This is a genomic window from Halanaeroarchaeum sp. HSR-CO (assembly GCF_024972755.1).
GTDB lineage: Archaea > Halobacteriota > Halobacteria > Halobacteriales > Halobacteriaceae > Halanaeroarchaeum.
The window spans coordinates 2,623,386-2,678,073 of record NZ_CP087724.1 but is presented as its reverse complement, the minus strand read 5'-3'; the positions used below and the strand labels follow the sequence as shown (position 1 = coordinate 2,678,073).

Genomic DNA, 54,688 nt, shown 5'->3' with positions numbered 1-54,688 from the left:
GTCGATTGCATTGTGAGCGAACTGGCCCTCCCCGAGATGGACGGCCTGTCGTTTTTGCGTGCCGTTCGGGACCGAGACGACCGTCTCCCGTTCGTCCTCGCACCGGCCGACGGCTCCGAATCGATCGCGAGCGAGGCGATCGCCGCTGGCGTCTCGGCGTACGTTCCCCGACCCGACGGGGAGATTCGACCCGATCGCCTCGCAGAGCGGATCGAGGCGGCGGTCCAGCGTGTGGGACCGACCGGTCGGACAGCGGAGATAGAGCGCATCGTGGCCGTCATCAAGGACGTGAACGCCGCGCTCGTTCACGCCGAGACCCGGACCGACCTCGAACAGGCGGTCTGCGAGATATTCGCGGATTCCACCCCATATCAGTTCGCCTGGGTCGGGGAATACGACGCGGCCGCTCACTCGCTGACGCCTCGCGCGTCTGCGGGCGTCGGCGCCGACTTCCTCGAGCGGATCCCCGTCGGGGACGGCCAGACGCTGCCGGAGACCGGACCGGGGCCGAAGGCGATCGAGACGCGGGAACTCCAGGTCACGCAGAACGTCTCCACGGACGAGGCGTTCGATCCGTATCGAGCCGCGGTCGAACAGCGGAATTTCCGAGCCGTCGCGACCGTCCCGATCACCCACGGCGATCGGCTCTACGGACTTCTCGCGATCTATGCGAACCGGGTCGGGGCCTTCGATGCGAAAGAGCGCGACCTCCTCACGGCTGTCGGTGACGACATGGGACACGCCATCGCTGCGATCGAGACCCGAACCGATCTTCGCCGGTTCAGGCAGGCCGTCGACTCCGCTGGACAGGCGATCGCGGTGACGGGAACCGACGGGACGATCGAATACGTCAACTCCACGTTCGAAGCCCAGACGGGGTACGAAATGCCCGCGATCGTCGGTCGACGACTGGCCGACGTCGTCGACGTGAGTCCCGAGATGGTGCGGTCGAACGGTCAAGCGGCCACCGATGACATGGCGTGGGAGCGGGAGTTCGTGGCCACGACCCGCGATGGCGACCGGTATCACGCCGAACAGACCATCACGCCCATCCTCGACGGCACGGGAGAACTGGACGGGTTCGTCCTGGTCCAGGTGGACGTCTCGGACCGCATCGAACGGGAAGCGGCGCTCCGGACGGAGACCGAGATGCTCGAGAGCCTGTTCGAGACCAGTCCCATCGGCATCGTCGTTCTGTCGCCGGACGGGACGATCCGGCGCGCCAACGAACGGGCGTCGGCGCTCCTCCAGATAGACGCCGGATCCATCGTCGGCAAGACCCACGAGGCGGCGGCGTGGACCTTCGTCGACGAGGACGGCGAACCGCTCCCGGACGACGAACACCCCTTCAATCGCGTTCGAAACCGAGGGGAGTCCATCTATGGCGACGAGTTGCGGATGGACCGACCACACGCGGACCCGATCTGGCTCTCGATTTACGGGGCCCCACTGCGCGACTCGGACGGGGACCTCGAGGGTATCGTCTTCACCTTCGACGACGTCACGGAGCAAAAAGAGCGCCAACGCGAACTCCGAAGCTTCGAGAAGGCGGTCGAGTACGCGGCACACTGCATCTACGTGACCGACTTCGACGGGACCATCGAGTGGGTCAATCCCGCGTTCGAAGACCAGACCGGGTACGCACGCGAGGAGGCCATCGGGGAGACGCCCGCCATCCTCAACAGTGGAACCCACGAGGAGTCCTTCTTCGAAGAGATGTGGGCGACGATCCTCTCGGGGGAGGTCTGGGAACGGGAGATCGTCAACGAGCGCAAGGATGGCACCCTCGTCCACGTCGATCAGAGCATCGCCCCGGTCATCGACGACGAGGGGGAGATCGAACGGTTCGTGGCCATCAACCAGGACATCACCGAGCGCAAGGAGTACCGGCTCCGCCTGGAACGACAGAACGAACGCCTCGAGGAGTTCGCGAGCGTCGTCTCCCACGACCTCCGGAACCCGCTCAACGTCGTCAGCGGCCGCCTCGACCTCTCCCCGGCCGACGACGAGCACATCGAGGCCGCAGCGTCGGCCCTCGACCGGATGGAGGCGATCATCGAGGACGTGTTGACGTTAGCGCGAGATGGGGGGTCGGTCGAGGAGACCGAACCGGTCGATCTCGAAGCGGTCGCGAGGGACGCCTGGCGCACCGTCCCCGAGGGTGACGCTCGCCTCGAGGTCGACGATCTCCCGACCGTCGTCGCAGATGCCCGGCGAGTCCGTCGCATTCTCGAGAACCTCTTTCGGAACGCAGTGGAGCATGGCTCCACGAGCCCTCGTTTGCAAGCCCACGAGGACGCCGAGGAGCGTGGCTCCACGAGCCCTCACTCACGAGTTCGCGAGGATCCTGTCGAACACGGTGGCGAGGGCGTAAAGATCACCGTGGGCGGCCTCGATGACGGGTTCTACGTCGAAGATACGGGGCCGGGAATCCCGGAAGAGATCCGAGACCGCGTCTTCGAGTCCGGCTACACCCAAAGCGAGTCGGGGACGGGACTCGGGTTGGCCATCGTCCGGCAACTCGCCCAGGCCCACGGGTGGACCGTCTCGCTCACCGAGAGTCGGGGCGGTGGCGCGCGCTTCGAGTTCACGGGTGTGGCGGTCCCCGCGGCGGCGAGGGATAGTTAAGGACCCGGCGTTCGTAGAGCCGCCATGGCCGATACACTGCTGGACGAGGACGCTCGCGAACAACTCGTCGCCACGTGTCGAACGTCGGTGGGCGACAGCCTCCGTTCGGTCACCTACTTCACGCGTACCGAGTTCGAACAGCTGTATCTCCGGGACGACCTGGAACGGGACGCGGACCTCTCGACGTTCATCGGACACGAGTGGCGAGCCTACCAGACGACCCACGACGTCTACGGGGACTCCGAACTCGGCGAATACGAGTACACCATCCGCTCGTTCGAGAACGGCTTTCTGCTCAGGGTGACCGGGGCGAACGAGGGCGTCTTCCTCACGACGGATGGCCTGAGCACCCAGCAGTTCGACAAGGTGGCGACGGCCGTCCAGCGGACCCTGGAGGAGTGGCGTGGCTGACCGGCGCTCGGCGGGCCGATCCTAGAGGGGGACCCGGTGGAGCGTCTCGTAAACCGGTCCGTCGTGGGTGAGCGTGCTCTGGGTGAGGCTGACCGCATCGACTGTGGTCGAACCGACGACCGGCGACTCCTCTCGAACCACTCGCTGGACCAGGTCCTTCCCGCCCGCGTGATTCATTCTGGCGAGCGTGACGTGCGGGGTGAACTCGTGGTCGGCCTCGTCGAAGCCGATATCCACGAGTTCCGACTCGATGGACTCGTGTAGCCGTTCGAACTCGCGGTCGCCGCGAGTGACGCCGAACCAGACGACGCTGATGTACTCGAGGGAGGGGAACACGCCCAGGTCGCCGTAGGTGGCCTCGAACGGCCCGACACCGGACTTCTCGACCGCCCGTTCGAGCGCCGCGGTCACCTCCTCGAGGCGATGGTTGGGCGTCTCGCCGAGGAATTTCATCGTCACGTGTGCCTGCGCCGGATCGGTGAAATCCAGTCCGCCAGCGTCGGCGAACCGCTCCTGGACCGCCGCGACTTCGTCTGCGAGTTCGGGTGGGAGGTCGACGCTCACGAACAGTCGCATGCCAGTGCCTCTGGGTGCGGTGCCCTTAACCCTCCCCCTCACGTACGCCGGCCCATGACCGACAACGAGGAGGATTCGCCGCGTGAGGGCGAGCGCCCCCACCGGTTCTCGGAGGGGCAGGGCTTTTCCGACCCTTACGAGGGATTCGACCTCGACCCGCCCGAACTCTCGGTCGATCCCTCGAAGATCGACCCGGTTGACTCCTACGCAATTGCCGACCACCTCGACGAGCGCAACATCGCCTCCGACCAGGTCGATGCCGACGCCCTCATCGACGTGGGCCTCAACTACATGGGTATCAACCGAAACGAACAGGCCGTCGACTCCTTCGAGCGGGCCGCCCGGTTCGCCGACGACGAGACGACCGAGCAGGAGGCCTGGGTCGAAAAGGGCATCGCGCACGCCGAACTCGAGGAGTGGGAGGCGGCCATCGACTCCCACCGCGAGGCCCTCTACGTGGCTGAGGACGGCGATTTCGCCGCCGAAGCGCACACCAACCTGGCGTACGCCCTCTGGGAGTTCGGCAAGGACGAGGAGGCCTTCCAGCACGCCGAGGAGGCCGTCAGGCAGAACGAGCGCCTGGGCCACGCCTGGTACAACCTCGGGTTCATCCAGGTCGAGCGCGGCCAACACGAGGACGCCCTGGAGTGTTTCGACAACGCCATGCGCCTCGGCTTCCGGCAGGCCGACGTCTACGAGGAGAAATCGCGCGCCCTGGACGGCCTCGGCCGTGAGGAGGAAGCCGGCGAGGTCGCCGAACGTGCAGAAGCGATCCGCGAGGAGCAGGAAGCGGCCCTCGTCGACGAGCGATGATCGTCTCCGAGCGCGAGACCGACCAGGGACTGCTCGTCACCGCCTGTGACCCCGAGGTTCTCGGGGAGACCTTCGAGGAGGGCGAGGTCTCGCTCACGGTCAGCGAGGACTTCTACGGGGGCGAACCGCTCGACGAGGACGCCGTCGTGGACTCGCTGGCCCGCGCCAGCGTGGCCAACCTCGTCGGGCGTCAGGTCGTGGAACTCGCCATCGAGGCCGGCTACGTCGACGAGGCGAACGTCCTCGAGGTCGATTCGACCCTGCACGCCCAGTTCCTCCGACTCTGAGAGCGCAGCCGTCACCGATTCTGTGCGGCTTGCTGGGCGTGTGGTAGCCGAATGGTGACCGTCGTGCCACGGGGGTCGTTTTCGCCGAAGGAGATGTCGCCACCGGACTCGTGGACGAGCCAGTAGGCGATCCAGAGACCGAGCCCGCTCGTGTGACGGAGTGCGTGTTCGATCTCGGCATTCAGTGGTTCGATCTCGCCGTCGGGGATGCCGGGTCCGTTGTCCGCGATCACGATCTCGACGCGATCCGTTCCCGGACTTCGTAGGTGCACCTGGACGACCGGTCGGTCGGCGTCGTTGTGCTCGACGGCATTCCGCAGTATCTGTTCGAGGGCTGCGTCGAGTCGATGGTGAGCGCTGACCGGTAGTGCTTCGGGGAGGGTCGAATCGATGGATACCGACGGATGTTCGCGGCGGAGTTTCGCTATCTTGGTCTGCAGGAGTGCTGTGACCTCCTGAACCGTGTTCGCGTCCTCCGTTGTTGCCAGACTCTCTTCGATCAGCCGCGCATTTTCGGCGATCTCGAGGATCTCGTCGGCCTGATTCTGGATCGTCTCGAGCATCTCGAGGTCGTGTCTGGCCGACGCCAGTCCCGCATTGCCTTTGATGATATTCACGCTCGACCGGAGATCGTGACGCATGATCCGGTTCAACACGGACAGTCGCTGACGGAGGTCTCGCGCCCGGTCGCGTTGTTCTTCGAGCTGTTCCTGGCGCCGTTTGAGGTCGGTGATGTTGCTGTTGACCGCGACGAATCGTTCGATCTCGCCCGAATCGTCCTCGACCGGCGCGATGGTCTGATCGACGTGGATGAATTCGCCGTCCGCTCGGCGGTTGACGACCTCTCCTTCGAAAACCTCGCCCGAGAGGATCGTCTCCCAGAGTTCCTCGTAGAATCCGTCGTCCATCTCCCCGGATTTCAATAACCGGGGCGTTCGACCGACGGCCATCTCGGCCGAATAGCCGGTCGTCTCCTCGAAGGCCGGATTGACGTACTCGATGGTCCCATCCCGGTCAGTGAAGAGTATGGGGTGGCCGGCCGATTCGACCGCCTGCCGGAAAGTGCTCAACTCTTTCTCCCGGGTCGTTCGTTCCGAGACGTCGCGAAAGATCCCGTAGACGACCTGCCCCTGCGGGAGTTCGACCGTCTCGACGCTGATCGAAACGGGGACCGTCTCCCCGTCACCGGTGACGGCGTATACCTGCTCCCCGTCCGCCAATTTCGACAGCACACCCCCCTCCTCGACGTGTCGCTCGAAGAGCCGACGGTACCGCTCCGATTCTCCATCCGGGTGGAGGTCGGACTGGTGCAGCCCGAGTATCTCTTCTCGAGGCTGATCGCGGAGGTCCGCTGCCGCCTCGTTGGCCTCGACGATCTCACCGGTCTCGGCGTCGGCGACGAAGACCGGATCCGGGGCCGCCCGCAGGAGCGAGCGATACCGTGTTTTCGTCTCTTCGAGTCGCTGTTCGCGGCGTTTTCGGTCCGTGATGTCCTGCACTACCCCGATAGCCTCCAGGGGCGTTCCGTCCTCCGCGACGGTGAGTTCGGCACGTTCTCGAACCCAGCGGACCGCACCGTCGACCCGTATTCGATGTTCGATGTCGTACTCAGCACCCTCGAGTGCACTCTCCCACTGCTCCCGGACGTATGGCTCGTCGTCTGGATGAACGAACCCCATGAACCGATCCATGGTGACCGTTTCTTCGGGGTCCATACCGAAGATACGGTAGCACTCCTCGGACCACTCGAGTTGCTCCCGTTCGAAATCGAACGACCAGCTCCCGATGTCGGCGATCTGCTGGGCCTGCGCGAGGTGCGTTTGCCGAGGGGTCAAGTCGCTCATCGTTCGAGACGGGCCGTCATTACCTGGGAGGAGTATTCATCGTACCATGAATTTGTTGGTATGTTTTAACGCAATGTATGAGAAATATATGATACAATATGTATCCTTGAGGGCATGTATCGGCTCTTTCCCGGCTATCTCGGGATATAGCACAAACAATAATACTTATGCCGTCCCTGGATATTTTGGTCACTATCACGATGGCATCGGGAGCGTTCCCGCTATCGGCGGGGAACGAGTTTGTCACACGAGCAATGGGCGCAGTCACCTCGTTGACCGGGGGGCGTCCATTGCACCGCCTTCGGGCGCTGCTTTCGACGGACTCGGGGGCAGCCGAATCGACACACGACGCTTCGGCGGACGAACCCCTCCCCAGTTCGTGTCGGTTCCTCTTCGAGACGACGCCCGATCCGGTTCTGATCGCCGACGCCGAGTCCGGGACGCTGCTGGCGGTCAACGACGCGACGGTCGACCTTCTCGGCCACTCGAGCGAAGCGTTACGGGGCGAGTCCATCACGCAGCTTCACCCAGCCGGTGCAGAACGGTCGTACCGTCGGCTCTTCGAACAGCACGTGGCGTCGGCCGAAGACGAGCCCGTGACCGTGTCGCGACTCCCGAATGGCGAGCAGATCTACGTCGAGACCAGGGCAGGCGAGCGGGTGCCCGTCGAGATCAACGCTCGCGTCTTCGAGACCGAGGCCGGCACCGTCGTCACCGGGGTCTTCAGGGACATCACCGATCGCCGACGGCGCGAACGCGAACTCGAGACGTTCAAGGCCGCCGTGGAGAACGCGGGCCATTCGATCTACTGGACGGACCGGGACGGGACCATCGAGTACGTCAATCCGGCCTTCGAGGAACTCACCGGCTATTCGAGCGAGGAGGCAGTGGGCCGAAATCCACGACTCTTGCAATCCGGCGTCCACGACAGCGCCTTCTACCGGGACACCTGGGAGACGATCCTGGACGGCGAGACCTGGGAGGGTGAAATCGTCAACGAGCGGACCGACGGCGAACAGTTCACCATCGATCAGACCATCGCGCCGGTCGAGAGCGAGGACGGGCAGGTGGAACGCTTCGTGGCGATCAACTCCGACATCACCGAGCGTCGGGACCGCGAGCGGGAACTCCAGGAGTTCAAACGCGCCGTCGAACACGTCGGCCTCGCGGTCTTCATCACCGACGCGGACGGGACCATCGAGTACGTCAATCCCGCCTTCGAGCGGATCACCGGATACCAGGCCGCGGCTGCGATCGGGCGAACGCCCAGCATTTTGCACTCCGGCGAGAAGGACCCGGAGTACTACCGGGAGCTCTGGGAGACGATCCGCTCGGGTGAGACGTGGGAAGAAGAAATCGTCAATCGCCGGGCGGACGACACCACCTATCACGCCCTCCAGACCATCTCGCCGATCGTCGACGCGGACGACACCCCGCGGAAGTTCGTCGCCATCCAGCGGGACGTCTCGGACATCAAGGCGTTCGAGGCCGAACTCGAACGGCAGAACGAACGACTCGAGCGGTTCGCGAGCGTCGTCTCCCACGACCTCCGGAACCCGCTGACCGTGGCACAGGGACGGCTCGAACTCGCCCGGGGGGAACACGATAGCGACCACCTCCAGGCGGTAGATAGCTCGCTCGATCGGATGGAGACGCTCATCGCGGACCTCCTCGCGCTCGCCCGTGAGAAGGATGGGTCGCCGACGCTCGAGGCGGTCGATCTCTCGACCATCGTCGAGGAGAGCTGGCGGACCGTCGACACGGCAGCGGCGACGATACGGGTCACGACGGACCAGACTATCCGGGCGGCTCCAGGGCGAGTTCGACAGGCCCTGGAGAACCTCTTCCGGAATGCAGTCGAACACGGGGGCGAGCGCTTGGTGGTAACCGTCGGCGACCTCGACGACGGCTTCTACATCGAGGATGACGGTTCGGGGATCCCGGTGAGCGAGCGCGGCAACGTGCTCCAGTCCGGCTATTCCACCGCCGGTGGGACGGGACTCGGCCTCTCGATAGTCGAGCGGTGTGCCGAGGCCCACGACTGGGAGATCACGGTCACTGCTGGGAAGGATGGCGGCGCTCGCTTCGAGTTCACCGGAGTCGAATTCGGGTAATCGGGAGGGCCGGCTCGCTCATTCGACGCGGTCCGCCGATTCCATGGCGGCGGCGATGCGCTCGTGGGCCCTGACGAATCGCCAGAGCAGATAGAGGAAGACGAGCGGAACGATCACGCTGAGGATCTGGAGGGGGGCTCGCATCACGACGACGCTGTACAGGAGTACGACGGCGACGAGGCCGAGAGCCAGCAGTCCGACTGCCAGCCTGTTTGATTGGAGGGCCATACCGTCCATGACGGGGAGGTGGAACAAATATTTCCGGGCCCCTTGGGCAGGGGTGGAGTGTCGGATTCGCTACGCCAGCAGCGCCGACCCCAGGACCAGGACGTTCCAGCCAGTCACTGCCACGCCGACCGTGGCGAATCCGAGGGGGACGCCGACGTCGTGGGGCCGCGGGAGGTGCCGGTAGACCGCGTAGCCGGTGCCGACCACGATCGCCTTCAGGACGAGGATCACGACGACGCCGTACTCGGCGACGAGCGGAGCCAGAAACGAGTTCCGCTCGACGACGCCCACGACGCTCAGCCCCAGGCTCGTGGTCACGAAGTCGCCGCCGACGAAAAAGACCGCGACGAGGACCCAGGCCCACCGGTGGACGGTCGGGGAGGTGAAGGGCTGGTGGCCGTCCTGGCGAGGCATACCGTCGGATACCGGACCAGTGGGCTTCGTAAATCGCAGATTGTCGACCGCACTGGGCCGTTACGCACGTCCTACTGCGCGGCCAGCGGCAGTTCGACGACGAACACGCTTCCCCGCGGTTCGTTGTCCTCGATCCGGACGGTGCCGCCGTACTGGTCGACCAGGGTCTGTACGAGATAGAGGCCGATGCCCGTCCCACCGCTATCCGCTCCCTTCTCACCCATCCGGAACACGCTCTCCTTGCGGTCGTCGGGAATTCCCGGACCGTTATCGGCGATCCGGACGACTGCCGTCTCGGTCCGTTCCTCGGCGGAGACGGTGATCGTGGCTGGTCCCGCATCGACGTTCTCGATGGCGTTGCCGATCAAGTTGCGGAACACCGAGGTGAGCATCTCGTTGGCGCTGACCGTGGTCTCGGGGAGCGCGCCCTCGATGGCGATATCGGCGTCGGGGTGGGCCGAGCGCTGTTTATCGATCTCGGCCTCGAGTGTACTTGCCAGGTCGATGGCGGTCGTCTCGGGTCGCTCGTCCTCGTCGAGGGCGCGGATGAACTCGCGTGCACCGTCGGTGAGGTCGACGACCTTGGTGGCGGCCCCGAGCAGCCGTTCGAGCGCGTTCATCTCGTCCGCGTCCAACCGCTCCTCGAGTGTCTCGCCCCACCCGATGACGACGGCCATCTCGTTTCGGATATCGTGACGGACGATGCGGTTGAGCAACTGGAGTTGCTCGGTCTTGCGTTCGAGGTCCCGGCGATACCGCTCCCGTTCGGTCACGTCCGAGAGGATGACCACGCGGCCGGTCTCGGTCGAACCCGCGACGAACGGGCTCGTCGAGATCTGGAAGAACCGGGGATCCCCGGAATCTTCCATCGTGAGCACTCGATCGTTGTCGAGGGCCCGTCTGAGCTGTGGGGCGACGGATTCCAACGGCTCCCCGATCCGGTCGGCCGCGTCGGGAAACAGGGACGTGGCCTGGTCGTTGACCGAGGCGACCCGTCCCTCCGCGTCGAGGACGAAGACCGGGTCGTCGACGTCGGCGGCCAGCTGGACGGTCTGGAACCGGTCGAAGTACACCGTCACCGTGCCGACCGCGAACGCCGCGACTCCCAGCGGTTCGTAGGTGAGCGCCAGTAACCACGGCGTCTGGAGCGCGAGCAGGTCGAGTCCCAGTGGCAGCGCGGTGAGCAAAACGAGCGCCTCCAGCGGTCGCGTGCCGACGCTGGCCTGAGCGAAGCGCTCGGCGAGCATGTAGAAGCCGACGAACGCGAGCGCGTAGGACAGCCCCATCGCAATCCAGTGAACCATCCCATACTGGATCGCGAGGTGGGCGAACGGCTCGCTCGCCATCTCGGCGGTGAAGTAGCCGTTGTGTAGGGGGTTCGTCACTTTGACGAGGACGAACATCGCGACGATGCCCACGACTGCCCGTGCGTAGGGTGTCTCACGAGGCGCCCGCCCGCTGTAGGCGGCACTGAAGTACAGCCACGTCAGCACCGAGACGATGCCCGCGACGAGCCCGACCATGTACAGCACCTCCTTGAGAACGACGCCCGGAACGACGAGGTAGAGCGCCTGTGCGCTGCCCCAGATCCCGCTCGTGACCAGCAATCCCACGAGGCCGTATCGCGTGTCGGGATGGTCGACCCGACTGGCCGGACCCACGGTGGCGAAACTCGCCAGGGCGGCGACGGCGAACGCGACGACGTGGGCAACGAAGAGCGGATCCATCGATACGGTCAATTTTCATTTGCGTCCCGTTGATAATATCGTTCCGACCGGCGGGCGACAGTTCGGATGTCGGTCCGTAGTCGACGTGCCTGGAATCTTCGATTCTCCACACGAAACGAAGGGGTATCGGCGGCCGTGAGACCTTCTTCCACCGAAGGAAAGTAATGTGTCGGCGCGCTACTGTCGTTCAATGGAGTCCTACGAGCAAGCACCGCTCGATACCGACGCTATCCGGGCCGATTTCCCGATTCTCGACCGGGAGGTGGCCGAGGACACGCCGCTGGTGTACCTCGACAACGCAGCCACCACCCAGACGCCCGAACCGGTCATCGAGGCCATCTCGCGGTACTACCGCGAGTACAACGCCAACGTCCACCGTGGCATCCACCAGTTGAGCCAGGAGGCCTCACTCGCCTACGAGGAGGCCCACGACCGGATGGCCGCGTTGATCGGCGCGCCCGGCGGTCGCGAGGAGATCGTCTTCACCAAGAACACGACCGAGGCGATCAACCTCGTCGCGTACGCCTGGGGCCTGTCGAACCTCGAGCAGGGCGACGCGGTGGTCCTCACGGAGATGGAACACCACGCCTCGCTGGTGACCTGGCAACAGATCGCCGAGCAGGCAGGGGCCGACGTCCGCTACATCAGCGTCACCGAGGACGGCCGACTCGATATGGACCACGCGGCCACGCTGATCGACGACGACGTCGCAATCGTGAGCGCGGTCCACGCCTCGAACGTCCTCGGGACCGTCAACCCGCTCGACGACCTGGCCGAGTTGGCCCACGAACACGACGCGCTCGTCCTGGGTGACGGCGCCCAGGCCGTGCCGAACCGCCCGGTCGACGTGGACGCCCTCGACGTCGACTTCTACACCTTCTCCGGGCACAAGATGGCCGGGCCGACCGGTATCGGTGTGCTGTGGGCCCGCGAAGCCCTCCTCGAGGAGATGCCGCCGTTCCTCTACGGCGGGGAGATGATCCGGGAGGTCACCTGGGAGGACGCCACGTACAACGAGTTGCCCTGGAAGTTCGAGGCCGGGACTCCACCCATCGCGGAGGCCGTCGGCCTCACCGCCGCCGCTGATTACCTCGAGGACGTGGGCCTCGACCGAATCCACGCCCACGAGGACTACGTTACCCGGTACGCCATGGAACGACTGGGCGAGCGCGACGATATCCGGGTCTTCGGCCCGGGCCCGGCGGTGGACCGGGCCGGCCTCGTCGCGTTTCAGATGGATGGCATCCACGCCCACGACCTCTCGAGCATTCTCAACGACTTCGGCGTCGCCATCCGTGCCGGCCACCACTGCGTCCAGCCACTCCACCGTAAACTGGGGGTGGCCGCCACGGCGCGCGCGTCGTTCTACATGTACAATACTCGCGAGGAGGTCGACGTGTTGCTCGAGGGACTCGACGCTGCCAGGGACATCTTCGGGTGAGGACTGCCGCGTTCTGCCGCCGGGCCGGTCCGCCCCCGCACAACCCTTTTACAGCCCTCTCGCCTACGATTGTGTAGTCATGAGCATGGGTTCGGACATGTACCGACAGCAGATCCTGGACCACTACAAGAACCCGCGCAACTACGGCTCCCTCGAGGACCCCGACTTCTCCCACGGCGGCCACAATCCCTCGTGTGGGGACCAGTTGGAGTTCGACGTGGCACTCGCCGACGACGGGGAGACCGTCGAGCAGGTCGCCTTCGAGGGCGATGGCTGTGCCATCAGCCAGGCCGCCGCGAGCCTGCTCTCCCAGCAACTGCCGGGGATGACGCTCGACGAGATCGAACAACTGGACCGCGACGACGTCTTCGAACTCCTGGGCGTGGATATCAGCCCGATGCGGGTCAAATGCGCCGTTCTCGCCGAGAAGGTCGTGCAGGACGGCACCGCGATCTACCGGGGCGAGCGCGACGACGAGGAAACGAACCTCGAGGACTGACCGACACACAGCCCATTGCGGGCCCCTCTCCCGGCCGTCTGTCCGGCGCTGGCACTGCACTCGTGGATGTTGCTCGCACCGAGAATTCGGCCACGGTCGATGCCGTGAACTACCCTTCGTAACGATCCGACCGCTTTTCTAGCTTCTGGCCGACTTCGCTCGCCAGCTGGAAGATGAACCCGAGTCCACGCTGGACGTCGGGGTCGTTCATCTTGCGCAGCATCCCGAGCATGCCGACGGCCTCGGGCGGGTCGCTCGGGTCGTCGGCGGCGTCGCCGAGCGCACACATGAGCAACTCCAGATTGCGAACCGCTTCGGGCTCACCGGCCGCGCGATCCAGGAGTTCGCCGGCCTGGGTCACCGCGCTGACCCCCGAGACCACCATCTCGTCGTCCATCGCCTCGGACGCGAGCGAGACGGTGTTGGCGGCCTGCGTGAGGTCATCGAGGGTGCCGCTTTGTTCGAGTTCGACCAGTGCGTTCATCGCGTTCTCGATGGACTCGGCCTCCGCGTCGATGTCGGTTTGGTTCTCAGTCATGGTCTCACCTCAGAGCAACCCCCTGGCGGTAAGCCAGTAGGCTTCGTTGTAGGACAGTTTCGCCCAGTGGATGAACTGGGTTTCGTTGCGGACGACCGGCTCGTTCTCGTAGTCGAAGGTGATGTGGGTTCCCTCGTCCATGCCTGCTTCGATGAAACAGACCGTGTCGCCTTCGAAGTGCCCGGTCGGCGTCTGGCCCCGCACGTACGAGGCGATGCGATCGACGACGACGCTCGACGCGTAGTGGGCGACGCTCCCGGCCTTGCTCGTCGGCAGGTCGGTGACGTCGCCGATGCCGAAGACGTTCTCGGCGTGGTCGGACTCGAGGGTGTCCTTGTTGACCTCCATCCAGTCTGGCCCCAGGCCCGCGTCTTCGATCAGCGGCGAGGGCTTGAACTCGGGGATGCCGACCAGGAGGTCGTAGTCCAGTTCCTTGCCCTCGATCGTCTCGATCACCTGTTCGTCGCTGTCGACGGAATCGACGTTGAAGAACGTCCGCGTGTCGATACCGCGATCCTCGAAGCGCGGTTCCATCCACTCGGCGACCGGTCGGACCCCGTGGAGGCGGTTGATCGGGTAGGTGTAGGTGATCTCGATGTCGTCGCGTAGCCCGCGCTTGTCGAGCCACGAGTCGGCCATGAACGCGAACTCGACGGGAGCGGCTGGACAGACGTGCGGCGTGCCGATGACCGAGAGGACCAGTCGTCCCTCTTCGAGGCCCGCGAGCGCTTCGCGGAGCTCCTCGGCGGCCTCCGGGCCGTAGAAGTGGTGGCCGTCCCCGTCGGAACCCAGCCCCGGCGTGCCCTCCGGGTCCGGAATCGCGCCGGTACTGACCACGAGGTAGTCGTAGTCCATCGCGGAGCCGTCTCGCATCGAGACTGACTGGGCGTCGGTGTCGATGCCGGTAACCCGCTGGAAGACCAGGTCGACGTGTCGGTCGACGACGTCTGCCAGCGGTCGTTTCGCGTCCTCGGCCTCCTTCTTGCCGAAGGGGACGTAGAGGAACGTCGGTTTGTAGACGTGATACGGGTCGTCGGTGACGATCGTAACGTTCACGTCCCCGGCCTTGACCTCTCGCTCTAATTTTTCGACGAGCCGGTTGGCCGTGACGGTACCGCCGACCCCACCGCCGATGATGACGATTTCATCCGTCATTGGTTAGCTCTTTTCGACGTAGATAGCATAATACTCACCCTCGTCGACGGTGTCGAGGAGTTCGTGGCCGGCTTCCTCGACCCACTCGGGGACGTCGTTTTTCGACCCCTCGTCGCCGGTGAGCAGTTCCACGACGGTTCCAGCGTCGACGTTCTTGATCTTGCCGATGAGGTCCATCAGTGGGCCGGGGCAGGCGGATCCGCGGGCGTCGACGGTCACGTCAGCTTCGATTTGTTCACTCATTGATTTAGACGAAGATGATCTGCTTGTCCTTCGCGCGGTTCAGGAACCCGGAGACGCCCAGGACGTCGTCGAAGACGTCGTCGACGTAGTCGTCGAGGTCCGTGTCCAGCAGGTCCATGGCCAGTTCGCAGGCGTAGACGTTGAGCGGGCCGATCTGGCGGGCCTGTTCGAGCTGTTCGGTGAACAGGGGGACCTCGACGTCCTCGGCTTCCATCATCGCCTGGGCGACGCGACCGCCCTCGAAGTCCATGTTCTCGACGGCCGCCTTCTCGAAGGGGTTGAGGCCGTTCATCGTGACGAAGACCTCGACGGGGGTGTCCGACATCGCCGCGACCGAGGCGATCATGCTGACCGCCTGGACGCGTTCTATCTCCTCGGATGCAAGTACGATTGCGTAGCCAGTCATAGTAGTGTACAGTTCGTGAGTATGAACCCAGGGCTTTAGTAGTGTGCTTTTATTCCAAGTGCGTGGGAAAACGTGCACGTTCAAGGGGGTCGTATCGGCGGTACTGGCCGTTTCTCGGCACAGAATATAGTCGCCGCGAAGCAATCCTCGCGGAGCCGGTACGGTTCGATTCTGGCGCTCGGTGCTACTCTGGCTTCAGCCCACGGTCTTCGACGCGCATGACGGCTTCACCGTCCGCGAGGTTGGGCGCGTCGACCAGCCGAACGATCCGTTTGTCGCCCTTGGACTTGCGGAGGTAGATACGGAACGTCGAGGTGTGGCCCAAAATATTCCCACCGATCGGTTTCGTGGGGTCGCCGAAGAACGCGTCCGGGTTGGACTGCACCTGGTTGGTGACGACGACGGCCGTGTTGTAGAGGTCGCCCATCCGCAACAGGTCGTGGAGGTGTTTGTTGAGCTTCTGTTGGCGGTCGGCGAGTTCGCCGCGGCCCACGTACTCCGCCCGGAAGTGAGCTGTCAGCGAGTCCACTGCCAGCATCCGGACCGGCCAGTCGGTATCCTCGTGTTCGCTCGCGACCTCCTTTGCCTTCTCCGCGAGCAGGATCTGGTGGTTGGAGTTGAACGCCTTCGCCACGTGGATGTGGTCGAGGAAGTCCTGGACCAGTTCGTCCATGACGTCCTCGTCGTCGAGCGAGCCCTCTATCTCACGGTCCGCCTTCGTCGCCTCGAGGGCCTCTTCGGAGAGCCCCTTCACCATGTCGTCGATCCGTTCCGGTCGGAAGGTGTCCTCGCTGTCGACGAAGATGGCGCTGCCTTCCAGGCCGCCGTACTCCCTGGGGAGCTGGACGGTGACGGCCAGCTGGTGGGTGACCTGGGACTTGCCGGCCCCGAACTCGCCGTAGACCTCGGTGATCGACTGCGTCTCGACGCCGCCGCCGAGCAGTTCGTCGACCTCCGGGACGCCCCAGGTGAGCTTCCCGATCTGTTCGCGCCGCTCGAGTACGTCGGTGCCGGTCTCGAAGCCGCCGATGTCCGCCGCCTTCCGGGCGGCCTGGACGATGTCGGCCGCGGTCGATTCGCCGACGTCGGCCGTGTTGGACAGTTCGCCGGGAGAGGCGACCGCCAGACTCTGATAGGAGTCGAATCCCGCTTCGTGCAACTTCTCTGCCGTGGCCGGTCCCACGCCCGGCAGCTCCTCGAGGTTCGCGTCTGCTGGCATCGTAGTCCGACATTCTCCCGTTTCGGGTATAAACCCTCGTATACACCAGAGTGAAAGTGAAATTCGGGTGCGGTGATCGAGGGTCGCTCCTCCCCTGGCCAGGGTTCATCAGGGAAGAGTGCCCGCTCACAGCCAGCAGTGCCTGGTGGCATCGCTGCTGCTCGCGGGTCGCTTCGATCTCGCGGGCTACCTGCCCGCTCGATTATCCCGCGGACCGCCGGTCCGCGCCTCCCCGTTCGCCCATCCGGCGGTGCCTAGCGGCACCGCCCGCGGCTCGCGGTTGGCTACCGCTCGCGGGCCACAGGCCCGCTCGTAAGTACCGCGGACCTTCGGTCCGCGCTCTCCCCGCTCGCTCATTCGGTGGCGCCTGCCGGCGCCACCCGAACCCAATAGTTGAGGGTCCCCCACGCGTACGCGCCTGTAATGCCCGTCGGCGACTACCTCATCGGTGGAGTGCTGCTCGCGCTGCTCGCCATCCTCCTGTTGCTCGTCCAGATCCGGCGGGCGGTCCAGCGCGAGGAGATCGGGACCGACCAGTTGACGACGGCGATGCACACCACGCTCTCGGAGATGGGCTTCGCGGCGTCGGTCTCCCGCATCGAGGACCGCGCCACCGAACTCCAGAGCGTCCACCAGAACCTCGAACGCCTCCTGCGGGTCCCGCGGGAGCGCGGCGAGTTCGGCGAGGAGCAACTCGAGATCATCCTCGAAGACCACCTCCCGCCCGACATGTTCGGCATCCGCAAGCGGGTGGTGGGCAACAAGACGCCCGACGCCCACATCGAGACCAGCGAGGGGGTCGTCTGCATCGATTCGAAGTTCTCGCTGGACGCCTACGAACGAGCCATCGAGGCCGAAAATCCACAGGAACGGGCCACCCACGAACGGACCTTCCGCGACCAGGTCGACGAACAGCTGGCGAAGATCGCCGAGGACTACGTCAGGCCGGACCAGGGGACGACCGACTTCGCGTTCGCGTTCGTCCCGAGCGAGAGCGTCTACTACCACCTCGTGACCGAGGAGTACGACATGCTCCGGGCGTACACGAAACGCGGCGTCCAGGTCGTCTCGCCGCTCACCCTCGGGCACAAACTCGAACTCATCAAGGCCGGCGTGCAGGCCCGAAAGCTCTCGGCGGAGGCCGAGGAGATCCTCGAGCACCTCGATCGACTGGATCGCCGATTCGAGGCCTTCGAGGACGAGTGGGGGACACTCGAACGCCACATCTCGAACGCCCACGGCAAGGCCGAGGACGTCGACAGGGAACTCTCGCGGATGCGAGAGTCGTTCGATCGCATCGAAGAACCGACCGTCGAGGAGTAGCGGAGACGGTGGGGGCCCAAGCGCCGCGTGGCGCTACTCCCAGGGATGGCCGCCGTTTCGGTCCGGCCAGAGCGGGTACCAGTAGCCGGTGTCCTCTTCGACGTCGAGTTCGCCGTCGAGGACCGACTGGAGTTTGACCTCGAGGGCGGTGTCCCGCTCGCGCATCGCGCGCGGGGCGAACGGGTAGAACGAGCCGCGACGGAACGAGTAGATCCAGTACACCCGCCCCTCGCCCTCGGTCGGTTCGAAGCCGAAGACGGCGGCGAGCAGGCGGTCGCCGTAGCCCCGGTCGTCGAGGGTGTCCGCGGCCACGTAGAGGTCGGTGATGAGCGACTCGAAGCCCTCCCGGTCGGCGACGGCCCAGGTGTAGCCGTGAGCGTCCTCGTGGACGCTGGCCCAGCCGTCGCCGTCGAGCACGGCCTCGACGTCCCGCAGGGCGTCGCGAAAGTCCGTCGACCCCATCTCGGAGAAGCCGATGCCCGCCACGGACATCGGGACGAAGTCGAGGTCCGCTTCCATGGTGACGGAGGCGCCGCTCAACTGGAAGAGGTCGTCCGGGTCGGCCTCGCGTGTCGCGTCCGCCGACGCCCGGAGGCCGAGCGCTTCGCGGATACTGTCGAGGACACCCATCTCAGGCTGTCTCGAGCTCGCGTTCCAGGTCGCGAAGTCGTTCGACGCGCTTCTCGGTGGTCGGGTGGGTGCGGAACAGTCGGGCGATGACGCCCTTGTCGATGGGGACGATGAAGAAGGCGTTCATCTCCGACTGCTCGCGCAGGTCGCGCTCGGGTACCCGGTCCATGCGATTGTCGATTTTCATGAGCGCCGACGCCATCGCGGACGGTTTCCCCGTGATCATCGCGGCACCCCTGTCGGCGGCGTACTCGCGGTAGCGCGAGAGCGCCCTGATGAGCAGGAACGAGATGATCCAGACGACGAGCGACGCCAGGATGGCCACGATGACCGGGGCGCCGCCCTGCTGGCGGTTCCGGCCGCCGAACAGCCAGCCCCAGCGGACCACGATGAAGGCGATGGTCGAGAGGAACGACGCGACGGTCATCACGGTCATGTCCCGGTTCTTGATGTGGGAGAGCTCGTGGGCGAGGACCCCCTCGAGTTCCTCGCGGTCGAGGGTCTGCAGGATGCCCGTCGTCACCGCGACGGCCGCGTGGTTCTTCGACCGGCCGGTGGCGAAGGCGTTGGGCATCTTGGAGTCGACGACGGCGACCTTGGGCATCGGGAGGTCGGCCTGCTGGGAGAGGCGTCGGATGCTCCGGTGAAGTTCCGGGTACTCCGCCTCGGTCACCTCTTTGGCGCCCATGCTCCAGAGCGTCAACTTATCACTGAAGTACCACTGTGCGATGGAGAAACTCCCCATCAACAGCACGAACATCGCCATCCCGCCGCCCATGTACCAGACGATGAACGCGGCGAAGACGAGGTAGAGGGCGAACAGGAGGAACATCGTTACGCCCATCCGGAGGCGCAGTCCCCAGTCCGTTTTCCACTGCATGCACGTCCCTAGTGTACTCCATGGCTATAAGTCGTCGCTCGTCGACATCATCGGTATGACACGATTGGCGGACGTCTCCCCGGGCGATTCGGTCACCTACAGTCGGACGTTCACGACCGAGGAGGTGACGCAGTTCGCCGAGCTCTCCGAGGACGAGGGCTATCATCACCTGGTCGCGGACCAGTCCGGCACCGTCATGGTCCACGGCTTGCTCACCGCGACGCTTCCCACGAAGTTCGGCGGCGATATCGACTACGTGGCCCGGTCGATGGCCTTCGAATTTCCCAGACCGGTCTACACGGGCGAGACGATAACCTGCGAGGTGACCGTCGAGGACCTCACGGAGACCGACGACCGGACAGAACTCGCGGCGTCGTTCGTCTGCACCGACGAAGACGACGCCGTCGTCCTTCGTGGCGAGAGCGAGGGCGTCATCTTCGGGTGACTGCGGTGGCGTGGTGAACGCCCGTGACGGGCAACTTAACATCGGTCGCCGCATAGCCCGGCCCGATGACAGCCGAGACCGGCACGTTCTGTCCGCGCTGTGGCGATCCCGTGGTTCCACGCGAGTCAGGGGAGACCCGCCGGGAGCGGATGCTCTGTGATGCGTGCTATCTCGAGGATTTCTCGCTGGTCGACGCGCCGGAACGGGTCCAGGTGAACGTCTGTGCCCGGTGCGGTGCGGTCCACCGCGGCAATCGGTGGGTCGATGTCGGCGCCCAGGACTACACCGACGTCGCCGTCGAGGCGGTCACCGAGGCCCTCGGCGTCCACGTCGCGGCCGAGGACGTCGAGTGGCAGGTCAGGCCCGAACAGGTCGACCCGACGACCATCCGGATGCACGCGACGTTCACCGGCACCGTTCGCGACGATCCCGTCACCGAGTCGGTTACCGTCCCGGTCACCATCGCGAAAGGAACCTGCACCCGGTGTGGGCGTATCTCGGGCGATTACTACGCATCGGTGGTCCAGGTGCGGGCGACCGACAGGACGCCGACGGCCGAGGAGACGTCGCGCGCCGTCGATATCGCCAACGACGTCGTCGCCGAGATGGAGGCCACCGGCGACCGTAACGCCTTCATCACCGAGATATCGGAGATGGCGGACGGGCTCGACATGAAGCTCTCGACCAACAAGATCGGGAAGAAGGTCTCGCGGAAACTCGTCACCGAGTTCGGGGGTCGCGTCGACGATTCCGAGACGCTGGTCACCGAGGACGAGGACGGTAACGAGGTCTATCGCGTCACGTACGCGGTTCGACTGCCCCGGTACCAGCCCGGCGACGTCGTGGCACTCGACGACGAGGCGGGCCCGGTCCTCGTCCGAAGCGTCCACGGCAACCTCAAAGGCGTCAGGGTCACGACCGGTGCGCCCTACGAAGCCAGCTACGAGGACGGGGACGCCCCGGCCGGTCGGGTCGTCGGCACCCGCGCCGACGCCGAGGAGACGACCCTCGTCGCGGTCGAGGACGAGAACGCCGTCCAGATCCTGGACCCCGAGACCTACGAGTCGAAGACGGTCGCCCGCCCCGACTACCTGGACGCCGACGCCGAGACCGTTCTGGCGCTGAAGAGCCGTGCCGGTCTGCACGTCCTCCCGGAGGCCTGAGATGGCCACGCTCGCCGCGCTGGTTCGCAAGGCCGACGCCGAAGCCACGATGGACGCACTCCGAGCGGAGGGCGTCTACGACGAGGATCGCCGGGTCCGCGAGCAGGACGACGAGCACCTCTCCGTTCCGATCCTCGCGCCCCCGAGTGAGACGTCGGTCGTGGCGGTCTTCGAGGAAGACGACCCCGCATTCCGCCGCCTCGGACTCGATTCCCGTCTTCGGGACCGCGGCTTCGACGACGAGGCGGTCGAGCGGGCGCCGAGTTCCTGGGCGGTCATCGGCGACGTGATCCTCGTCTCATTCGGGGACTGTGAACGGCGGGAGGCGGTGGGCGAGGCACTCCTCGACCTCCACGGCGAGGCCGACACCGTCCTCGCCAGGGGTGGCATCGCGGGCGAGACGCGTCACCCCGATGTCGAGGTCGTGGCCGGGTCCGGCGATACGGAGACGGTCCATTACGAGCACGGTACCGCTTACGCACTGGACCTCTCGCGGGTGATGTTCGCCCCAGGGAACAAGGCCGAACGCGCCCACATGGGCGAGGTGGTGGCCACCGACGAGACCGTCCTCGACATGTTCGCCGGCGTCGGCTACTTCACGCTCCCGATGGCCCGCGCCGGAGCACGGGTCACCGCGGTCGAGAAGAACCCCGAGGCGTTCCGCTACCTGACGGAGAACGCCGCGCTGAACGAGGTACAGGACCGCGTCGAACTCCTGCTCGGCGACTGCCGGGACGTGGTCGAAACCCGCGTCGCGGCCGCCGACCCACGATTCGATCGCGTCGTGATGGGATATTACGACGCGCACGCGTACCTCGAGAGTGCGCTCGCCTCGGTCGCTCCCGGGGGCGTCGTCCACATGCACGAGGCCACGCCCGAGGCGGAGCTCTGGGACCGCCCGATCCGCCGACTCCGCGAGGCGGCCGCGGCAGTCGACCGTGACCTCGAGATCCTCGACCGTCGTCGGGTCAAGTCCCATAGCGAGGGCGTCTGGCACGTGGTGGTCGACGCCCGCGTCCCTGGGTCAGATTGAAACCGTCGGCGCTCCGAGAGAGTAACATGGACCGACAGCAACTCATCGCCATCTTCCTCACCGTGATCATGGCCGGATCCGTCTTCGCGTACGCGGCGTCGTTCTTCTGACGGGGTGGTCCCGGCCGTCACGCCGCGTCGGCGACCGTCCCGCCTTCAGGCGAAGTCCACGTCGAGGGCGATCTTCCCCTCGAGCCCACCTGCTTCGACGAGTTCGTGGGCTCGCGCGACCTCCTGTACTGGTCGGGTCGAGTCGATCATCGGTTCGAGGTGACCGCTCTCCACGAGCCTGCGGAGCCCGTCGAGTTTGTCGCGCGCCCGCTCGAGGAAGAGGAGTTCCAGCGTGGGGTTTTTGGCGTACTGTGCGCCGACGTCGCCCTGGGGGTTCTGGATGGTCACCGCGGTCCCGTGGGGTCGGAGCACGTCCATGCTGTCGGCCACGGCGGTCCCGCCGACCGTGTCCACGACCAGGTCGATCGGTTCGTCGGCGTCGAAGTGGGCCTGGACGGCGTCGGTCACGTCGTCCGCCGTGTAATCGAGCACCAGGTCCACGCCGAGGTCCGCCATGAGCGGTGCGGTCTCGGGGCTGGAGACGGTGACGACCCGCGCGCCCGAGGCGAGGGCCAGTTGTGCCGCGACCGACCCGACGCCGCCGGTGCCGTGGATCAGGACGGTCTCGCCGGCCTCGACGTCGCCGCGCTCGATGACGGCGTCCCACGCGGTGCCGCCGGCCAGCGGAAGGACGGCCGCCTCCTCGTGGGTGAGCGACGGTGGCTTGTGGGCGACGATGTCCGCCGCCGCGACGTGGTACTCGGCGTAACTCCCCTCGCCGACGAATATCTCGGGCGTGTAGAAGACCTCGTCACCGACCGCGAAGTCGGTCACCGCCTCCCCGACGGCGTCGACGACGCCGGAGACGTCGTAGCCGATGATCGCCGGCGGCGAGACGTTCGCCCAGGAACCGGCCTGTCGGATCTTGTAGTCGACCGGGTTGACCGAGGACGCGTGCACCGTCACCCGGACCTCGGTGGGGCCCGGTTCGGGCGTCTCGACTTCGCGCTCCTCGAAGACGTCGGTGTCACCGAAGTCGGTGATGACCATCGCTCGCATGGTCCAGTTGTCGGCCCGTCGTCGTATCAACGTTCGGACGGGAGTGGGCCTCTCCGGTTGCGTGGGCTCCGAGAGTTCATGTACCAAGACACGGCCACCTCGTGGCGATGCTCGCCAGCACCCTTCCGCCGTCGTTCCGTTCAGGGGTCCCACACGTCCGACAACGGGCTCCGCGAGCCCTGTTCGCGCCCGGTTCGACTCGGCGCACCCCCATCCGGTGGCCCGCTCCGCTCGCCACCCTGTCCGTGACCACCGCCGTCCGCGGAGGTCGTCTCGGACCGTGAGACGCGCTGCTGTGTGGGGTCGTCTTCGACGGCCGCTACCTGGCGCACGCGCCCGTCCATCCCGGCGAGCGCGGCATCCGCGTCGAGGGCGGGGAGCGACGGCCGGTCCATCCGGTCGACGGCGTCGGCGAACCAGTCGGGCATGTCGGTCCGGGCCCGCTCGAAGAGGTCGAGCAGGCTGGTGTCGGCCAGGTAGGTCGCCCCGTAGTCGTCCGGGGACCGAACCACCCGGCCCGCCGCCTGGATGACCGTCCGGAGCGCCGTGCGGTAGTACCAGGGCCACTGCCCGTCCGACAGTCGTCGGGCCACCCGCGAGTCGTTGGTGTTCGGGAACGGGGCCTTGGTGAGCACCTGCCACCGCGCGAGGTCGCCGGAGAGGTCCAGGGCCTCCTCCATCTTCACCGACAGGAACACCTCCGGGTCGTCGCTCGCTTTCCAGGTCTCGAGGGACTCGTCCCGGGTGTCCCGGTCGTGGACGCGCACGCGGTCGCCGACGCCCAGCGAGCGGAGGTGCTGGGCGAGTTTGGACTGGATGTCGTAGGAATGTGCGTGGACGAGCCCCTTCTCGTGGGGGTGTTCGGCCATGAGCGATCCGATGGTCTCGGCGATGCGGGGGATCGTCTCCTCCCGGTCCTCGTAGGTCATCCGCCCCTGGGTCACGTCGTACAGCGGGCGGTTCTCGACGGGGAACGTGTGCGGGACGTCGACCAGCGCGACCCGACTCGGATCGAGGCCGACGCTCCGGCAGAAGGCGTCCTTGTCGAGGATGGTCGCCGAGAGGAGGGCGAACCGGTTTGCCCGCTCCCAGATGGTGTGGTTGAGGTATCGCTCGGGGTCCATCGGCTTGATCGTGATCCGCCCACCGTCGCCCTGGTCGACGACCCACGTCGTCGCGCTGTCCGGATCGCGGTAGTCGTCGACGAACCAGGTGAGGTCCGCGATGCGGTCCTGAAGTCGGTCCCGGCGGCCCGCCTCGTCGGGGGTCAGTTCGTCCGCGACGAGCAGTTCGTCCTTGGCCGACTCGCAGACGTCGATCACCTGTTCGGCGAATCGGGCCGTCCGTTCGACGTCGCCGTCGAGGTCCGGGATCCGGAGGTCGTCCCAGACCGGGAGCGTCGCCGGCCCCAGGTCGATAGCGGCGTACATCTCCGCCCACTCGCCCAGGCCGTGGGCCTCGTCGATGACGCCGACGTCGCGCTGCCCGAAGACGTCGGAACCGGCCGTATGCATGAAGTACGCGAGGGTCATGGCGGCGTACTCGCGGGAACTGGCGATGGCCCGGGCGGAGAAGTACGGACAGCGGTGTTTGACCGCACAGTCGTACCCCCGTTTCCGGGCGCAGGGCGCCCGGTCGACCGGCGTGTGCTCCTCGCCGGCGAGGATACAGTCGTAGTTTCGCTTGCCGCGCACGACCTGTAGATCGGACAGAAGTGGGTCCTCGGCGACGTCGTCGAGCTGGGACACCTGTGGGGTCGTGTAGTACGCGCCCACAGCTTCGGTGGGGTCGGCCGCCCCGGGCTGACGCGCACACCCCATGATTGCCCGGGCGATGAGGGACTTCCCGGTCCCGGTCGGCGCGCGGACCAGCACGACGTCGTTCCCCGCCTCGAAGGCCTCGCGGACGTCCTGCAAGGCCTGTTGCTGGGCTCCTCTGTAGGACGGTGCCGGAAACTCCTCGACGATGCGGTCAGGCTGCACTACACGTCGGCACGAGACGGCCGGGGTTAATCGTGGCGCTCCGCGGCGAGGGCTTCGATGTCGGCCTCGGTCGGATGGTCGGGCAACGACTCCATGCAGGAAAAGCACAGGAAGTGCTCGGTCCCATCTTCCAGTTCGAGGGTCATCCCACCGGTCTCGGTGTGATCGAGCGTCCAGAAGTTCGCGATGCCGCCCGCTATCGGCACGTCTCGTCCGCAGACGGCACAGCGTTCGCCCATGGTCTCCGTCCGGGACGCGGACCCAAAAGCGTGGCCGTCGGCCCCGCTGGCGGCGGTATCTTTACCACTCGCTGATACGAATTCCTCCTCATGCGCGTCGACTGCGAGGGGTGTGCTGGCTGTTGTGTCGACTGGCGCACGCTCGGCCCCGTGGCCGAACACGAACGCGACGGTGCCCACCGTCCCCTCGACGACGTGTACAACCTGGTCCCGCTCTCGCGGGACGACGTACACGCGCTGCTGGACGCGGGGCTGGCGGACGCCACCACCCCTCGTCTCTGGACCGCCGACGAAGGGCCATCGGTCACCGTCGATGGCCACGATATCGCCGCTATCGACGGCAAGCCCGTCTTCTTTCTGGGCCTCCGGAAGGTCCCGAAACCGGTCGCGCCCTTCGACACCGACCCACAGTGGCTCCCGACCTGTGTCTTCCTCGACCCGGAGACCCTGCAGTGTCGGGTGCACGACGCGGAGCCCTACCCCGAGGAGTGCGCCGCGTACCCCGGGTCGAACCTCGCGCTCGGGGCCCAGACCGAGTGCGAGCGCGTCGAGGAAACGATGGGCGGCGAGCGATTGCTCGACCGAACACCCCCATCGGATGCCGATGGCCCGCTCGTGGGCCCCCAGGCCGTCGGCCAGAAGGTCTTCGTCTACCCCGAGGCCGACGCGCTGACCGGGATCGTCGACCGGGCCGCCCGGCAGGCGCTCACGGCCGAGGACCGCGCCCGGTTCGTCGCCGCTGCGGCCGCCGGGTCACCGGGGACCACGGAGACCGACGAGACGCACTACGAGACCGCTCTCGAGCGCGCCCGGGCGGCCGATTCCTGGGCCGGGCGGGCGATCGCGTCGTGGACGGACCGGGCCGAGACCGCCGACCCCGACCCCGAACTCGGTCGCGAGGTCGAAGACGAGCGAGGGGCGCCACCGACTCCCGGATGGTGAGGAATCGGCTGGTAGGCTTATGCGGGCGGCGCCCGATGATTCGAGTATGCAAGTACTGGTGACCGGCGCGACCGGGTTCGTGGGTTCGCATCTCGTTCCCGCGCTCCTCGCGGCCGGGCACGACGTCCGGGCGCTCGTGCGGGACGAGACACGCTACGACGGTCCCGAAGCCGTGACGCTGGTCGAGGCGGATCTGCTCGACGCGTCGTCGCTCGAGGGGGCGTTCGACGGGTGTGAGGCCGCGTACTACCTCGTCCACTCGATGGGCGCCGCGGGGGATTTCGAGGAGAAGGACCGGCGGGCGGCCCGGAACTTCGCGGAGAAGGCGAGCGAGGCAGGCGTCTCGCAGGTCGTCTACCTCGGGGGGTTGGGCGGTGAGGACGGGACGCTCTCGGAGCACCTGCGGTCGCGCCGCGAGGTCGAGGCGGTCCTCGAGGGCGGCGAGTACGACCTGACCGTCTTCCGGGCAGCCATCGTGGTCGGGGCGGAGAGTTCGAGTTTCCGTATCGTCGCCGCTCTGACCAAACGCCTCCCCGTGATGATCACGCCCGAGTGGGTCCGCACCCGGTCCCAGCCCATCTACGTGGACGACGTGGTCGCCTACCTCGCCGGCGCCATCGAGACCGACGCCGCGCGGGGCCGAACGTTCGAGATCGGTGGGCCGGAGGTCCTCACCTACCAACAGATGATGCAGCGGACCGCCGCGGCCCTCGGCCGTCGACTGTTCGTGATCCCGGTGCCGGTGCTCACGCCTCGGCTGTCGGCGTACTGGGTCGACCTCGTCACCGACGTCCCGGCCTCGGTCGCCCACCCGCTCATCGAGGGCCTCAAAAATCCGGTCGTCGTGAACGACGATAGCGTAACGGACGTCATCGAGGTCGATCTGACGCCCTTCGACGAGGCGGTCAGAAAGACGTTAACGGAGATGGGAGAACCGGTCGTCGATGGGTGAGGACCTGGACCCGGCCGACCTGCGGTTGAAGTACGGAGAGACCTGGGTCTTCGAGAGCATCGTGGGCGCCATTCCCGGCATCGACGTTTCCGATCGTACCGCCCTCGCGCTCCAGTTGGTGGTGTTCGAGGCGATCGTGGTTCTGGTCGCGGCCGCCTACGGCCGGTGGCAGGCCGTCCTTCCCGGCACCGCGGCCGTCCTGGTCGCGACCGCGGGGAGCGCCCTCATGCTCGACATCGGGCGTCGCGTCAGGCGGGCGGCGGTGCCGGATACCTATCGGCAGTTGCTGTTCTCGAGCAGCCTCGAGGTCGTCCTCGGCGTCGTCGGGTACGCGACGGTGCTCACCATTCTGTTCGCCTATCAACCACGGCACGGGCCGACGCTCCTCGAATCGGTGCTCGGCCCGCAGGTTCCCCTGCTCGCGGCGTTTCTCTTCTTCGTGATCCTCTGGGACATCGCCTATCGGGTGGGTACCGGCTGGTGGATCGCGCTGCTCGCCCTCTGGCGGGCGGTTACACTGGACGTCGAGGGACAACTCGCGGACGAAGTCCGGGCCATCGACTATCGCACGGCCGCGTTCGGTGTGGTGCAACTGGTCTTGCTTCCCTTCGTCTGGGAGTTTCCGCTACTTGCGGCAGCGCTTCTCGGGCACGTCCTCGCAGTATTCGTCGTCATCGCCGGTGCCCGCCTGAAAACCGGTCCCTAGTTGGATTTGATCTCCTCGAACTGTTCGAGGAGTTCGTCTGCGGAATCTCCCGAGTCGTACTCGATCGACCCCTCGTAGGAGTTTCGCGTGTCGTCTTCGCTCATGTCCACGGTGGCGTTCTTCCGCTCGCGACGTTCGTATTCGTCTTCGTCGTAGGCTCCCAGTGACATGCCAATCCTACCCACGAATTTGGCATGTAGGGATATATATGTAACGGAGGTTCGTGTGGAAACGGGCGGCCGGAGGATTGGTGGGTGGCCGGACGGCGTGAGCGGTCGACTACTCAGAAGGAGACCGGGTCGGGACCGTAGACGCCCATCGGGGTCGGGTCGCGGTCGCTGTAGCCCTTGCGGCCGATGGCCTTGCTGGTCAAGGAGGCATAGACGGCTTGCTGGGCCTCGAAGGCGGACTCGAAGGACTCCTCGCCGGACCGTTCGATGACGGCCCCCAGTGACTCGTCTCCGTTCGGCAGAGTCAGTTCGTGGTCGCCGTGGCGGTCGGTCAGTTCGTCGGCCGTCAGCGGGTACGACTGGGACTCGAGCAGGTCGGTCGTCTGATTCAGTGTCATCGACTGAAGGGACCGGACGGAGACGCAAGTAAATTGTGCATGAACGATAATGATTGTTATGCTATGACACTTTGTGATTAAATGTCATGGTCTGCGGACGGGCGGAGGGCGATCGGCGTCGACGCGACCGTGCACAATCGGTTTGAGGACCCGGCCCCCAGTCTCGGGCATGGTCTACGCCGACCTCCACGTCCACACCGACGTCTCGGACGGGTCTCTGTCGCTTTCGGCGGTGCCAGCGGCCGCACGTCGGTCCGGGGTCAGTGTCGTGGCCATCACGGACCACGACCGCATTCACCCCGGGCTGTCCCATCCGGTGACGGTGATGGACGGCGTCGAGGTCGTGCACGGCATCGAACTGCGCGTCCAGGCAGCCGAGCAGCGCGTCGACCTCCTCGCGTATGGCGTGACGCCGACCGAATCGCTCCGGGCGGAACTGGCCCGCATCCAGCGCGACCGTGTCGAGCGCGGGCGGGCCATCGTGGAGTGCGTCGAGGACCGGCTCGAGGTCTCGCTCGACGTCGACCTCGTCGAGGGCGTCGGGCGGCCCCACGTCGCCCGCGCGGTGGTCGACCACGGCGATACCGCCTACGAACGTCTCGGCGACGTCTTCGAGGACCTCATCGGCGAATCAGACCCGTGTTTCGTGGCTCGCGACGTCCCGGCGTTCGCCGACGCCCTGCCACTGCTGCAGGCGTCCAGCCACCTCGTCTCCCTCGCCCATCCGTTCCGGTATCCCGACCCGGAAGGGGCCCTGGCGCTCTGCGAGCACCTCGACGCGGTCGAATCGGTCTACCCCTACGACGGGGCGCGCGGCCACGGCGGGGAGCCGGCCACCGACGCCGCGCTCCTCGCCGAGACGGTCGAGGAGTACGCCCTCGTCGAGACCGGTGGGAGCGACGCCCACGGGCGTCGACTCGGGCTCGCCGGCCTCTCTGCGGCGCAGTACGACCGCGTGGCCGAGCACCTTCCGGTTCCGTGACGTTCAGGTGTGTCGGCCACCTATCCTCACTCATGCAGTGTCACTACTGCGACCGGAGCGCCGACCTGACCGTCGAGAAGGACGGCGTGCACGTTGCCCTGTGCGAGGAGCACTTCCAGGAGCAACTGGAGTCCCTGGCGGCGTCCGACGCCCTCGACGAGGTCCGGGAGCAGCTGGACGTCGATCGGGCCTGAGCGCCGGCACCAGGTGGGTGACGCCGGGAGCTCATTCCGTCTCGTCGATTTCTCGCTCCGCTCGTCGCACGATCTCACGAACGGCGAGCCCCGTCTCCGTCGCGACCGCGACCGCGTCGTCGTACTCGGCACTCGCGTCGTACTGGACGCCCCCGGTGTCGGTCCCGACCTTGACGCCGACCTCGAAGGTCTCCCCGTCGATAGTCAGCGTGACGGGCTCGACGGTCCGGTCGGCGACCCAGCGGTGCGCCGCGTCGATCACCCGGACGCCGAGCGTCCCGGTCTCGCGCGCCAGCCGAGCGGCGACGGCCCGCGCGTCTGTCGGTGCCACGATCACCTGCACGACGTGGCCGGGCCGTGACTTCTTCATCCCTACCGGGGCGATGGCGACGTCCAGGGCGCCCGCTTCCGCCAGCGTCTCGTGCAGGGACCCGAGCACCTCGGGCGTCACGTCGTCGACCGTCGTCTCGACGACCGCGATGGGTTCCCGTCGCAGGGCGAGTTCCTCGTCGGCCGCCGTACCGTCCGTTTCGGGCCGTCCGCCGTCGCCGACCAGGACACGGAGGACGTTCGGCCGGTGCGGATAGGTTCGCGATCCCGCACCGTACCCGACGGCGTCGACGTCCAGCGCGCGGAGCGCCTCGACACCCTCGCCGAAGTGGCTGAGTAGTGCGGCACCGGTCGGCGTCAGCAACTCGCCCTCGACCGGGCCGCCGGCCAGCGACCAGTCGGCCCGTCTGGCTATCTCGACCACCGCCGGTGCCGGGATCGGGTACGTCCCGTGGGCCATCGACACCTCCCCCGATCCGGCGTTGACCGGCGGGACGACGACTCGTTCTATCTCGAGGTCGGCGAGCAACAACGCCGTCCCGACGACGTCGGCGATGGCGTCGTCCGCCCCGACCTCGTGGACGGTCGTGGCCGCCAGATCGGTGCCGTGGACCCGCGACTCGGCCTCGGCGAGCACCGCGAACGTCGCGACGGCGTCCTCGCGGACCCCTGGCGGCAGGGCCATCTCGTCGACGATCGCGACGATCTCGTCCAGGGTTCTCGTCGGCCCGTGCCCCTCGGCGTGGTTGTCGTGGCTTCCGTCCCCTCTGTCGTGCTCGTGTCCGTGGGAGTGGCCCTGATCGTGTTGGTCGCTCTCGTGGTCGTGTGCGTGTGCATGGTCGTGGCCGCCCTCGTGTGTCCCGCTCTGGTGGCTACCATGCTCGTCGGCCGCCGTCTCCGTGTACTGCACCGAGACCGTCGTGGCCTCGATGCCGTTCCTGTCCACGGTCTCCACGATGTACCTGACGGGCAGGACGGCTTCGACGGGGGCCAGCGCAGACCGGTCGGCGCCCGCCGCGAGCAACGCCCCGAGCAGCATGTCACCGCTGGCACCCATCCGGCCGTCCACGGCAAGCGTTCGCATCGAGAGGAGATGGGGGCCCCGAGCGAAAAAGGCTCGCGTTCCCGGGGGCGGTTGGTTTTTCCCTTCGGATGGCCGGAGAGATAGCATGGACATCCAGGACCTACTCGCGGACGTCGCCGCGGGGGAGCGAACCGTCGAGGAGGCGCGACGGGCCCTCGACGGGTACACGCGCGTCGACGACTTCGCCCGGCTGGACACCGGGCGGGCGGACCGGGCGGGCATCCCGGAGGTGGTGCTGGGGGAGGGGAAGTCCACCGACCAGCTCCGGGCTATCGCCGAGTCGTTCCTCGACGACCGCGGCCACGTCGTCCTCACCCGGGTTGACGGTGGGGCGGTCGGGTCGCTCGAGCCTCTCGGGAGCGAGGCCGACTGGCACCCGGACTCGAACGTCCTCGTGCTCCGAGCCACCGACTACGAACCGCCGGAGTGCGAGGGAACGGTCGCGGTCGTGTCGGGCGGAACGTCGGACGTCCCGGTCGCCGAGGAGGCGGCCGTGACGGCCCGCGAGATGGGCTGTACGGTCGAGACGTACTACGACGTCGGCGTGGCGGGGATCCACCGCGTCCTCTCCGAGGCCGACGCCCTGGCTGCGGCCGACAGCATCGTCGTGGCCGCGGGTCGGGAGGGCGCGCTGCCGACGGTCGTCGCCGGTCTCGTCGACGTCCCGGTCATCGGTCTCCCGGTGTCCATCGGCTACGGCCACGGTGGGGACGGGGAGGCCGCGCTCGCCGGGATGCTGCAGTCGTGCACCGTGCTCTCGACGGTGAACATCGACGCCGGCTTCGTCGCCGGCGCGCAGGCGGCACAGATCGCGCGGAACTGAGCAATTCGATCACTCCTAGCCGTCCGGACTGACGCTGCCGGTCCGGTAGCCTTCGAGGTCGAGCGCGACCGCGTCGAACCCGGCGGCGCGAACGTGCTCGTCCGCCGCCCGGGCGAATTCGGGATCGAGGGCGGCCTCGAGTTCCTCGGCACCGATCTCGATGCGGGCGAAGCCGTCGTGGTCGCGCACACGGAACTGGTCGAAGCCCCAGTCGCGCAGGAACTGCTCGGCTTCTTCGATGCGGGTGAGCCGCTCCTCGGTCACTTCCTGCCCGGTTGGAATGCGCGAGGAGAGACAGGCCATCGACGGTTTCTCGGCGACGGAGAGGTCGTACGCCCTCGCGATCTCCCGGACCTGTTCTTTCGTGACGTCGTGGGCCAGGAGTGGGGAGTATGCTTCCTGCTCTTCGACCGCGCGGAGGCCGGGGCGGTGCCCGCCACTGGCGTCGCTGGCGTTCGTCCCGTCGCAGACGGTATCGATGCCGAGGTCGCGGGCGGCCTCGGACAGTTCGCCCAACCGCATCGTTCGGCAGTGGTAACACCGGTCGTCGTCGTTCGCGACGAACCGCTCGTCGTCGAGTTCGCTGAAGGAGACGCGTTCGTGGCGGATGCCGATTTCGTCGGCGACCCGCACTGCTGCCTCGAGTTCGGCCGCCGGGAGCGTCTCGCTCTTCGCCGTTACGGCGACGGCATCGTCACCCAGGGCGTCGTGAGCGAGGGCGGCGACGACGGCTGAGTCGACACCACCACTGAAAGCGACCACTACCCCGTCTCGGCTGCGGAGGTCGGCCCGGATGTCGCGGACGGTGTCGGCGATATCTCCCATCGGTCGTGGTCGGTATGCGCGAGACGGCCCTAACGGTTTCCCTCGAAACGGTCCTCGCCCCGATCGCCTCAGAAGCAGTCCGTCCCCTCGAGACAGTGCTCGCGGGCGACCGATTCGTCGAGTTCGATGCCGAGACCGGGCGTCTCGGGGACCTCGATGTAGCCGTCCTCGATGAGCGGTTCGTCGCGGGTGTGGAGGTCGTCCCACCAGTCGACCTCGAGGGCGTGGAACTCCAGGACGTCGAAGTTCGGGATGGCCGCGCCGAGGTGGACCATCGCCATCGTGCCGATGGGGCTGGTGACGTTGTGCGGCGAGAGGGGCATGTACTGCTCCTCGGCCCGGTCGGCGATCCGCTTCGTCTCGGCGAGGCCGCCGACCGTCGAGGGATCGGGCGTCACGATGTCGACGCCGTGATCGTAGATGAGTTCGGAGAGTTCGTGGACGCGAAAGCGGTTCTCCCCGGTCGCGATGGGGGTGCTCGTCGAGCGGGTGACCTCCTTCTGGGCCCGCATGTTCTCGGGCGGGATGGGGTCCTCGAGCCACATCAGGTCGTAGGGCTCGAGCTTCGTCGCGAGTCGCTTGGCGCTCTCGGTGGCGTAATCCCAGTGACAGTCGAAGGCCAGGTCGACGTCGTCGCCGATCTCCTCGCGCACGGCCTCGACGATGTCGACTTTGTACTGGATGGCGGCGTTGGAGACCCGACCGTTGTAGGGGTCGGGGTCGTTGTCCATCGGGAGGTCGAGGTCGAACTTGAGCGCCGTGAAGCCCATGTCGACGACCTGGGCCGCGGCGTCGGCGTAGGCTTCGGGCGTGTAGGCATCCTCGTCCGCGTACTCCGTGAACCCGTCCTCGACCTGGTAGGCCTCGCCGGCGTGGACGTCGGCGTAGATGCGAACCTCGTCGCGGAACTTGCCGCCGAGGAGCTGATAGATCGGGACGTCGAGGACCTTGCCGGCCACGTCCCAGAGGGCGAACTCGATACCCGAGGCGGCGGTGACGACCTTGCCGGTCGTGCCACCGTGGCCGGACATCTCCTGGATGATCCGGCGGAACAGGCGCTCGACGTCGAGGGGGTTTTCACCGATGAGAAAGCGCTTGGTGTACTCGACGATCTCGGGGACGCCACCGCCGCGGTAGGCTTCACCGATGCCGGTGACGCCGGCGTCCGTTTCGATTGTGATCAGGTTCCACTCGAAGTTGCCCTCGACGACGCACGTCTTGATGTCGGTGATGGCGACGTCGCGGTCCGGTGCTCGGTTCGTGGTGTGATTGGCGTAATCTCTCATCAGTAGCGGAAGTTCTCGATTGCGTCTTCGTCGAGCGGGACACCGTGTCCGGGCGTGTCGGGAAGCTCGATCGTGCCGTTCTCGGGTCGGAGTGGGGTCTGTACGATGTCGTCGAAGACCTTCACATCCATGTCGCGGTAGAAGTATTCGATCCAGAGGCCGTTCTCGATGGCGCCGACCAGCGAGGAGTGGAGGTTCCAGTTGTAGTGTGGCGCGATGGGGATGTCGTAGGCGGCGGCGTAGTGAGCGATCTTGAGCCACTCCGTGATGCCACCGCAGACGGTCGCGTCGGGTTGGAGGATGCCAGCGGCGCCGGTGTCGACGAGTCTCGCGAAGTTGTGCCGCGTCCCCTCGAGTTCCCCCGTCGCGACCGGGTAGGACAGCCCGTCGTTGACCGCGGCCATCGTCTCGACTCGGTCGATCATGACCGGTTCCTCGATGAAGTACGGGTCGTACGGTTCGAAGGCCCGCCCGGCCCTGAGCGCCTCCGTGGTGGTCGGATAGACGCCGTTGGCATCGAGCAGCAGCGTCGTGTCGTCCCCGATCTCGTCTCGCACGGCCGCCACGCGCTCGACCTCCTCGTCGACCGACAGCCGGCCGATCTTCATCTTGACGACGTCGTGACCCTCGTCGAGGTACCGTCGCATCTCCCCGCGAAGCGCATCGTGGCCCTTCTCGTCGCGGTAGTAGCCACCGCTCGCGTACGCGGGAACTTCGTCGGCGTAGCCACCGAGGAGTTTGTAGAGCGGCTCGTCGGCCGCTTTCGCCTTCACGTCCCAGAGGGCGATGTCGACCGTCGAGATTGCACGTAACAGAAGACCCGTTCGACCGATCTGGACGGTCCCCTCGTACATCTCCTCCCAGAGTCGTTCGGTGTCTCGTGGATCCTCGCCGACCACCATGGGCGCGAGCAGGGATTCGACCGCTTCCGCGATGAGCGGTGCCCCTTCGTAGCCGAGCGAGTAACCGACCCCTTCGATACCGTCCGTGGTCCGGACGTAGGTTATCGCGTGGTCACGATACTCGATCGTCCGGTTGGAAAAGGAGACCGGCGTCTCGAGTGGGAGCTTTACTGGGATCGATTCGACCGATTCGATTTCCATGGAGAAGAGCGGTGACATTGCCTGATAAATGTTCACATTACTGGGGCGGCCGGATAGTTTTACACTGCTCTGTGGCCTGTGAGTTGCCATGGACTTTCCGGCCCGCGAATCCGTCGAGGGACTCATCGACCCCCTCCCACTGCCCGAATTCACGCGCATCACGTACGAACCCGAGACGACCGCCCTGGACGACGTCGGGGCGATCGCCCGCCAGGAGGTCGAGGTGCTGCCGTTCGACGACCTCGACCAGGGTGATACGGTCGCCATCGGGGTGGGCAGTCGCGGTATCGACAACCTCGTCGAGATCACCAGCACGGCGGTGGCGACCGTCCGGGACCTCGGGTACGAACCGGTCGTCGTACCGGCGATGGGGAGCCACGGTGGGGCGACCGAAACGGGCCAGCGAGACGTCCTCGAGCACCTCGGTATCGACGAAACGACCGTGGACGCCCCGATCGACGCCCGGATGGACGCGACGCGGGTCGGCGAGGTGACCGTCGGCGAGACGGCGATGCCGGTCTTCTTCTCGACGGCCGCCCTGGAGGCCGATGGCGTCGTCGTGATCAACCGCGTGAAGGCCCACACCAACTACACCGGGCGCTTCGAGAGCGGCCTCACGAAGATGACTGTCGTCGGTCTGGGCAAACAGCGGGGCGCGAAAACGTTTCACTCGACCGCCATCGCCGAGGGATACGAGGAGACACTCGAAGCGGCTCTCGACGTCATCCTGGACGCCGCACCGGTGCTGGGTGGGGTCGCCCTCGTCGAGAACTTCCACGAGGAGACCGCGCTCGTCGAGGCGATACCGGCCGGGTCGTTCACCGACCGCGAACCCGCACTGCTCGAGCGGGCATACGAGGAGATGGCCACCCTGCCCGTCGACGATATCGATCTGCTCGTCGTCGACGAGATCGGCAAGGACATCTCGGGCGCCGGAATGGACACCAACGTCATCGGGCGGTATCGCGTCCTGAACGCGCCGGATCCCGAAACGCCGGCCATCAAACTCATCTACGTCCGTGGCCTCTCCGAGAAGACGAGCGGCAACGGGAACGGCATCGGCCTCGCCGACCTGACCCGGCAGGCGGCCATCGATCAGCTGGACCTCGAGAAGGCCTACGCCAACGCGATCACGAGCGGGTCCCTGGAGAAGTCCAAACTGCCGGTCGTGGCGCCCGACGACGAGATCGCGCTGCGCATCGCGCTCGCCTCGCTCGGCGGCTACGATCCCGAGACGGTCAGGGTGGTGTGGATCGAGAACACCCAGGACCTGGGCGAACTCGTCGTCTCCGATGCCGTCCTTTCTGACCTCCCACCCGCGGCGAGCCCCGTCGAGACCGTCTCGGTCACGTTCGAAGACGGGACAGCACAGCGTTCCATCGACTGAGTGGCGTCGATTGCCCAAACGCCAACTATTTCCCGTGCCACTCTGCTTGGAAGGATTATGGACTTCGAGATTGCAGGCAATGCAGCACTCATAACGGCTTCTTCGAGTGGCCTGGGCAAGGCGTCGGCGAAGGCGCTCGCCGCCGAGGGTGTTAACGTCGTGATCAACGGTCGCGACGAGGAGCGACTGGCCGAAGCGAAAGCCGAGGTCGAAGCGGTCGCGACCGGGGAGGTCGTCGCCCAGGCTGGCGACCTGACCGACCCCGACGACATCGAGACGCTCGTCGACCGGACCGTCGAGGAGTTCGACGGCATCGACCACCTCGTGACGAGCGCCGGCGGTCCGCCGTCTGGCTCGTTCCTCGACACCGACGACGAGGACTGGTACCAGGCCTACGACCTCCTGGTGATGAGCGTCGTTCGCCTCGCCAGGGCGGCCGAACCGCACCTCCGCGAGGGCGAGGGCACCATCGTGACCATCACCTCCCGGAGCGTCAAGGAGGCCATCGAGAACCTCGTGCTCTCGAACTCGGTCCGCATGGGCGTCATCGGTCTCGAGAAGACGCTCTCCCAGGAGTTCGCGCCGGAGATCCGCTCGAACGCGGTGCTCCCGGGTCCCCACGAGACCCAGCGCATCAAGGATCTCGTCAACCAGGCCGTCGAGCGGGGCGACTACGACTCCTACGAGGAGGGGCTGGCGGACTGGGCCGGAAACCCGCTCGACCGCATCGGCGATCCGATGGAACTCGGCAACACGGTCGCCTTCCTCTCCTCGCCGAAGTCCGGATTCATCAACGGAACGGCCATCCCCATCGACGGGGGCGCAACCGGGTCGAACCTATGAGGGCTGTCTCTTTGGACGAAGTGACCGTCCAGCAGTACGACTCCGGGACCGATCGCCAATGAAGTTCCTCGCCCGCACCGCCACCGGCGACCCGCTCCTGGGTGACGAGGCGGGGTTCGTCCCGCTCACCGCGGTCCACCCCGACGTCGAGAGCGTTCGCGACGCACTCCCGCTGGCGGCAGCCGGCGACCTCGGTGCCGTCGACGAGGCGACCGCTCCGCGGGTCGAACCCCGGAACCTGTCCTTCGGTGCTCCCCTCGAGCGGTTCGGCAAGCTATGGGGCATCGGCCTCAACTACGAGGAACACGCCGGCGACCTCGACGAGGACCGTCCGACCGAACCCGCGAGTTTCCACAAACCCGCGAACACGCTGGCCGGTCCCGGCGGTCCGATCCGCCTGCCGCCGACCGACCAGTCCGAGCGCGTCACCGCCGAGGCGGAACTGGCGGTCGTGATGGGCCGCGAGAGCAAGAACCTGGAGGCCGAGCAGGTCGACGACGTCGTGGCCGGCTACCTCCCGGTCATCGACATGACGGCCGAGGACGTCCTCCAGCGTAACCCACGGTTCCTGACCCGGGCGAAGAGCTACGATAGCTTCCTCGTCGTCGGCCGGGCCATCGCGGTCCCCGAAGCGTCGATGGAGTTGGCGGATCTGACCGTGACGACCGAGGTGAACGGGTCGGTCGAGGCCTCGAACGAGATCCGTAACATGCTCTTCCCGCCGCGCGAGATCGTCCGCTTCCATTCGCACGTCATGACCCTCGAACCGGGCGACGTCTTCAGCACGGGCACGCCGGGTGCGGCACCCATCGACCCGGGTGATCGGGTCCGTGCGATCGTCGACGACGTGGGAACGGTCTCGGCACCGGTCGTCCGACCGCGTGACTGATCCGAACCACGGTCCCGTCGGTGACGATTCATCGACATTTACTCCCTCGATTCCTTCGACGTTCTATTGGACAGTGGTGGACGGATTGGTCGCTATCGAGCACTACCGGGCCCGATCTGGCCCGTCGGCTTCTCCATCACTGCTGTCGATTCGATCGTCTCCGTCGCACTGACGCCTCCGCTATCGCGATCGATCGGGATTCAGTATCGGATGGTCGACGAATCCCAGTCCCGAAACTGTTCGACCACAGACATTCGACGTCAACCGGGCGTCGGGACGCCGTACCGGAACCGACGAAATGTCTACACTCTAAACATCACGTATTATGGAGTAAGATTATTATACACCCAGCCATTTGATACCGTTGGACATGGACGAAACTGGTGTGAACCGGCGAAAGTTCCTGTATGGCACAGCCACGGCTGGAATAATCGGTCTTGCAGGATGTACCGGCAACGGCGACGGCGACGGCGGCGACGGTGGCGATGGCGGTGACGGTGGCGATGGCGGGGACGGCGGCGACGGTGGCGACGGAGCAGACGAGACCACCACCGAATCCGGAGACGGAGGAGACGAGGAAGCAGAATCGGTCTCGCTCCGCGTCGGCACCTCTGCGGGTGGGACGAAGGACGTCGGCCTGGCGGTCGAGCGCGCAGTCAGTCAGCACAGCGACATGCTGGACTACGCGACCGTCGAGAGTCCGGGGTACATCGGGACGCTGTATCGGATGGACCAGGACCAGTTCCCGGCCGGTATCACGGACAACAACTCGATGAACAAGGCGCTGAACGATACGGGTGCGTTCTCGGAGCAGTCCGTCGACTCGATCCCCCTCCAGGGATTCTCGGCGTTCCCGTACAGCATCTACTTCATCGCACGCGAGGACACGGACATCGAGACGTTCGACGACCTCGCGGGCAAGAACGTCTATCCGGCCGAGCCGGGCTACTCGACGCGCGCGACGACCCTGGACGTACTCTCCCAGGAGCCGACCAAGGACGTCTACGACCAGATGAACATCATGAACATGGGCGTCGGCGACGCGCCGGGGGCCATGGAAGAGGGCCGCATCGACGCGTCCATCGCGTACGGTACCCCCGGAGTCCGGTACACTGGCTTCGTGACCGAGATCGCGTCTCGTATCGACGTGAAGTACGTCGAGCCGACGGACGCGCTCATCGAGTCCGCCGAGTCCTTTGCCGGCGCCGGCACGACCCGGACGGCCTACGACGAGTGGTCGCTCGGCGACCAGGACATCGGCACGGACGAGGTGTTCACCTGGGACCTGCAGGTCAACTACGTGTTCAACCCGTCGGCCAACGCTGATGCGGTCTACGAACTGTGCCGGGTCGTCGACGAGCACAACGACACGGTCAACGAGGGCGAAGCGCAGTTCCTCGACTACGAGTCCACCGAGGACATGCTGGGCCAGATCATCGAAGGCGAGGACTTCCCGGTCCACCCGGGTGCCGCCCAGTACTACAAGGACAACGACGTCTGGGGCTCCGGCAACTACGTCGAGCCGTAAGTAGCCGACCCGTCGCCACCGACCGACCTCGACCGATCCGCCTGCCAACCATACCAATATTTCACGAGACGATCAATGAGTTCACAAACAGCCCAACGAAGTGGCCTCGTCTCTCGCGCACTTGGCGCGCTAGACGTCACGGTCACCGTGGCGGCGGTGGCCTTCTGGGCTATCGTCCTCTACTGGGCGTACTCTCAACAGATATCGCGCGTACAGTACGGGGTCATCTTCGTGGGGGCGATCCTCACGGTCTACGCCCTGGATCAGACTCGGCAAGCCATCGAGGCGGGGGACACGGTCGACGCGTTCGTGTTGCTCCCGGCCTCTATCGTGCTCATCTCGGCCTCCGTCTACTTCGCGTCGAACTTCACGCAGGTGTACGTCATCCAGCAGGGGTACGCGCTGGAACACGAGTACATGATCGCGCGGCTGATCATCCTCTCGATCCTGTATCTCACCTGGCGGGAGTTCGGAAACCTGTTTTTGGGGCTGATCGGCGGCGTGATGATCTACGGGATGTTCGGCGACGCTATCGAGGGTATCCTGGGCCACGGTGGAATGGTCGAGTTGACCTTGCTGCAGACGCTGGTCACCGACCTGTACGGCTTCTACGGCAGTCTGACCCAACTGACGGCGGCGTGGATCGCACCGTTCCTGCTGTACGCGGGGTTGCTGTTCGGCTACGGTGCGTTCGACCTGATCCTCCGCCTCGCCATCCAGTCGGCGAAGTACATCGAGTCCGGGGTGGCCCAGACAGCGGTGCTCTCCTCTGCGGTCATCGGCTCGATCAACGGCTCGTACACGGCGAACGCGGCGATGACGGGTGCGTTCACCATCCCGACGATGAAAGAGAGCGGGATGCCCGCCCACAATGCGGCGGCGATCGAGTCGGTCGCCTCGACATCTGGCCAGGTCCTGCCGCCGGTGATGGGGGCGTCGGCGTTCGTGATGGCCTCGTACCTGCAAGTGCCGTACATCCAGATCGTGATCGCCGGACTGATCCCGGCAGCCGTCCTCGTCGCGAGCATCGCCATCGCAGTCCACTACACGGCCATCAGCGACGCCAGCGACCAAGAGATGGAGTTCTCGGAGTTCTTCGACGAGGCGCTCACCACCCGCGAGAAGTGGGTCGAGGGGGTCCGCCTGGGGGTTCCGTTCCTCGTGTTGATCTACCTGCTGGGGATCGCGCAGTACACGGTGATGACATCGGCGCTGTACACCATCGTCGCGAGCGTGGTGCTGGGCGTCTCGATCCCCACGGTCTCCCAACTGCTCACTTCGGAGGGACAATCGATGAGCGCCGAGTTCGTCGACCAACTCCGTAACACGGTCGCCGGGTTCCGCCGGGGTGCGATCATCCTGGCACCGATCGCGATCATCCTGATCGCCATCAACGGGGTCATCTCCATCTTCCAGGTGACCGGCGTGCCGAACAAGATCGCGTTGATGATGATCGAACTCTCCGGCGGCGTGTTGCTGTTCGCGGTCTTGCTGGGGATGGCCGTGGCGATCCTGATGGGGATCGGGATGCCGACGGTGGCGGCGTACGTGATCGTGGCGATCCTGATCGCGCCGACGTTCATCGCCGATTTCGGTATTCCGCCCATCACCTCCCACTACACGGTGTTCTACGCGGCGATCCTGGCTGGGATCACACCACCGGTGGCGACGGCGGTGGTCGTGACCTCGGGCATCGCGGAGGCGAACTTCTGGCGGGTGAGTGGCGCGGCGATCAAGATCGCGGCGCCGCTGTTCATCCTGCCGGTGACGTTCGTCTACAATCCCGCCATCGTGTCCTTCGATCTGGGGATGCCGACCGTGGTCGCGGGTCTCCTGGTGCTGGCCGGCGCCGTGACGATGATCTACGGGCTGAATTACCCCTTCAAGACTGGGTTCGTCCGGACGCTGCTGTTACGAGCCGGCCTCACCGTCCTCGGCCTCGTCGTGATGGTTCACCCCAACCAGCTCCTCAAACTCGCCGGGTTCGGTGTCTTCGCGCTGGTCTTCTTCGGCGAGAAGGTGATGATGAAGGGGATGGCCCTTCCGTTCACGGGGGTGGGACAATGAGCGAGACCGAATCGGCTGTCGAGGATTCGACCGAGGACGTGGGGGGCCTCGAGGAGATCCTTCCAGACCCGCTGGTGCCGATCTACGAGCGGTGGCTCCTCGTCGACGAGTTCCGCGAGACCCACGGGGACACGTACACGGGCGTCCTCGAGGCGATCGTCGGGGCGGTCCTCATCGGCGGGTACGTCTACTGGCTGTACCTGTTCTTCACTGCCGGGTGACCGGCGATCCCGGCCGCCACCGGCTTCCGCGTGGATCACGACACGTTCCGGTTCGGCAGCGATATGGTGGTCACCCGTGCAGCGGCCGCTCGCGCGGTTGGTCTGATCGATCGTTGTCACACTGGACGACGGACCTCCCCTGTATATTACGAAATATCGATATGAATTTGAGTGTGAAATATCGGGGACGTGACGTGGTTTCTCGCGGAACCGACAGCGAACCATCAGAATTGTTATGGCAAGACTATTATGCCCCACCTGATTCCATAGAGCATGGACGAATCTGCCATGAACCGACGGAAGTTCCTGTACGGTAGTGCGACGGCCGGCATCATCGGCCTTGCTGGCTGCGCCGGCAATGGTGGCGACGGTGGCGACGGTGGCGATGGCGGGGACGGCGGCGACGGAAGCGATGGTGGCGACGGCGACGACGGTGGCCTTTCGATCAGGATCGGCACCTCGACGGGCGGGACCAAGGACGTCGGCCTCGCAGTCGAGCGTGCGGTCAGCCAACACAGCGACCTCGATTACTCGACGGTCGAGAGTCCCGGATACGTCGGGACCATCTTCCGGCTGGACCAGGACCAGTTCGACGGTGGCATCACGGACAACAACTCGCTGAACAAGGCCCTGAACGACGAGGCCGACTTCGCGGACAAGTCCGTCGATTCGGTCCCCCTCCAGGGATTCTCGGCGTTCCCGTACAGCATCTACTTCATCGCACGCGAGGACACGGACATCGAGACGTTCGACGACCTCGCGGGCAAGAACGTCTACCCGGCCGAGCCCGGCTTCTCGACGCGTGGGACGACCCTGGACGTGCTCTCCCAGGAGCCGACCAAGGACGTCTACGACCAGATGAACATCATGAACATGGGCGTCGGCGACGCGCCGGGGGCCATGGAAGAGGGCCGCATCGACGCGGCCATCGCGTACGGGACGCCCGGTGTGCGGTACACCGGCTGGGTCTCCGAGATTGCGGCCCGCATCGACGTGAAGTACGTCGAGCCGACGGACGCGCTCATCGAGTCCGCCGAGTCCTTCGGCGGGGCCGGCACGACCCGGACGGCCTACGACGAGTGGTCGATCGGCGACCAGGACATCGGCACGGACGAGGTGTTCACCTGGGACCTGGAGGTCAACTACGTCTTCCACCCCGACGCGGACCCCGACGCGGTCTACGAACTGTGCCGGGTCGTCGACGAGCACAACGACACGGTCAACGAGGCCGAAGAACAGTTCCTCGACTTCGAGACCACCGAGGACATGCTGGGCCAGATCATGGAGAGTGAGGACTTCCCGGTCCACCCGGGTGCCGCCCAGTACTACAAGGACAACGACGTCTGGGGCTCCGGCAACTACGTCGAGCCGTAAGTAGCCGACCCGTCGCCATCGACCGATTTCGAACGGTTTCGACCATCACCTTTCACAGCTACCACCAATGAGCTCCCAAACGGCACAACGGAGTACCACCGTATCCACCGCACTCCGCGGCCTGGATATAACCGTCACGATCAGTGCCATCCTCTTTTGGGCAATCGTCCTCGGGTGGGCGTACACCCAGCGGATGTCACGCGTCCAGTACGGCGTCATCTTCGTGGGGGCGATCCTCACGGTCTACGCCCTGGATCAGACTCGGCAGGCCATCGAGGCAGGCGACAAACTCGACGCGTTCGTGTTACTGCCCGCCTCCATCGTCCTCATCTCTGCAGCGGTCTACTTCGCGTCGAACTTCACGCAGGTGTACGTCATCCAGCAGGGGTACGCGCTGGAACACGAGTACATGATCGCCCGACTGATCATCCTCTCGATCCTCTACCTGACCTGGCGTGAGTTCGGGAATCTCTTCCTGGGGCTGATCGGCGGCGTCATGGTCTACGGACTGTACGGCGACGCCATCGGGGGCATCCTGGGCCACGGCGGGATGGTCGAGTTGACCTTGCTGCAGACCCTGGTCACGGACCTGTACGGCTTCTACGGCAGCCTGACCCAACTGACGGCGGCGTGGATCGCGCCGTTCTTGCTGTACGCCGGCCTGCTGTTCGGCTACGGCGCGTTCGACCTGATCCTCCGCATCGCGATCCAGTCGGCGAAGTACATCGAGTCCGGGGTGGCCCAGACGGCAGTGCTGGCGTCGGCGGTCATCGGTTCCATCAACGGTTCGTACACGGCGAACGCGGCGATGACCGGTTCGTTCACCATCCCGACGATGAAGGACAGTGGAATGCCGGGCCACGATGCGGCAGCGATCGAGTCCGTGGCCTCGACCTCCGGGCAGGTGCTACCCCCGGTGATGGGTGCGTCGGCGTTCGTGATGGCCTCCTATCTGCAGGTGCCGTATATCCAGATCGTCATCGCGGGTCTCGTCCCGGCGGCCGTCCTCGTGGCCAGTATCGTCGTCGCGGTCCACTACACGGCGATTAGCGGCACGAGTGACCAGGAGATGGAGTTCTCGGAGTTCTTCGACGAGACGCTGTCGACCCAGGAGAAGTGGGTGGAGGGCATCCGTCTGGGAATCCCCTTCATCGTGTTGATCTATCTGCTGGGGATCGCGCAGTACACGGTGATGACCTCGGCGCTGTACACCATCGTCGCGAGCGTGGTACTCGGTGTCTCGGTGCCGACGGTGATGCGACTACTCGACGACTCCGATACATCGGCCACCGCCGAGTTCGTCGAGCAGCTCCGTAACACGGTTGCCGGGTTCCGCCGTGGGGCGCTGATCCTGGCACCGATCGCGATCATCCTGATCGCCATCAACGGCGTCATCGACATCTTCAGCGTGACGGGCGTACCGAACAAGATCGCGCTGTTGCTCATCGACCTCTCCGGCGGGGTCCTCCTCCTTGCGGTCTTGTTGGGGATGGCCGTGGCGATCCTGATGGGGATCGGGATGCCGACGGTGGCGGCGTACGTGATCGTGGCGATCCTGATCGCGCCGACGTTCATCGCGGACTTCGGGATTCCGCCGGTGACGGCCCACTACACGGTGTTCTACGCGGCGATCCTGGCGGGGATCACGCCCCCGGTGGCGACGGCGGTGGTCGTCACGGCGGGCATCGCGGAGGCGAACTTCTGGCGGGTGAGCGCGTCGGCGATCAAGATCGCGGCGCCGCTGTTCATCCTGCCGGTGACGTTCGTCTACAATCCCGCCATCGTCTCCTTCGAACTGGGGCTCCCGACGGTTATCGCCGGCACCTTCGTGTTGCTGGGTGCGATCACGATGATCTACGGGCTGAACTACCCCTTCGAGACGGGAATCGGGAAGACGTTCGCCCTGCGCCTGGGCCTGAGCGTGCTCGGTATCGTGGTGATGGTCCACCCGGGTGAGATCGTCAAACTCGGCGGCATCGCTATCTTCGCGCTGGTCTTCTTCGGCGAGAAGGTGATGACGAAGGGGATGCGCATCCCGTTCACGGGGGCAGAACAATGAGCGAGACCGAATCGGCTGTCGAGGACTCGACCGAGGACGTGGGGGGCCTCGAGGAGATCCTTCCAGACCCGCTGGTGCCGATCTACGAGCGGTGGCTCCTCGTCGACGAGTTCCGCGAGACCCACGGGGATACGTACACGGGCGTCCTCGAGGCGATCGTCGGGGCGGTCCTCATCGGCGGGTACGTCTACTGGCTGTATCTGTTCTTCGTCGTCGGCTAGTCGAGGGCGCCTCTGGGCTGCCACTCGGCCGCTCGCTCCACGTCCAGGGGGATGTGCCCGTGGCCTGTCTTTACCTCGGCCAGGTACTCCTCGAGCGCCGGTCGGTACTCGGGATGGGCGCACTCTTTTACGATCAGTTCGGCACGTTCGACCGGCGAGAGACCGCGCAGGTCGGCGACGCCCTGCTCGGTGACGAAGACGTCGACGTCGTGTTCGGTGTGATCGACGTGGAAGGTCATCGGGACGACCCGGGAGACGTCCTTGCCGGAGAGCTTCGAGGGGAGCGCGACGACACTCACGAGCGAGTTGCGGAAGAAGTCCCCCGACCCGCCGATGCCGTTGATCATCCGCGACCCGCCGACGTGGGTCGAGTTCACGTTGCCGTAGATGTCGACCTCGACGGCGCTGCTGACGCCGACGACGCCAAAGCGGTCGATGAGGCCGGCGTGGTTGGAGACGTCGGCGGGCCGGAGGACCACGTCCTCGGCGTAGCGTTCGACGTCCGCGAACAGCCGGCGCTGGCCGTCCTCGGTCAGCGCCAGCGAGGTGGCACTCGCCGCGCTCAACTGCCCGGCGTCGAGCATGTCGAATAAACCGTCCTGGATGACCTCGCCGAAGTACGCCAGCCGGCGGTCGCCGATGTCCAGGCCCTGTATCTCGGTCATGAGGGCGTTGCCGAGCGATCCCACCCCGAACTGGAGGTGCAGCGCCTCATCGAAGGCCGGCGAGCGCGCCATCTCACTCGCGAGGAAGTCCCGGAGATTCGCGGCGATGGTCCGGTCGACCGACGTCGGCTCTCGGAACGTGTACGTCGAGTCGGGACGGTCCGTTTCGACGACCGCACGGAGGGAGTCCGGATCGAATCGAACGACCGATTCGCCGATGCGGTCCCCCGCTCGGTCGATGGGGATGGACTCCCGGTTCGGTGGCCGTCCGGGCCGGTAGACGTCGTGGATGGCCTGCAGTTCGAGTGGCTGGGCGTGGTTGACCTCGACGATCAGTTCCGGGGCAGCGTCGACGAGCGCCGGCGTCTGCCCGAGCGAGGTCGAGGGGACGAACCACCCCTCGCCGACGGCGACCGCCTCGACCACGGCCACGTCCGGGTCGACCAGCCCGCCGTACTCCACCTCGTCGGCGATGGCGGAGGCGTGGCGGTCGCTGAACGCGAGCGATCGGTCGTTGCTCGCCCGACGGGCGACCGACGAGGACTGGTAGGTGAACCGGCGTTCGATGCTCCCGGACTCGACGAGGTCGACGTCGATCTCGTCGCCGACCTTCCCGCTATGGACCAGCGTGAGCGAGCGGTCGCGGTCCGAGGCGGCCAGCGCGAGTGGGACGGCTTTCGGATAGCCGACGCTACCGAAGCCACTCGTGAGGACGGTGTCCTTCTCGCCGATGGTCTCCGCCGCCTCCGCCGCGGTGGTCGTGGGGAGGGACCCGTACAGACGCTCCTCGACGGGGTCGGGTATCGACCGCGAACCGGTCATCGGTCGTCGGCTCCGGGGGTGGGCGAGTCGGCAGTCGGTCGGTCGACACGGACGAGCGAACGGCCATCGATCGTGTGGTCTTCGGTGGTGGGGCGCGCGAGCATTCGGACACCGGAGAGTGCGCACTCACTGTATTAAATAATCGGGATGGACTCGTCGATGGGCCGCGATCTTCGACGACCTGCTGGTCAGTTCTCGTCGGGGCGGTCGCCGAGCACGCCCGTATCGTAGAGGTCGTCGACGGTCTCGGCGTCGTATCCGAGTTCGGCGAGGACCTCGTCGGTGTGTTCGCCGAGCAGCGGCGGGTGGCCCCATATCTCGGTCGGCGTCCGGGAGAAGTGCATCGGGCTCCCCGCCATCTCGACCTCCCCCGCCGTCGGGTGGGGGACGGACTCGCGCATCCCGCGGGCCAGCACCTGCGGGTTCGAGAAGATCTGCTCCATGTTCTTCACGTCGCTCGCGGGGACGTCGTGGTCGTCGAGGCGGGAGAGCAGGGCTTCGGTCTCGACGGAGCGGAGTTCCTCGGCGAGCAGCGGATCGAGGTCCTCCCGGTTCTCGACGCGGTCCGCGTTCGTCGCGAAGCGGTCGTCGTCGACGAGGTCCTCGCGGTCGATGGCGCGACAGAACCGCGGCCAGATGTTCTCGGACCCGACGGCAACGACGACGTAGCCGTCCTCGGTCTCGAAGGCCTGGTAGGGGGCGATGGTCGGGTGCTTGCTGCCCATCCGACCGGGGCTCTCGCCCGTCGCGAAGTAGTTCGAGGCCATGTAGGACATCCAGGCGACCTGTCCGTCGAGGAGGCTCACGTCGACCTTCTGGCCGGTGCCGTCGCCGAGTTCGCGTTCGAACAGCGCCGCCAGGGTCGCCTGGGCGGCGTACATCCCCGCGCCGATGTCGGCGATGGCGACGCCGACCCGTACTGGTGGCCCGTCCTCGATACCCGTAATCGACATCAGGCCGCCCTCGGCCTGCATCATGATGTCGTAGGCCGGTCGGTCGGTGTCCGGCCCCCACTCGCCGTAGCCGGAGAGGCCCACGTAGACGAGACCGGGGTTGTCCTCGCTGAGGGCCTGGTAGCCCAGCCCCCACTTCTCCATGGTGCCGACCCGGAAGTTCTCGACGAGCACGTCGGCCTCCCTCGCCAAATCGCGGAAGACGGTCTTCCCCTCGTCGGTCGAGAGGTCGAGGGTGACCGAGCGTTTGTTCCGGTTGACGCTCATGTAGTAGGCGCTCTCTTCGGCGTCGCCGTACCGGGGCGGGTGCCAGGCACGGGTCTGATCGCCGGAGCCCGGCCGTTCGATCTTGATGACGTCCGCGCCGAGGTCGCCGAGTTGCATCGTCATGAACGGCCCGACGAGCACGCGGCTGGCGTCGAGGACGGTGATGCCGTCCAGTGGGCCGGTGTCGCCCGCTGGATGTTCGGCTTCCCCGGTCATTCGAAGGCAGGGATGCCGGTCAGATCCTGGCCGAGGATGAGCGAGTGGATGTCGTGGGTGCCCTCGTAGGTGTAGACGGTCTCCATGTTGGCCATGTGGCGCATGGGCGAGTAATCGGCGGTGATGCCGTTCCCGCCGAGCATCTCGCGGGCGATGCGGGATTGATCGCGGGCCATGCGGACGTTGTTGCGCTTGGCCATGGAGACCTGCTGTGGTGTGAGGTCCCCGCGCTCTTTGAGGTCGGCGAGGCGGTGGGCGAGGAGTTCGGCGAGCGAGATCTGGGTCGCCATCTCGGCGAGTTTCCCCTGCTGGAGCTGGAAGCCGGCGATGGGCTGTCCGAACTGCTCGCGCTCGGAGGTGTACTCCAGGGCGGTCTCGAAGGAATCCTTTGCGGCGCCGATGACGCCCCAGGCGATGCCATACCGCGCCTGCGTGAGACAGGATAGCGGCCCCTTGAGCCCCTCGACCCCTGGCAGCCGATTCTCCTCGGGGATGCGGACGTCGCTGAGCGCGATCTCGCCGGTGATGGAGGCACGCAGCGAGAGTTTCTCGTCGATCTTGTTGGTGCTTACGCCGTCGCGGTCGGTCTCGACGATGAATCCGCGGATGGGGTCGTCGTCTTCGGAGCGGTCACGGGCCCAGACGACGGCGACGTCGGAGATGGGTGAGTTGGTGATCCAGGTCTTGGAGCCGTTGAGGACGTACTCGTCGCCGTCCTTCTCGGCGTGCGTCTCCATGCCACCGGGGTTGGAGCCGTGGTTCGGCTCGGTGAGCCCGAAACAGCCGACGGCCTCGCCGGCGGCGAGTTTGGGCAGCCATTCCTCTTTCTGTTCCTCGCTGCCGTAGGCGTGAATCGGATACATGACGAGCGCGCCCTGGACGCTGGCCATCGAGCGGAGCCCGGAGTCACAGGCCTCGAGTTCGGCCATGAGGAGGCCGTAGGCCTTCTCGCCGATGCCGAGCATGCCGTAGCCCTCGAGATTCGGCCCATAGAAGCCGAGCTCGCCCATCTCGGGGATGATGTCGGTCGGGAAGGTGCCCTCGATGTAATGTTCGGCGATGTCGGGACAGACCTCTTCTTGGACGAATTCGCGGGCGGTGTCGCGGATCATCCGCTCTTCTTCGGTGAGGTCGGCGTCGAGGTCGAGGTAGTTTAACATGGTCTGGGATACGGTGTTTCGATAGATTACTCCGTCGTTATCGGTTCGGTCGCTGTTCGACTGGGGCTCACGGCACAGCCGGGGGATTCGTCGCCATCGGTCGTCGCGGCGGTCGTGCCCGTCGCTTCCTCGTCGGCGAACGGCTCGTAACCGCTCGATATCGGGACGACGTCTCCGTCGCCTCTGTCCGCTCCCGACCGATTACTGGTTGTCTTCGGCATTGGTCGTATCACCGGCTGGGACCGACCGGCTCGGGTACAGGTCTCGACCCCGTGATCAGGTCGGTCACTTGCTTCGGGCGGCGCCGTCGATTCCCACGAGTATCATCATATTTTGTCCTCAATAAAATTTACTAGATTTGGAGAATCTCTCACACTCTGGCGTATATATTGGACATAATCGGAGCGACTGGGCGTCACCTCCCAGCACGGCACTCCGTGCTATTCGGTGTCGGATAGCGTGTCCTGCAGCGTCTGGAAAGAGTAGTCTCCGATCGGAAACCCCGCGTACTTCACCGGCTCGATCACGAACTTCGAACTCGTCCGTTCGATGCCCTCCACTCGCTCTAGGTCCTCGACGAACTGGGTCACGGACGCTCTATCGTGGTGATGAGAGATGAGGACGAAATCGGTATCGCCCATCGTGAAATACACCTGATTTACACTCTCGATTTGCCCCAGTCGCTCGCCGATGGTTCGGTGGTAGTCCTCACCGAACACCGCGAAGACTTCTGTGATGACGGTGACCGGGAGACCGACCTTCTCGAGGTCCAGTTCGAACAGGTCGTTCTTGAGGACGCCCGTCTCCCGTAACTGTTGAATCCGATAGTGGACCGTGGAGTTCGGGATCCCCGTCGCTTCGTGAATCTTCTGGGAGTTCGACGTCTTGAGACGACCGATCGCTGCGAGTATATTGAGGTCTTTGTCGTCGAGGTCCACCTCGGATTTCTCGGACATGCCTCCGCTATCGTTCGGTTCTCAATTGGTCCTTTCGCCCGCTCTGGGCGTCGCTTCCGGTGCGCTGTCCGGCTCCGTCGACCCTCGATATGTTGGTATATCTACGATATTCTCTGCCTATTCTTGGAAATAATTGGGATAATTGCTATATAATAAGATTTAACATTATAGACTCGCAAATTGTGATCTGTCCACACATGCCATCGGAAACTGACGACGGATTACTCAAGACGCTCTCCGTCCGGGATACGCTCGTTCTCGGCTTCGGAGCGATGATCGGTTGGGGGTGGATCATTCTCTCGGGGACGTGGATAGATCTCGGCGGTCCGCTCGGGACCATCGTCGCCTTCGTAATCGGTGGTCTGATGGTCGGATTGATCGCCCTACTCTACGCAGAACTCGCCTCCGCGATGCCGCTCGTGGGGGGAGAACACGTCTACAGTCTCCGAGCACTCGGCCCGATCGGGGCGTTCGTGACCACGTGGGCGATAATCTTCGGGCACGTCTCGGTCGCCGCATTCGAAGCGGTCGCACTGCCATCTGCGGTCTCTTTTCTCCTCCCGGGCTTCGACGTGATGCAACTGTGGTCCGTTGCCGGTCAGCCAGTTTATGCCACCTGGGTACTCACCGGCGTTCTCGGGACCGCGGTCATCACGTATCTGAACTACCGTGGGATTCGACCGGCGGCGCAGTTTCAGTTCATCATGACCGTCGTCATCGCTCTCGCGGGTGCCGTTCTGGTCGCTGGAGCGGTAGGGAGAGGGGCCCCGTCGCCCGACCCCGCATTCACTGCCGGAACGGCGGGTATTTTCGCGGTCGTCTTACAGACGCCGTTCATGTTCGTGGGTTTCAACGTCATCCCGCAATCCGCCGAAGAGACGAACATTCCCGCGAGGTCCCTGGGGATCGTGATCGTCTTGTCGGTCCTCATGGCGATGATATTTTACATCGCGGTCATCTGGGGGGCGAGTCGAGCCCTCTCGGGTGCGCAACTCGTCGACTCGACGCTTCCAGCCGCGGCGGCGATGGCCGAACTATTCGATAGCCGTACGATCGGCCAGTTGATGGCGCTGGCAGGGGTCGCTGGCATTCTCACGAGCTGGAACGCCTTTCTCATCGGCGGTAGTCGGGCAATCTTTGCACTTGCACAGAGCGGGATGCTCCCGCGGTCGCTCGCGAAAATCCACCCCGAGTACAATACCCCGAGCAACGCCATCGTCCTCGTTGGCACGCTGTCGGCTCTCGCACCGCTCTTCGGCGAGACTATGCTGACGTGGATCGTGAACGCTGGTGGACTCGGTATCGTGACGGCCTGGCTGATGGTCGCTATTTCCTTCCTGGTCCTCCGTCGACGTGAACCGACGTTGGATCGGCCCTACGAGGTCCCGGCTGGGCGAGTGGTCGGCGTTGCTGGCCTCTTGCTCGCTGCCTTCTTCGTGTACCTGTACCTTCCGGGCGGCCAGTCGGCTCTCGCCTGGCCCTACGAGTGGGCGATCGTTTTCCTCTGGGTCGCCCTCGGCGTGGTCCTCCTCTCCGTCTCCGAGGGGTACGACGAAGAGAGGGTGGAAGTGGCAAAGCGAAAACTCAACGAGCTCGAAGATTCGGCGTGAACCGGGACGTGCTTCCGGCCCTTCGCGGACGTTCAGATCGAGGCCGGGCAGCCACGTCGACCGACGGGACCGACGCCGTTCTCTCCCGTTCGTTCACCGGACGAACTCGCCGAGGAAGTTCTCGAAGACGACCGCTGCGGGGGCCGCGCGGGCGACCGATTCGTCGGTGATGTCGGCGAGCACGGCGTCGATGCGCTCCTGGGGGAGGTCTTTGCGTTTCGTCACCCGCTCGGCGGTCGACCGGTCGTACTCGGGGTGGAACTGCACGCCGACGGCCAGATCTGTCCGGAACGCCTGGACGCCGAAATCGTTCTCGGCGACGACGCTCGCCCCTGGCGGGAGCGACTCGACGGTATCGGAGTGGGTCGTGAAGGCGGTGAACCGCTCGTCCAGTCCGTCGAACAGGGGATCGCCATCGTGGCGTATCTCCCGATACCCGAGTTCGTACTCGCCCATGTCGCTCACCTCCCCGCCGAGCGCCCTCGCGACCAGCTGGTGGCCGAAACAGACCCCGAGCGTCGGGAGGCCCCGGTCGACCGCCTCGCGCACCCAGTCGACGGTCTCATCGATCCACGGTTCGTCCCAGTAGACCGAGGCCTGGGACCCGGTGACGACAACGCCGTCGACGGCGGGGTCTTCGGGCAGCTCCCCACCGCCGACGTGGAACTCGACGAGGTCGGCGGCCAGTTCGCGGCGGAAGTTCCGTCGCGGTTGCTCGGGGTCGCGGGCGGCGTTCAACAGTGCGAGACGAGCGCGGGGCATCGACGGCACGTAGCCGACGCTGGGCAAAATCGGTTCCGCCTCGAAGAGTAGGTGGAGACCGAGTACGGGCCCGCTCCGGCCCGTCGGTCGCCAAATTGTCCCGTCAGTGGCCGATGTGTCCCGTCGGTCACCGTGTGGTGTGGATTAGCACCACGCAAACTGATAGGAGAACCCTGGTAATATGCATGACGTTCGTGACAAACCGTGTCAGGCCTCGGCGACGCTCCGGAGGACGTCTGGTGCCGCTTCGAGGGCGTCCTCGAGAGCGTCGACGTCCGGCCCGCCACCCTGGGCGAAGTCGGGCGGGCCGCCGCCACCGCCGCCGACGCGACTGGCCAGTTCGCTTACGACAGCGCCGGCGTTGACCGCGCTGCCCTCGGGGACGGCGACGACGAACTGGGCCCCGTCCAGACCGCTTCCGACGACCGCGATCTTGCCCTCCTCGGCGATGGCGTTCGCGGTCGCCCGGAGTTCGTCCATGTCGGTGTCGACGCGCTGGACGACGGCGACCGTGCCCCCGACTTCGACCTCCTCGCCCGCCGTTCCGCCGCTGGCTCGCGCCGTCGCGAGTTCCTCTTTGAGTTCCTCGATGCGTTTGCCGCGTTCTTTCCACTCGGTGAAAAAGCGCTCTGCAGTGGCCGGGACCTCCTCCGGCGAGACGTCGAAGGCCTCGGCCGCGTCGAGCAGGTCGTCCTCCATCGCCTGGACGTGCTCGATGGCCGCTTCGCCGGCGGCGAAGGTGAGCCGTTCGACGCCGTCCTGCACCCGCTCGGTCGAGAGGATCTTGATCGCCCCGATCTCGCCCGTGTGCCGAACGTGCGTCCCGCCACAGGCCTGGACGTCCTCGCCGACGTGGACGAGGCGGATGTTCTCGCCGGCCGGAATGCCACCCTGGTAGAGGTCGAACCCGAACGTCTCTTCGGCCTCGTGGCGGTCGGGCCATTCGACCTGGACGCTCACGTCCTCGAGGACGATGTCGTTCGCCAGTCGCTCGATCGCCTTGATCGTGTCGCGGTCGAGGCGCCGGAAGTGGGTGATGTCGATGCGCGAGGAGTGGGTCCCCTTCTGGGCGCCCGCCTGCCGGATGTGATCGCCGAGGATCTGCCGGGCAGCGTGGATGACCACGTGGGTGGCCGTGTGATGGCGCATCAGCCGTCGGCGCCGCTCGACGTCGATCTGGCCCCGGACGAAGCCGCCCTTGCCGGGGTTCTCGTCAGTTCGGTGGAGGATGACGTCACCCTCGCGCTGGACGTCGCGGACGTCGACGGTCGTCTCGTCGGTCGAGAGCGTCCCACGGTCGGCGGGCTGGCCACCCCCCTCGGGGTAGAACATCGTCTGGTCGAGCACCACGTCGTAGCCCTCCTCGCGCTCGAAGACGTCGAGGATCACGGCTTCGAACTCGCTGCGGTACTGATCGTCGTAAAACAGTCGTTCGGTCTCGGGGAGGTCCGCCAGGCGTTCGTCCGTCTGCTCGGCCTCGCCGCCGCCTGCCGTCGTGTCGTGTCGCTGGGCCACGAGACTGTAGAAATCGTCGGGGACGTCGACG

General features: G+C 65.9%; 56 protein-coding genes (2 of these 56 only partly in view). 28 read left to right on the top strand and 28 right to left on the bottom strand.

Translation table 11 applies throughout. From position 1 onward, the window contains the following. Together HSRCO_RS13965 and HSRCO_RS13960 are read left to right on the top strand one after the other, a co-directional pair. Positions 1–2,628, top strand: the 3' portion of a protein-coding gene (locus HSRCO_RS13965; RefSeq protein ID WP_259518253.1) for a PAS domain S-box protein. It extends 156 nt beyond the left edge of the window; 2,628 of the gene's 2,784 nt are visible here — the last part of the coding sequence; its start codon lies beyond the left edge, outside the window; its stop codon occupies positions 2,626–2,628. Between the two features lie 24 nt (positions 2,629–2,652). Further along, positions 2,653–3,039 carry a hypothetical protein gene (locus HSRCO_RS13960; protein ID WP_259518252.1) on the top strand — a complete coding sequence of 129 codons (387 nt, stop codon included), beginning with the start codon at positions 2,653–2,655 and terminating at the stop codon, positions 3,037–3,039. Between the two features lie 21 nt (positions 3,040–3,060). Here HSRCO_RS13960 and thpR read toward each other — a convergent pair whose 3' ends face one another. Next, on the bottom strand, positions 3,061–3,615 hold the full coding sequence (thpR, locus tag HSRCO_RS13955; RefSeq protein ID WP_259518251.1) for an RNA 2',3'-cyclic phosphodiesterase: 555 nt from the start codon (positions 3,613–3,615) through the stop codon (positions 3,061–3,063). A gap of 54 nt (positions 3,616–3,669) precedes the next feature. Here thpR and HSRCO_RS13950 point away from each other — a divergent pair, with 54 nt between their 5' ends. Further along, positions 3,670–4,428: a tetratricopeptide repeat protein gene (locus HSRCO_RS13950; protein WP_259518250.1), complete on the top strand. Its 759-nt coding sequence runs from the start codon at positions 3,670–3,672 to the stop codon at positions 4,426–4,428. Beyond that, the gene (locus tag HSRCO_RS13945) at positions 4,425–4,715 is read left to right on the top strand and encodes a DUF424 domain-containing protein (protein WP_259518249.1); all 291 of its coding nucleotides are present in this window, start codon (positions 4,425–4,427) and stop codon (positions 4,713–4,715) included. The genes HSRCO_RS13950 and HSRCO_RS13945 overlap by 4 nt, the downstream gene beginning before the upstream one ends. 11 nt (positions 4,716–4,726) lie before the next feature. Here the strand turns inward: HSRCO_RS13945 and HSRCO_RS13940 are convergent, their stop codons facing one another. Further along, positions 4,727–6,559, bottom strand: coding sequence for a PAS domain S-box protein (locus HSRCO_RS13940; RefSeq protein ID WP_259518248.1), 1,833 nt, complete (start codon positions 6,557–6,559; stop codon positions 4,727–4,729). Between the two features lie 254 nt (positions 6,560–6,813). Between HSRCO_RS13940 and HSRCO_RS13935 the strand changes: the two genes are divergently transcribed. Beyond that, positions 6,814–8,673, top strand: a complete 1,860-nt coding sequence (locus HSRCO_RS13935; RefSeq protein WP_259518247.1) for a PAS domain-containing sensor histidine kinase — start codon at positions 6,814–6,816, stop codon at positions 8,671–8,673. An 18-nt stretch (positions 8,674–8,691) separates the two neighbouring features. Here HSRCO_RS13935 and HSRCO_RS13930 read toward each other — a convergent pair whose 3' ends face one another. From HSRCO_RS13930 to HSRCO_RS13920, 3 genes are all read right to left on the bottom strand, one after another. After that, the gene (locus HSRCO_RS13930; RefSeq protein WP_259518246.1) at positions 8,692–8,901 is read right to left on the bottom strand and encodes a glycerol ABC transporter substrate-binding protein; all 210 of its coding nucleotides are present in this window, start codon (positions 8,899–8,901) and stop codon (positions 8,692–8,694) included. Positions 8,902–8,970: 69 nt separating this feature from the next. After that, a complete protein-coding gene (locus HSRCO_RS13925; protein WP_259518245.1) occupies positions 8,971–9,315 on the bottom strand; it encodes a hypothetical protein in 345 nt (114 codons plus the stop codon). A gap of 71 nt (positions 9,316–9,386) precedes the next feature. Next, positions 9,387–11,042 carry an ATP-binding protein gene (locus HSRCO_RS13920; RefSeq protein ID WP_259518244.1) on the bottom strand — a complete coding sequence of 552 codons (1,656 nt, stop codon included), beginning with the start codon at positions 11,040–11,042 and terminating at the stop codon, positions 9,387–9,389. A gap of 190 nt (positions 11,043–11,232) precedes the next feature. Here HSRCO_RS13920 and HSRCO_RS13915 point away from each other — a divergent pair, with 190 nt between their 5' ends. Together HSRCO_RS13915 and HSRCO_RS13910 are read left to right on the top strand one after the other, a co-directional pair. After that, a complete protein-coding gene (locus tag HSRCO_RS13915) occupies positions 11,233–12,483 on the top strand; it encodes a cysteine desulfurase (protein WP_259518243.1) in 1,251 nt (416 codons plus the stop codon). A 79-nt stretch (positions 12,484–12,562) separates the two neighbouring features. After that, positions 12,563–12,982, top strand: coding sequence for an iron-sulfur cluster assembly scaffold protein (locus HSRCO_RS13910; RefSeq protein WP_259518242.1), 420 nt, complete (start codon positions 12,563–12,565; stop codon positions 12,980–12,982). 109 nt (positions 12,983–13,091) lie between these two features. On the opposite strand, the gene HSRCO_RS13905 is transcribed toward HSRCO_RS13910, so the two are convergent. The 5 genes from HSRCO_RS13905 to radA all read right to left on the bottom strand — a co-directional run bounded on the left by HSRCO_RS13905 (position 13,092) and on the right by radA (position 16,543). Further along, complete coding sequence (locus HSRCO_RS13905) at positions 13,092–13,520, bottom strand: DUF1641 domain-containing protein (RefSeq protein ID WP_259518241.1); 429 nt, start codon at positions 13,518–13,520, stop codon at positions 13,092–13,094. Between the two features lie 9 nt (positions 13,521–13,529). After that, on the bottom strand, positions 13,530–14,675 hold the full coding sequence (locus HSRCO_RS13900; RefSeq protein ID WP_259518240.1) for an NAD(P)/FAD-dependent oxidoreductase: 1,146 nt from the start codon (positions 14,673–14,675) through the stop codon (positions 13,530–13,532). A 3-nt stretch (positions 14,676–14,678) separates the two neighbouring features. Next, positions 14,679–14,918, bottom strand: coding sequence for a sulfurtransferase TusA family protein (locus HSRCO_RS13895; protein ID WP_259518239.1), 240 nt, complete (start codon positions 14,916–14,918; stop codon positions 14,679–14,681). A 4-nt stretch (positions 14,919–14,922) separates the two neighbouring features. Next, positions 14,923–15,324, bottom strand: a complete 402-nt coding sequence (locus tag HSRCO_RS13890) for a DsrE/DsrF/DrsH-like family protein (protein WP_259518238.1) — start codon at positions 15,322–15,324, stop codon at positions 14,923–14,925. 184 nt (positions 15,325–15,508) lie between these two features. Continuing rightward, positions 15,509–16,543: a DNA repair and recombination protein RadA gene (radA, locus tag HSRCO_RS13885; RefSeq protein ID WP_259518237.1), complete on the bottom strand. Its 1,035-nt coding sequence runs from the start codon at positions 16,541–16,543 to the stop codon at positions 15,509–15,511. A 423-nt stretch (positions 16,544–16,966) separates the two neighbouring features. On the opposite strand from radA, the gene rmuC reads away from it, so the two are divergent. After that, a complete protein-coding gene (rmuC, locus tag HSRCO_RS13880) occupies positions 16,967–17,866 on the top strand; it encodes a DNA recombination protein RmuC (RefSeq protein ID WP_259518236.1) in 900 nt (299 codons plus the stop codon). Positions 17,867–17,899: 33 nt separating this feature from the next. Here rmuC and HSRCO_RS13875 read toward each other — a convergent pair whose 3' ends face one another. Both HSRCO_RS13875 and htpX read right to left on the bottom strand, forming a co-directional pair. After that, positions 17,900–18,496 (bottom strand): PspA-associated protein PspAB, encoded by a 597-nt coding sequence (locus HSRCO_RS13875; RefSeq protein WP_259518235.1) that lies wholly within the window; start codon positions 18,494–18,496, stop codon positions 17,900–17,902. A 1-nt stretch (position 18,497) separates the two neighbouring features. Beyond that, positions 18,498–19,376, bottom strand: coding sequence for a zinc metalloprotease HtpX (gene htpX, locus HSRCO_RS13870; protein ID WP_259518234.1), 879 nt, complete (start codon positions 19,374–19,376; stop codon positions 18,498–18,500). Positions 19,377–19,431: 55 nt separating this feature from the next. On the opposite strand from htpX, the gene HSRCO_RS13865 reads away from it, so the two are divergent. The 4 genes from HSRCO_RS13865 to HSRCO_RS13850 all read left to right on the top strand — a co-directional run bounded on the left by HSRCO_RS13865 (position 19,432) and on the right by HSRCO_RS13850 (position 22,127). Then, positions 19,432–19,821 (top strand): dehydratase, encoded by a 390-nt coding sequence (locus HSRCO_RS13865; protein ID WP_259518233.1) that lies wholly within the window; start codon positions 19,432–19,434, stop codon positions 19,819–19,821. A 65-nt stretch (positions 19,822–19,886) separates the two neighbouring features. Beyond that, positions 19,887–20,984, top strand: coding sequence for a 60S ribosomal export protein NMD3 (locus HSRCO_RS13860; RefSeq protein ID WP_259518232.1), 1,098 nt, complete (start codon positions 19,887–19,889; stop codon positions 20,982–20,984). 1 nt (position 20,985) lies between these two features. Then, positions 20,986–22,017 carry a class I SAM-dependent methyltransferase family protein gene (locus tag HSRCO_RS13855; protein WP_259518231.1) on the top strand — a complete coding sequence of 344 codons (1,032 nt, stop codon included), beginning with the start codon at positions 20,986–20,988 and terminating at the stop codon, positions 22,015–22,017. Beyond that, entirely contained in the window at positions 22,014–22,127 is a 114-nt protein-coding gene (locus tag HSRCO_RS13850) for a surface glycoprotein (RefSeq protein ID WP_259518230.1), read from the top strand. The genes HSRCO_RS13855 and HSRCO_RS13850 overlap by 4 nt, the downstream gene beginning before the upstream one ends. Positions 22,128–22,172: 45 nt before the next feature. Here the strand turns inward: HSRCO_RS13850 and HSRCO_RS13845 are convergent, their stop codons facing one another. From HSRCO_RS13845 to HSRCO_RS13835, 3 genes are all read right to left on the bottom strand, one after another. Next, positions 22,173–23,126, bottom strand: coding sequence for a zinc-binding dehydrogenase (locus HSRCO_RS13845; protein WP_259518229.1), 954 nt, complete (start codon positions 23,124–23,126; stop codon positions 22,173–22,175). Positions 23,127–23,266: 140 nt separating this feature from the next. Continuing rightward, positions 23,267–25,108, bottom strand: coding sequence for a helicase C-terminal domain-containing protein (locus tag HSRCO_RS13840; protein ID WP_259518228.1), 1,842 nt, complete (start codon positions 25,106–25,108; stop codon positions 23,267–23,269). A 26-nt stretch (positions 25,109–25,134) separates the two neighbouring features. Beyond that, entirely contained in the window at positions 25,135–25,347 is a 213-nt protein-coding gene (locus HSRCO_RS13835; RefSeq protein ID WP_259518227.1) for a hypothetical protein, read from the bottom strand. Between the two features lie 90 nt (positions 25,348–25,437). Between HSRCO_RS13835 and HSRCO_RS13830 the strand changes: the two genes are divergently transcribed. The 3 genes from HSRCO_RS13830 to HSRCO_RS13820 are packed head-to-tail and all read left to right on the top strand — an operon-like array spanning position 25,438 to position 27,947. Further along, a complete protein-coding gene (locus tag HSRCO_RS13830; protein ID WP_259518226.1) occupies positions 25,438–26,289 on the top strand; it encodes a YkgJ family cysteine cluster protein in 852 nt (283 codons plus the stop codon). Between the two features lie 46 nt (positions 26,290–26,335). Next, complete coding sequence (locus tag HSRCO_RS13825) at positions 26,336–27,241, top strand: NAD(P)H-binding protein (protein ID WP_259518225.1); 906 nt, start codon at positions 26,336–26,338, stop codon at positions 27,239–27,241. Then, positions 27,234–27,947, top strand: coding sequence for a hypothetical protein (locus HSRCO_RS13820; RefSeq protein ID WP_259518224.1), 714 nt, complete (start codon positions 27,234–27,236; stop codon positions 27,945–27,947). The genes HSRCO_RS13825 and HSRCO_RS13820 overlap by 8 nt, the downstream gene beginning before the upstream one ends. On the opposite strand, the gene HSRCO_RS13815 is transcribed toward HSRCO_RS13820, so the two are convergent. Further along, the gene (locus HSRCO_RS13815) at positions 27,944–28,117 is read right to left on the bottom strand and encodes a DUF5786 family protein (protein ID WP_259518223.1); all 174 of its coding nucleotides are present in this window, start codon (positions 28,115–28,117) and stop codon (positions 27,944–27,946) included. The two genes, HSRCO_RS13820 and HSRCO_RS13815, sit on opposite strands and share 4 nt — an antisense overlap. A 113-nt stretch (positions 28,118–28,230) precedes the next feature. Continuing rightward, on the bottom strand, positions 28,231–28,515 hold the full coding sequence (locus HSRCO_RS13810; RefSeq protein ID WP_259518222.1) for a DUF2795 domain-containing protein: 285 nt from the start codon (positions 28,513–28,515) through the stop codon (positions 28,231–28,233). Positions 28,516–28,684: 169 nt separating this feature from the next. On the opposite strand from HSRCO_RS13810, the gene HSRCO_RS13805 reads away from it, so the two are divergent. Together HSRCO_RS13805 and HSRCO_RS13800 are read left to right on the top strand one after the other, a co-directional pair. Further along, complete coding sequence (locus HSRCO_RS13805) at positions 28,685–29,497, top strand: PHP domain-containing protein (RefSeq protein ID WP_259518221.1); 813 nt, start codon at positions 28,685–28,687, stop codon at positions 29,495–29,497. 32 nt (positions 29,498–29,529) lie between these two features. Then, positions 29,530–29,691: a DUF6757 family protein gene (locus tag HSRCO_RS13800; protein ID WP_259518220.1), complete on the top strand. Its 162-nt coding sequence runs from the start codon at positions 29,530–29,532 to the stop codon at positions 29,689–29,691. Between the two features lie 31 nt (positions 29,692–29,722). On the opposite strand, the gene larC is transcribed toward HSRCO_RS13800, so the two are convergent. Continuing rightward, entirely contained in the window at positions 29,723–31,105 is a 1,383-nt protein-coding gene (larC, locus tag HSRCO_RS13795; protein WP_259518219.1) for a nickel pincer cofactor biosynthesis protein LarC, read from the bottom strand. A 91-nt stretch (positions 31,106–31,196) separates the two neighbouring features. Between larC and larB the strand changes: the two genes are divergently transcribed. Continuing rightward, positions 31,197–31,928 carry a nickel pincer cofactor biosynthesis protein LarB gene (larB, locus tag HSRCO_RS13790; RefSeq protein ID WP_259519809.1) on the top strand — a complete coding sequence of 244 codons (732 nt, stop codon included), beginning with the start codon at positions 31,197–31,199 and terminating at the stop codon, positions 31,926–31,928. Between the two features lie 15 nt (positions 31,929–31,943). Here larB and larE read toward each other — a convergent pair whose 3' ends face one another. From larE to HSRCO_RS13775, 3 genes are all read right to left on the bottom strand, one after another. Further along, the gene (gene larE, locus HSRCO_RS13785; protein ID WP_259518218.1) at positions 31,944–32,753 is read right to left on the bottom strand and encodes an ATP-dependent sacrificial sulfur transferase LarE; all 810 of its coding nucleotides are present in this window, start codon (positions 32,751–32,753) and stop codon (positions 31,944–31,946) included. 68 nt (positions 32,754–32,821) lie between these two features. Next, positions 32,822–34,039 (bottom strand): mandelate racemase/muconate lactonizing enzyme family protein, encoded by a 1,218-nt coding sequence (locus HSRCO_RS13780; protein WP_259518217.1) that lies wholly within the window; start codon positions 34,037–34,039, stop codon positions 32,822–32,824. Further along, the gene (locus HSRCO_RS13775) at positions 34,039–35,142 is read right to left on the bottom strand and encodes a mandelate racemase/muconate lactonizing enzyme family protein (RefSeq protein WP_259518216.1); all 1,104 of its coding nucleotides are present in this window, start codon (positions 35,140–35,142) and stop codon (positions 34,039–34,041) included. Before HSRCO_RS13775 ends, HSRCO_RS13780 begins: the two co-directional genes overlap by 1 nt. An 88-nt stretch (positions 35,143–35,230) precedes the next feature. Here HSRCO_RS13775 and HSRCO_RS13770 point away from each other — a divergent pair, with 88 nt between their 5' ends. The 9 genes from HSRCO_RS13770 to HSRCO_RS13730 all read left to right on the top strand — a co-directional run bounded on the left by HSRCO_RS13770 (position 35,231) and on the right by HSRCO_RS13730 (position 45,731). Further along, positions 35,231–36,529: a DUF362 domain-containing protein gene (locus HSRCO_RS13770; RefSeq protein ID WP_259518215.1), complete on the top strand. Its 1,299-nt coding sequence runs from the start codon at positions 35,231–35,233 to the stop codon at positions 36,527–36,529. A gap of 57 nt (positions 36,530–36,586) precedes the next feature. Then, entirely contained in the window at positions 36,587–37,372 is a 786-nt protein-coding gene (locus tag HSRCO_RS13765) for an SDR family oxidoreductase (RefSeq protein WP_259518214.1), read from the top strand. 58 nt (positions 37,373–37,430) lie between these two features. Continuing rightward, a complete protein-coding gene (locus HSRCO_RS13760) occupies positions 37,431–38,261 on the top strand; it encodes a fumarylacetoacetate hydrolase family protein (RefSeq protein ID WP_259518213.1) in 831 nt (276 codons plus the stop codon). A gap of 370 nt (positions 38,262–38,631) precedes the next feature. Next, entirely contained in the window at positions 38,632–39,789 is a 1,158-nt protein-coding gene (locus HSRCO_RS13755) for a TAXI family TRAP transporter solute-binding subunit (RefSeq protein WP_259518212.1), read from the top strand. A 75-nt stretch (positions 39,790–39,864) separates the two neighbouring features. Next, positions 39,865–41,856, top strand: a complete 1,992-nt coding sequence (locus tag HSRCO_RS13750; protein WP_259518211.1) for a TRAP transporter fused permease subunit — start codon at positions 39,865–39,867, stop codon at positions 41,854–41,856. Further along, the gene (locus HSRCO_RS13745) at positions 41,853–42,077 is read left to right on the top strand and encodes a hypothetical protein (RefSeq protein WP_259518210.1); all 225 of its coding nucleotides are present in this window, start codon (positions 41,853–41,855) and stop codon (positions 42,075–42,077) included. The genes HSRCO_RS13750 and HSRCO_RS13745 overlap by 4 nt, the downstream gene beginning before the upstream one ends. A 273-nt stretch (positions 42,078–42,350) precedes the next feature. Further along, the gene (locus HSRCO_RS13740; RefSeq protein ID WP_259518209.1) at positions 42,351–43,451 is read left to right on the top strand and encodes a TAXI family TRAP transporter solute-binding subunit; all 1,101 of its coding nucleotides are present in this window, start codon (positions 42,351–42,353) and stop codon (positions 43,449–43,451) included. Positions 43,452–43,518: 67 nt separating this feature from the next. Continuing rightward, positions 43,519–45,510: a TRAP transporter fused permease subunit gene (locus tag HSRCO_RS13735; protein WP_259518208.1), complete on the top strand. Its 1,992-nt coding sequence runs from the start codon at positions 43,519–43,521 to the stop codon at positions 45,508–45,510. Further along, positions 45,507–45,731, top strand: a complete 225-nt coding sequence (locus HSRCO_RS13730; protein ID WP_259518207.1) for a hypothetical protein — start codon at positions 45,507–45,509, stop codon at positions 45,729–45,731. The genes HSRCO_RS13735 and HSRCO_RS13730 overlap by 4 nt, the downstream gene beginning before the upstream one ends. On the opposite strand, the gene HSRCO_RS13725 is transcribed toward HSRCO_RS13730, so the two are convergent. The 5 genes from HSRCO_RS13725 to HSRCO_RS13705 all read right to left on the bottom strand — a co-directional run bounded on the left by HSRCO_RS13725 (position 45,728) and on the right by HSRCO_RS13705 (position 50,770). Further along, positions 45,728–47,218 carry an acetyl-CoA hydrolase/transferase C-terminal domain-containing protein gene (locus tag HSRCO_RS13725; RefSeq protein WP_259518206.1) on the bottom strand — a complete coding sequence of 497 codons (1,491 nt, stop codon included), beginning with the start codon at positions 47,216–47,218 and terminating at the stop codon, positions 45,728–45,730. The two genes, HSRCO_RS13730 and HSRCO_RS13725, sit on opposite strands and share 4 nt — an antisense overlap. 188 nt (positions 47,219–47,406) lie before the next feature. Further along, complete coding sequence (locus tag HSRCO_RS13720; RefSeq protein ID WP_259518205.1) at positions 47,407–48,654, bottom strand: CaiB/BaiF CoA-transferase family protein; 1,248 nt, start codon at positions 48,652–48,654, stop codon at positions 47,407–47,409. Continuing rightward, positions 48,651–49,814 carry an acyl-CoA dehydrogenase family protein gene (locus HSRCO_RS13715; RefSeq protein ID WP_259518204.1) on the bottom strand — a complete coding sequence of 388 codons (1,164 nt, stop codon included), beginning with the start codon at positions 49,812–49,814 and terminating at the stop codon, positions 48,651–48,653. The genes HSRCO_RS13720 and HSRCO_RS13715 overlap by 4 nt, the downstream gene beginning before the upstream one ends. Positions 49,815–49,840: 26 nt before the next feature. Further along, a complete protein-coding gene (locus HSRCO_RS13710) occupies positions 49,841–50,035 on the bottom strand; it encodes a hypothetical protein (protein ID WP_259518203.1) in 195 nt (64 codons plus the stop codon). A 219-nt stretch (positions 50,036–50,254) separates the two neighbouring features. Further along, on the bottom strand, positions 50,255–50,770 hold the full coding sequence (locus tag HSRCO_RS13705; protein WP_259518202.1) for an Lrp/AsnC family transcriptional regulator: 516 nt from the start codon (positions 50,768–50,770) through the stop codon (positions 50,255–50,257). Between the two features lie 197 nt (positions 50,771–50,967). Between HSRCO_RS13705 and HSRCO_RS13700 the strand changes: the two genes are divergently transcribed. Continuing rightward, a complete protein-coding gene (locus HSRCO_RS13700) occupies positions 50,968–52,380 on the top strand; it encodes an APC family permease (RefSeq protein WP_259518201.1) in 1,413 nt (470 codons plus the stop codon). A 93-nt stretch (positions 52,381–52,473) separates the two neighbouring features. Here the strand turns inward: HSRCO_RS13700 and HSRCO_RS13695 are convergent, their stop codons facing one another. Together HSRCO_RS13695 and alaS are read right to left on the bottom strand one after the other, a co-directional pair. After that, a complete protein-coding gene (locus HSRCO_RS13695) occupies positions 52,474–53,142 on the bottom strand; it encodes a type 1 glutamine amidotransferase (protein WP_259518200.1) in 669 nt (222 codons plus the stop codon). A gap of 207 nt (positions 53,143–53,349) precedes the next feature. Continuing rightward, positions 53,350–54,688 carry the 3' end of an alanine--tRNA ligase gene (gene alaS, locus HSRCO_RS13690; RefSeq protein ID WP_259518199.1) on the bottom strand. 1,433 nt of this gene lie beyond the right edge of the window, so 1,339 of the gene's 2,772 nt are visible here — the last part of the coding sequence; its start codon lies beyond the right edge, outside the window — the gene reads right to left on this strand; it ends in the stop codon at positions 53,350–53,352.

Bases quoted from the DNA above. Each gene is read 5' to 3' on its own strand.
- HSRCO_RS13960 (WP_259518252.1), top strand. From the start codon at position 2,653: ATGGCCGATACACTGCTGGACGAGGACGCTCGCGAACAACTCGTCGCC.
- thpR (WP_259518251.1), bottom strand. From the start codon at position 3,615: ATGCGACTGTTCGTGAGCGTCGACCTCCCACCCGAACTCGCAGACGAA.
- HSRCO_RS13950 (WP_259518250.1), top strand. From the start codon at position 3,670: ATGACCGACAACGAGGAGGATTCGCCGCGTGAGGGCGAGCGCCCCCAC.
- HSRCO_RS13945 (WP_259518249.1), top strand. From the start codon at position 4,425: ATGATCGTCTCCGAGCGCGAGACCGACCAGGGACTGCTCGTCACCGCC.
- HSRCO_RS13940 (WP_259518248.1), bottom strand. From the start codon at position 6,559: ATGAGCGACTTGACCCCTCGGCAAACGCACCTCGCGCAGGCCCAGCAG.
- HSRCO_RS13935 (WP_259518247.1), top strand. From the start codon at position 6,814: ATGGGCGCAGTCACCTCGTTGACCGGGGGGCGTCCATTGCACCGCCTT.
- HSRCO_RS13930 (WP_259518246.1), bottom strand. From the start codon at position 8,901: ATGGCCCTCCAATCAAACAGGCTGGCAGTCGGACTGCTGGCTCTCGGC.
- HSRCO_RS13925 (WP_259518245.1), bottom strand. From the start codon at position 9,315: ATGCCTCGCCAGGACGGCCACCAGCCCTTCACCTCCCCGACCGTCCAC.
- HSRCO_RS13920 (WP_259518244.1), bottom strand. From the start codon at position 11,042: ATGGATCCGCTCTTCGTTGCCCACGTCGTCGCGTTCGCCGTCGCCGCC.
- HSRCO_RS13915 (WP_259518243.1), top strand. From the start codon at position 11,233: ATGGAGTCCTACGAGCAAGCACCGCTCGATACCGACGCTATCCGGGCC.
- HSRCO_RS13910 (WP_259518242.1), top strand. From the start codon at position 12,563: ATGAGCATGGGTTCGGACATGTACCGACAGCAGATCCTGGACCACTAC.
- HSRCO_RS13905 (WP_259518241.1), bottom strand. From the start codon at position 13,520: ATGACTGAGAACCAAACCGACATCGACGCGGAGGCCGAGTCCATCGAG.
- HSRCO_RS13900 (WP_259518240.1), bottom strand. From the start codon at position 14,675: ATGACGGATGAAATCGTCATCATCGGCGGTGGGGTCGGCGGTACCGTC.
- HSRCO_RS13895 (WP_259518239.1), bottom strand. From the start codon at position 14,918: ATGAGTGAACAAATCGAAGCTGACGTGACCGTCGACGCCCGCGGATCC.
- HSRCO_RS13890 (WP_259518238.1), bottom strand. From the start codon at position 15,324: ATGACTGGCTACGCAATCGTACTTGCATCCGAGGAGATAGAACGCGTC.
- radA (WP_259518237.1), bottom strand. From the start codon at position 16,543: ATGCCAGCAGACGCGAACCTCGAGGAGCTGCCGGGCGTGGGACCGGCC.
- rmuC (WP_259518236.1), top strand. From the start codon at position 16,967: ATGCCCGTCGGCGACTACCTCATCGGTGGAGTGCTGCTCGCGCTGCTC.
- HSRCO_RS13875 (WP_259518235.1), bottom strand. From the start codon at position 18,496: ATGGGTGTCCTCGACAGTATCCGCGAAGCGCTCGGCCTCCGGGCGTCG.
- htpX (WP_259518234.1), bottom strand. From the start codon at position 19,376: ATGCAGTGGAAAACGGACTGGGGACTGCGCCTCCGGATGGGCGTAACG.
- HSRCO_RS13865 (WP_259518233.1), top strand. From the start codon at position 19,432: ATGACACGATTGGCGGACGTCTCCCCGGGCGATTCGGTCACCTACAGT.
- HSRCO_RS13860 (WP_259518232.1), top strand. From the start codon at position 19,887: ATGACAGCCGAGACCGGCACGTTCTGTCCGCGCTGTGGCGATCCCGTG.
- HSRCO_RS13855 (WP_259518231.1), top strand. From the start codon at position 20,986: ATGGCCACGCTCGCCGCGCTGGTTCGCAAGGCCGACGCCGAAGCCACG.
- HSRCO_RS13845 (WP_259518229.1), bottom strand. From the start codon at position 23,126: ATGCGAGCGATGGTCATCACCGACTTCGGTGACACCGACGTCTTCGAG.
- HSRCO_RS13835 (WP_259518227.1), bottom strand. From the start codon at position 25,347: ATGGGCGAACGCTGTGCCGTCTGCGGACGAGACGTGCCGATAGCGGGC.
- HSRCO_RS13830 (WP_259518226.1), top strand. From the start codon at position 25,438: ATGCGCGTCGACTGCGAGGGGTGTGCTGGCTGTTGTGTCGACTGGCGC.
- HSRCO_RS13825 (WP_259518225.1), top strand. From the start codon at position 26,336: ATGCAAGTACTGGTGACCGGCGCGACCGGGTTCGTGGGTTCGCATCTC.
- HSRCO_RS13820 (WP_259518224.1), top strand. From the start codon at position 27,234: ATGGGTGAGGACCTGGACCCGGCCGACCTGCGGTTGAAGTACGGAGAG.
- HSRCO_RS13815 (WP_259518223.1), bottom strand. From the start codon at position 28,117: ATGTCACTGGGAGCCTACGACGAAGACGAATACGAACGTCGCGAGCGG.
- HSRCO_RS13810 (WP_259518222.1), bottom strand. From the start codon at position 28,515: ATGACACTGAATCAGACGACCGACCTGCTCGAGTCCCAGTCGTACCCG.
- HSRCO_RS13805 (WP_259518221.1), top strand. From the start codon at position 28,685: ATGGTCTACGCCGACCTCCACGTCCACACCGACGTCTCGGACGGGTCT.
- HSRCO_RS13800 (WP_259518220.1), top strand. From the start codon at position 29,530: ATGCAGTGTCACTACTGCGACCGGAGCGCCGACCTGACCGTCGAGAAG.
- larC (WP_259518219.1), bottom strand. From the start codon at position 31,105: ATGCGAACGCTTGCCGTGGACGGCCGGATGGGTGCCAGCGGTGACATG.
- larE (WP_259518218.1), bottom strand. From the start codon at position 32,753: ATGGGAGATATCGCCGACACCGTCCGCGACATCCGGGCCGACCTCCGC.
- HSRCO_RS13780 (WP_259518217.1), bottom strand. From the start codon at position 34,039: ATGAGAGATTACGCCAATCACACCACGAACCGAGCACCGGACCGCGAC.
- HSRCO_RS13775 (WP_259518216.1), bottom strand. From the start codon at position 35,142: ATGGAAATCGAATCGGTCGAATCGATCCCAGTAAAGCTCCCACTCGAG.
- HSRCO_RS13770 (WP_259518215.1), top strand. From the start codon at position 35,231: ATGGACTTTCCGGCCCGCGAATCCGTCGAGGGACTCATCGACCCCCTC.
- HSRCO_RS13765 (WP_259518214.1), top strand. From the start codon at position 36,587: ATGGACTTCGAGATTGCAGGCAATGCAGCACTCATAACGGCTTCTTCG.
- HSRCO_RS13760 (WP_259518213.1), top strand. From the start codon at position 37,431: ATGAAGTTCCTCGCCCGCACCGCCACCGGCGACCCGCTCCTGGGTGAC.
- HSRCO_RS13755 (WP_259518212.1), top strand. From the start codon at position 38,632: ATGGACGAAACTGGTGTGAACCGGCGAAAGTTCCTGTATGGCACAGCC.
- HSRCO_RS13750 (WP_259518211.1), top strand. From the start codon at position 39,865: ATGAGTTCACAAACAGCCCAACGAAGTGGCCTCGTCTCTCGCGCACTT.
- HSRCO_RS13745 (WP_259518210.1), top strand. From the start codon at position 41,853: ATGAGCGAGACCGAATCGGCTGTCGAGGATTCGACCGAGGACGTGGGG.
- HSRCO_RS13740 (WP_259518209.1), top strand. From the start codon at position 42,351: ATGGACGAATCTGCCATGAACCGACGGAAGTTCCTGTACGGTAGTGCG.
- HSRCO_RS13735 (WP_259518208.1), top strand. From the start codon at position 43,519: ATGAGCTCCCAAACGGCACAACGGAGTACCACCGTATCCACCGCACTC.
- HSRCO_RS13730 (WP_259518207.1), top strand. From the start codon at position 45,507: ATGAGCGAGACCGAATCGGCTGTCGAGGACTCGACCGAGGACGTGGGG.
- HSRCO_RS13725 (WP_259518206.1), bottom strand. From the start codon at position 47,218: ATGACCGGTTCGCGGTCGATACCCGACCCCGTCGAGGAGCGTCTGTAC.
- HSRCO_RS13720 (WP_259518205.1), bottom strand. From the start codon at position 48,654: ATGACCGGGGAAGCCGAACATCCAGCGGGCGACACCGGCCCACTGGAC.
- HSRCO_RS13715 (WP_259518204.1), bottom strand. From the start codon at position 49,814: ATGTTAAACTACCTCGACCTCGACGCCGACCTCACCGAAGAAGAGCGG.
- HSRCO_RS13710 (WP_259518203.1), bottom strand. From the start codon at position 50,035: ATGCCGAAGACAACCAGTAATCGGTCGGGAGCGGACAGAGGCGACGGA.
- HSRCO_RS13705 (WP_259518202.1), bottom strand. From the start codon at position 50,770: ATGTCCGAGAAATCCGAGGTGGACCTCGACGACAAAGACCTCAATATA.
- HSRCO_RS13700 (WP_259518201.1), top strand. From the start codon at position 50,968: ATGCCATCGGAAACTGACGACGGATTACTCAAGACGCTCTCCGTCCGG.
- HSRCO_RS13695 (WP_259518200.1), bottom strand. From the start codon at position 53,142: ATGCCCCGCGCTCGTCTCGCACTGTTGAACGCCGCCCGCGACCCCGAG.